Here is a 54,975-nt window from a genome sequence, read left to right as displayed (position 1 = left end):
AATGACGACGATGATGGCGGGGCGGGGATTGCGCCGCCGGAAGGGCCGACCGTGCTTGTCGAAGGCGGTACCCTCGGTGATGTGTGCAACCACACATGCACTCTAATCGCACCGTAATCGCACCGTTTAAGGCCAAGTACAAGGGCCATTCCATCGGTGTGACGCAAATCACATCCAATCCACCCGCATTACGGGCACGAATAGTTTGGTGCAAGCGTTCGACGCTGGTACAAAGCGTTCCTTGAGCTTATGAGGGCCCTGAGGGGATAAGGACGGGGAAGAAGATGCCTACCGACTACGACGCTCCGCGGCGTACCGAGACCGACGACGTCTCAGAAGATTCGCTGGAGGAGCTCAAAGCACGACGGAACGAGGCGGCGTCAGCCGTGGTCGACGTCGACGAGTCCGAGTCCGCCGAGAATTTCGAACTGCCTGGCGCCGACCTTTCGGGTGAAGAACTGTCGGTGCGCGTGGTTCCGAAGCAGGCCGACGAATTCACCTGCTCGAGTTGCTTTTTGGTGCAACACCGCAGCCGGCTGGCCAGCGAGAAGAACGGCGTGATGATCTGTACCGACTGCGCGGCCTGACCGCCGCGCACGCAGTCAGCTTCGAAGCGCCGACAGCACTCGCTCCGGGTGCCGGCAACTCACGAGCCAGTACGGCGTCGGGTCATCGGGATCATCGAGCACCAGCAACACCATCGGGCCGACCCAGGCACGATGCAGGACGTAGGCCGCCGGGTCGAGCTGGCGGCCTAACGCCGCCGACTTGGCCGCACGCCCTATCTCCGCGGACCGGGAGACCACTGTGACCGGCAGATGCGCGTCACCGGCCCACAGCTCGACACCGCCGTCATCGGCGGTGACGCGGATCTCGACGCGGCCCAGCCACAGCAACACGGCGGTCGCGACGGCGAACAGGACCGCGAAAGGAAGCCAGCCGGGCAGCGCGCGGATGCTCAGGTCGACCTCGTACGCGATGACTGCGGCAGGCACGAAACCCAGTGGCCACCACCACCAGGGCACCCACAGCCGTTCGCTATATCGCACGCTTTGCGGAGCGATGCGCGTATCGGACACGCGGTCAAGGGTAGTCTGTGCCCCCGTGTCGACCAGTCTGGCCATCGTTCGTCTCGACCCCGGCCTTCCGATGCCCAGCCGCGCTCACGACGGCGACGCGGGTGTCGACCTGTTCAGCGCCGAAGACGTCGAACTCGCGCCTGGCCACCGGGCTCTGGTGCCTACCGGCATCGCGATCGCCGTCCCGTTCGGCATGGTCGGGTTGATACACCCGCGTTCCGGACTGGCCTCGCGGGTAGGGCTGTCGATCGTGAACAGTCCCGGCACTATCGACGCAGGCTATCGTGGCGAAATCAAGGTCGCGCTGATCAACCTCGACCCCACCACCCCGATCGTGGTGCACCGCGGCGACCGCATCGCCCAACTGTTGGTGCAGCGGGTGGAACTGGTCGAATTGATGGAGGTTTCGTCGTTCGATGAGGCCGGGCTCGCCGAAACGTCCCGTGGCGAGGGTGGTCACGGTTCCTCCGGCGGGCACGCGAGTCTGTGAGCGCTGAGGACGAGGCGATGAGGGCGATGAGAAGGAGCGGCGCTGATGCCAGCATTCGGTAGACGCACACGCAAGGACGACAGCGCTTCGCAGCAGCGGCCGGCCGATTTACCCGTCGAAGAAGGCGTCGGGGACGGCCCTGCCGACGGCGACGAGTCGCTCGAGGGCCCGTTCGACATCGAGGACTTCGACGATCCGGCGGACGCCGAAGTGGCCCGGCTCGATCTGGGCTCGGTGCTGATTCCTATGCCGGCGGCGGGCCAGGTGCAGGTCGAGCTGACCGAGACCGGAGTGCCCAGCGCGGTGTGGGTCGTCACGCCCAACGGACGGTTCACCATCGCCGCCTACGCCGCCCCCAAGACCGCGGGACTGTGGCGTGAGGTGGCCGGCGAGCTCGCCGACTCGTTGCGGAAGGACTCGGCCACGGTCTCCATCAAGGACGGACCATGGGGCCGGGAAGTCGTGGGCAGCGCATCCGGTGTGGTGCGCTTCATCGGAGTCGACGGTTACCGCTGGATGATCCGCTGCGTGGTCAACGGACCGCACGAGACCGTCGAGGCCCTGACTGACGAGGCGCGCGAGGCCTTGGCGGACGCGGTGGTTCGGCGTGGCGACACTCCGCTGCCGGTACGCACTCCGCTGCCGGTGCAGCTGCCCGAGCCGATGCTGCAGCAGCTGCGTGAGGCCGCGGCTGCGCAACAGGGCGCTGAGCAGACCCCCGAACAGGCCCAGGCGCAGCCCCCGTCGGACGAGCCGGCCGCGCGCCGCAGCACCGAAGGCTCGGCGATGCAGCAGTTGCGCAGCACCTCAACCGGCGGTTAGCCGGCGGCGTTCAACGCTTCCAGGCAGGTTGCGCCCAATGCGTCCGGGCGCGCACCGATCTCGTCCAGCGTCACCGTGCGCAGGGCAGCTCTGGGCGCATCGGTCGCCCAGTCGACACCGACCTGCAAGGGGTGGATCGGGTCATCGACCGCGGCCGCCACGCCGAGCGGCGGGACCAGCCGCGTCAGCTCGGCACGGCTCGGTGCGACGTACGAGGCGGCCTGTTCCATGGCGTCCGGCAGCAGCGGCCACTGAGCCGCCCAGGACCGGGCCAGCTCGTCGGCGAGCCAGGGCGGGCTGGATGCCCGCATCTGCGCCGTCGTCACGTCCAGCCCGTCGCGGCGCAACTGCGAAGCCGTGTAGTGCGCGGCCAGTGCCGCAGGCGCCGAGGCGGGGTCTCCGCTCCAGGCCGGCAGGGCCGCCAGGACGGCCACGGTGTGCTGCGGGTGGGCCAGCGCCCACGTCGCGGCGACGGCCGCGCCGATCGACACCCCTCCGACTGCGATCGGGCCGGCACGTGCCGCCTCGTCGAGCGCGGTCACGTAACCGTCGACCAATCGGTGCGGTTGCGGCGCAGGTGTGACCAACACCGCACCGAGTTTGTGCAACGGGGCTGAAAAGGCCCGGTAGACGTAGTTTTCGTCGGATCCGGTGCCAGGCAGCAAGACGGTTGTGACACCACGCAGATCGACCACCACCTCCCCATACTGCCCGGTACCGTGAAACACCCGAAGATCAGTGGTTTCATCTGTGTGGCATCAGGGAACCAACAGGTCTACGGTGACCGTTGGCATGGTGGAATGCTGATTTGAGGCTATAGCTTTCTTAACGACGTCGAAGTGTCAGGAGTGGCCATGGGGGCCCAAGGGTATCTACGCCGGCTCACCCGTCGGTTGACGGAGGACCCGGAGCAACGCGACGTCGAAGAACTGTCCGACGAAGTCCTCAATACCGGCGCGCAGCGGGCAATCGACTGCCAGCGCGGCCAGGAGGTCACGATGGTGGGCACGCTGCGCAGTGTCGAGACGAACGGCAAGGGGTGTTCCGGCGGGGTTCGCGCGGAGTTGTTCGACGGCAGCGACACAGTCACGCTGGTGTGGTTGGGGCAGCGGCGCATCCCCGGCATCGAGTCGGGGCGCACCCTGCGGGTGCGGGGCCGCATGGGCAAGATGGAGAACGGCACCAAGGCCATTTACAACCCGCACTACGAAATCCAGCGGTGACGATTTTCGTCACCATCAACACCCCGAATTCCCGTGAGCGATAACCGTTTCAGTGCCGAGCGCCTGCTGGCGCAGTCCGGTGGCGTGAGCGGGCTGATCTACTCCTCGTTGCCCGTACTCGTATTCGTCATCGCATCCAGTGTCGCCGGCCTGCTGGCCGCGATCGGCAGCGCGATGGCCGCGGCGGCCCTGGTTCTGCTCTGGCGGCTCGTCCGTCGAGACTCCTTGCAGCCGGCGCTGTCCGGGTTCTTCGGTGTCGCGGTGTGCGCGCTGATCGCCTATCTGGTCGGCCAGTCCAAGGGCTATTTCCTGCTGGGAATTTGGATGTCCCTGTTCTGGGCCGTGGTGTTCGCCGCCTCGATCGTGATCCGTCGCCCGGTGGTCGGCTATCTGTGGAGCTGGGCCAGCGGCCGCGACAACGAGTGGCGCGCGGTGCCGCGGGCCGTCTACGCGTTCGACATCGCGACGACATGCTGGACCGTGGTGTTCGTGGCCCGTTTCGGCGTCCAGGGGCATCTCTACGAGCTCGGCAAGACCGGCTGGCTGGGAGTGACCCGGATCGCGATGGGATGGCCCCTGACCGCGCTGGCCGCCCTGGTGACCTATGGGGCCATCAAGGCCGTGCTGCGGGCCCTGCCCGCGGTGGAGCATCCCGTGGTGGTGTCTGAGATCGACGGCGAGCCAGTTCGCGATTAGCTGGTCGGCAGCAGCAGCCGGCGCAGTTCCTCTTCGGCCTCGGTGGCCGCGACGAACAGCAACTCGTCGCCCCCTTCGAGCGGTTCGTCGCCCTCTGGGACGATCACCCGCGGACCCCGCAGGATGGTCACCAGCGACACATCGCGCGGCAACTGCAGTTTGCGTACCGGCTTGCCTCCCCAGGGCGTGTCGTCGGGCAGGGTGATCTCGACCAGGTTGGCCTGACCTTTGCGGAACTCCATCAGCCGCACCAGGTCGCCCACGGCCACGGCTTCCTCGATCAGCGAGGCCAGCATGCGCGGTGTGGACACCGCCACGTCGACCCCCCATGCGTCGGTGAACAACCACTCGTTGCGGGGGTCGTTGACCCTGGCCACGACCCGCGGGACCGCGAACTCCGTCTTGGCCAGCAGGCTGAGCACCACGTTCACCTTGTCGTCGCCGGTCGCGGCGACCACGACGTCGAAATCCTCGAGGTGCATCTGTTCGAGCAGGCTCAACTCGCATGCGTCACCCAGCAGCCAGTGCGCTGCGGGGATGGCGTCGGTGTCGACATGGTCGGCGTTGCGCTCGATCAGGGTGACGTCGTGCTTGTTGGCGACGAGCTCCCGGGTGACCGAGCGCCCGACCGCGCCCGCGCCGGCAACGGCTACTTTCATTTGTCCAAGTCCTCGCTCGGCGGCAGCGCCGCGATGGCCACAGCTTCAGCGGCGCGGCCGGAGATGGCGGCGACATAGACCTGGTCGCCGGCCTGCAGCACGGTCTTGGGTTCGGGCAAAATGCCGGTGCCGAAGCGGATCAGAAACGCCACGCGCGCCCCGGTGGCCTGCTCCAGATCGGTGGCGCGGTGTCCCACCCAGTCTTCGTGCAGCACCACCTGCGCCACCGCGACGGTGCCCGTCGGATCTCGCCATTTAGCCGTCTCGGTCTCCTGCGTTAAGGCATTCAGCAGGCGATCGGTGGTCCAGGGAACGGTGGCGATCGTCGGGATGCCCAGGCGTTCGTAGACCTCGGCGCGCTTGGCGTCATAGATTCGCGCGACCACGCGCCGCACGCCGAAGGTCTCCCGGGCCAGCCGCGCCGAGATGATGTTGGAGTTGTCTCCGGAGGACACCGCGGCGAACGCGTCGGCGCCTTCGATGCCGGCCCGCAGCAGCACGTCGCGGTCGAATCCCTGACCGAGCACGCGGTCGCCGTCGAACTCGGGGCTGAGCCGGTTGAACGCCGCGCTGTCGCGGTCGATGACCGACACGTCATGGCCGATTCGGTACAGTCCGTCCGCCACCGAAGAACCGACCCGGCCGCACCCCATCACAACCACCTTCACTCGGAGGTCCTTTCGGTTGTGTCCTGCGCGTCATTGTGATCGGCAACCTACGCTGGCGGGCCGATTTCGGTCGTGAGAATTCTCGCGTACGGAACGCTACCGCCAAAGCCGAGTGGGCTTACTCTTGGCTCTCGTGTCCAAACTTTCAACCGCTGCGCGCCGGCTGCTGATCGGACGGCCTTTTCGCAGCGACCGGCTGGCCCACACGCTGCTGCCCAAGCGCATCGCCCTGCCGGTGTTCGCCTCCGACGCCCTGTCCTCGGTGGCCTACGCCCCCGAAGAGGTCTTCCTGATGCTCTCGATCGGCGGCCTGGCGGCCTACGCGCTGTCGCCGTGGATCGGGCTGGCGGTGGCCGCGGTGATGCTGGTGGTGGTGGCCAGCTACCGGCAGAACGTGCACGCCTACCCCTCCGGCGGCGGCGACTACGAGGTGGTGACGACCAATCTCGGCCCCAACGCCGGCCTGACGGTGGCCAGTGCGCTGATGGTGGATTACGTTCTCACCGTTGCCGTTTCGACCGCCTCGGCGATGTCGAACATCGGCTCGGCGGTGCCCATCGTGGCGCACCACAAGGTGTGGTTCTGTGTGGCCGCGATCCTGTTGGTGACCGCGATGAATCTGCGCGGCGTCCGGGAATCCGGGCTGGCGTTCGCGATCCCCACCTACGGCTTCATCATCGGGGTGACCGGCATGATCGGCTGGGGCCTCTTCCGCATCTTTGTGCTGGGAAACCCGCTGCGAGCGGAGTCAGCCGGCTTCCAGATGCATTCCGAGCACGGGAAGATCGTCGGTTTCGCGCTGGTGTTCCTGATGGCGCGGGCGTTCTCCTCGGGCTGCGCGGCGCTCACCGGTGTCGAGGCCATCAGCAACGGGGTGCCGGCGTTCGAGAAACCGAAGTCGAAGAACGCGGCCACCACCCTGCTGATGCTGGGTGCGATCGCCGTCACCCTGCTGATGGGGATCATCGTGCTGGCCAAGAAGATCGGGGTTCAGCTGGTCAGCGACCCCGCGACGCAACTGGCCGGAGCTCCGGCGGGCTACTACCAGAAGACGCTGGTCACTCAGCTGGCTGAGACCGTTTTCGGCAGCTTCCACATCGGGTTCGTGCTGATCACCGCGGTGACGGCGTTGATCCTGGTGCTGGCGGCCAACACCGCGTTCAACGGATTCCCGGTGCTCGGTTCGGTGCTGGCCCAGCACAGCTATCTGCCCCGCCAGTTCCACACGCGCGGCGACCGATTGGCGTTCTCCAACGGGATCGCGTTCCTGTCCCTGTCGGCACTGCTCGCGATCATCGCGTTCCGCGCTGAACTGAGCGCCCTGATCCAGCTCTACATCGTCGGTGTGTTCATTTCGTTCACGCTGAGTCAGATTGGCATGGTGCGGCACTGGACCCGGCTGCTGCGCACCGAAACCGATCCGGCGGCGCGGCGACGGATGCATCGTTCGCGGATCGTCAACACGGTCGGGTTGCTCGCGACCGGTGCGGTGTTGCTGGTCGTCATGGTCACCAAATTCCTGGCCGGTGCCTGGATCGCCCTGGTCGCCATGACACTGTTGTTCGCACTGATGAAGCTGATCCGCCGCCACTACGACGGCGTCACCCGCGAGTTGGCCGAGCAGGCTGCCGAGCACGGCGACGAAATCGTGCTGCCCAGCCGCAATCACGCCCTGGTGCTGGTGTCGAAGCTGCATCTGCCCACGCTGCGTGCCCTGGCCTATGCCCGTGCGACCCGGCCGGACGTACTGGAAGCCGTCACGGTGAGCGTCGATGACGCCGAAACCCGCGAGCTCAAGCATGAATGGGAAGAAAGCGACATCAGCGTCCCGTTGAAGGTGATCGCCTCCCCGTACCGCGAAATCACCCGGCCGGTACTTGATTACGTCAAGCGGGTCAGCAAGGAATCGCCGCGCACGGTGGTGACGGTGTTCATCCCGGAGTACGTGGTGGGTCGCTGGTGGGAACAGTTGCTGCACAACCAGAGTGCACTGCGACTCAAAGGGCGCCTGTTGTTCATGCCGGGTGTCATGGTCACATCGGTGCCCTGGCAGCTGACGTCCTCGGAACGGATCAAGACGCTGCAGCCGCGGGTCGCGCCCGGGGACGCCCGACGGGGCATATTCGATTGAACCTCGAATCCGCCGGCGGGGAACTGACTTTGGTCACCGGCGCCCCCGCCAATGGCGGCAGCTGCATCGCGCATCATGAGGGCCGGGTGGTCTTCGTCCGTTATGCGCTGCCCGGGGAGCGGGTACGGGTGCGAGTCACCGCCGACCACGGATCCTATTGGCACGCAGAGGTTGTCGAGGTGCTGGAGCCGTCGGGGGATCGTACGGATTCCCTGTGCCCGATCGCGGGCGCGGACGGTGCCGGGTGCTGCGACCTGGCCTTCGCCGCCCCCGCGGCGGCACGTGACGTCAAGGCGCAGGTGGTGGCCAACCAGCTGGACCGGCTGGGCGGACACAGCTGGTCGGGGATCGCTGAACCGCTCTCAGCCGACGGGCCGACCGGCTGGCGCACCCGGGTTCGCCTCGAGGTCGGATCCGACGGCCGCCCCGGGTTTCATCGCTACCACAGCGACGAGTTGGTCACCGATCTGCGCTGCGGACAGTTGCCGGAAGGGATGCTCGAAGGGCTGTCCGGCACCGACTGGCCGGCCGGTGCGCACCTGCACGTGGTCGTCGACGACGACGGTGAGCGGCACGTGCTGCGTACGGCCCGGCAGGGTAGGCGCACGGTGTCGAAGGTGATCGAAGGCGACTATCACGCCGTGCAGCGGGTGGGTACGCGCAGCTGGCGGGTACCGGTGACGGGGTTCTGGCAGTCGCATCGCGAAGGCGCGCGGGTGTACAGCGAGCTGGTCGCGGACTGGGCCCAACCCGCGTCCGGGGCGACGGCCTGGGACCTCTACGGCGGAGCCGGGGTCTTCGCCGCGGTGCTCGGCGCGGGGGTGGGGGAGTCGGGCCGGGTGCTGACCGTCGACACCGCGCGCGGCGCGTCGGGGGCGGCACGTGCCGCCCTGGCCGACCTGCCGCAGGTCGAGGTCGTCACGGATTCGGTCCGACGGACGCTGGCCGGGCAGGACAGGGGTGCCGACGTCGCGGTGCTGGACCCGCCGCGCACCGGCGCCGGGCGTGAAGTGATCGATTTGCTCGCCGCGGCGGACGTGCCGCGGGTGGTGCATATCGGTTGTGAGGCAGCATCTTTCGCACGCGATATCGGGTTGTACCGCGGGCACGGCTACGCCGTTGAGAACCTCAGGGTGTTCGACGCTTTCCCGCTGACCCATCACGTCGAGTGCGTCGCGTTGCTGACCCGATAGTCCGGACGTCGCGACAGGCTAGACTCCTTCGCGGTGTGCCGGGAAGTCTGGTCGGCGATGTCTTGTTTGTCGAACCGAAAGGCTTGAGCGGTTGCTGTCGTGAGCGAGACTGCCCGTTACGCACTGATCGTCTTGTTCACCAGCGCCGTCGGATTGATCGCGGTCCTTGCGAACCGGCTCACCGAGCGGGTGAAGATCCCGGTGCCGCTGCTGGTTTTGGTCGGAGCCGCCGTGGCGGTGCACGCGGTGCCGGTGGTGCAGCCGCCCTCCGAGCGGACGGTGGAGCGGGTGCTGACCATCGCGCTGGTGCTGGTGTTGTTCGACGGCGGGATGCACATCGGTCCCGCGCGGTTCCGCGCGGCCGCCGGTCCCATCCTGTCCGTCGGGGTGCTGGGCACCGCGCTCACCGCTGCCGGGGCGGCGCTGATGTTGCATTACGCGTGCGGAATCAATTGGTACGCCGCGGTTCTGGTGGCTACCGCAGTGGCTCCCACCGATCCGGCCGTGGTCTTCTCGGTGCTGGGCAAACGCGAGATCTCCGGTCGCAGCAGCACCATCCTGGAGGGTGAGTCCGGCGCCAACGACCCGGTCGGCATCTCGCTGATGGCCAGTCTGATCGCCGCGGGTGGTCTCAGCGCGGCCGGGTTCGCCGGTGTGGGAACGCAATTCGTGCTGCAGATGGCGATCGGTGGGGCCGTCGGAGTGCTCGGCGGCCGGGCCCTGCTCGTGTTCATGCGCCGCGTGGCGCTGCCCAGCGAGGGCCTCTACCCGCTGCGGACGCTGGCCTCGGCGCTGATGATGTACGGCATCGCCACGCTCGCGCACGGCTCGGGGTTTCTGGCGGTGTTCGTCGCGGGCATCGTGATCGGTGACGCGCGCGCCCCGTACAAGCCCGAGATCAAGCGGTTCCACGCCGCGCTGGCGGGGCTGGCCGAGATCATTGCCTTCACCGTGCTCGGGCTGACCGTCGACATCGGCGTGCTCGCTCACCCGGATGTCTGGATTCCCGGGCTGATCCTGGGCGTGGGCCTGACCGCTCTGATCCGGCCGTTGGCGGTGAGCGCGTGCCTGATCCCGGTGCGACTGGAGCGCAACGAGCGCAGCTTCATCCTGTTCGCCGGCCTCAAGGGGGCGGTGCCGATCCTGCTCGGTGAATTCCTGCGGGCCGCCCATATCGCCGAGGCCGAACGGCTGTACGGCATCGTGGTCGTCGTCGTGATCTTCTCTGTCCTGGTGCAGGGCAGCGCGGTGCCCGGCGTGGCGAGGTTGTTGCGGTTGCCGATGCGGACCGTCGAAACGCAGCCGTGGGAGATCGGGGTCCGGCTCGCCGACGAGCCGCACGGCGTCCACCGCTTCACCGTCGCTTCGGGGTCTGAGGTAGAGGGATGCACGGTCGAGGGGCTCGGCGATCAGGTCGGTGACATCTGGGTGAGCATCGTCGTGCGCACCACCGGTGTGGTGCCGGTGCGCGGCGACACCGAACTGCAGGCCGGCGACGAGGTCGTCGTTCTGGCGGATCCCGAACTGCATGACACGCTCGCCGAACTGTTCGGTGCCTCATAGGGCGGCTGCTCGCCCTGCTGCGGTTGCGCGCGCTGCGTAGACTGGCCAGATGCTGGAACAGATCCGCGGGCCCGCCGATCTGCAGCACCTTTCGCAACAGCAGCTCCGCGACTTGGCCCAAGAGATCCGCGAGTTCCTGATCCACAAGGTTGCTGCCACCGGAGGACACCTCGGCCCCAACCTCGGTGTCGTCGAACTGACCCTCGCCTTGCACCGGGTGTTCGACTCGCCACACGACCCGATCATCTTCGACACCGGTCACCAGGCCTACGTGCACAAGATGCTGACCGGTCGCGCCCACGAGTTCGAGACGCTGCGCAAGAAGGGCGGCCTGTCGGGATACCCGTCCCGCGCCGAGAGTGAGCACGACTGGGTCGAATCCAGCCATGCCAGCGCGGCGCTGTCGTATGCGGACGGCCTGGCCAAGGCGTTCGAGCTCACCGGACACCGCAACCGGCACGTGGTCGCGGTGGTCGGGGACGGCGCGCTCACCGGCGGCATGTGCTGGGAGGCGCTGAACAACATCGCCGGCTCACAACGTCCGGTGATCATCGTCGTCAACGACAACGGACGCAGCTACGCGCCGACGATCGGCGGGGTGGCCGACCACCTGGCCACCCTGCGGTTGCAGCCGGCCTACGAACGACTCCTGGAACGGGGCCGCAACGCAATGCAGGCGGTGCCGGTGGTCGGCGAGGTCGCCTACCACTTCATGCACAGCGTCAAGGCCGGCATCAAGGACTCCCTGTCGCCACAGCTGCTGTTCACCGACCTCGGCCTGAAATACGTCGGTCCGGTCGACGGCCACGACGAGCGGGCGGTGGAGGTCGCGCTGCGCAGCGCCCGGGGCTTCGGCGCCCCGGTGATCGTGCACGTCGTCACCCGCAAGGGGATGGGATACGGCCCGGCCGAGGCCGACGAGGCCGAGCAGATGCACTCCACGGTGCCGATCGACCCGATCACCGGCGTGGCCACGAAGGTGGCGGGCCCGGGCTGGACGTCGACATTCGCCGAGGCGCTGATCGACGTCGGTCGAAAGCGCCGCGACATCGTGGCCATCACCGCGGCGATGCCCGGACCCACCGGGCTCTCGGCGTTCGGCGAGGTGTTTCCCGACCGGTTGTTCGACGTCGGCATCGCCGAGCAGCATGCGATGACGTCGGCGGCCGGGCTGGCGATGGGCGGAATGCACCCGGTGGTCGCGATCTATTCGACGTTCCTGAACCGGGCCTTCGACCAGATCATGATGGATGTGGCGTTGCACAAGCTGCCCGTCACCATGGTGCTCGACCGCGCCGGGGTCACCGGCAACGACGGCGCCAGCCACAACGGCATGTGGGACCTGTCGATCCTGGGAGTGGTGCCCGGCATGCGCGTGGCGGCGCCCCGCGACGCCACCCGGCTGCGGGAGGAACTCGGCGAGGCGCTCGACGTCAATGACGGCCCCACGGCTCTGCGTTTCCCCAAAGGTGACGTAGGCGAAGACATTCCGGCGTTGGAGCGACGCGACGGGGTGGACGTGCTGGCGGTGCCGGCCGCGGGCTTGAACACCGACGTGTTACTGGTGGCGGTCGGCGCGTTCGCTTCGATGGCCCTGGCCGTCGCGAAGCGTCTGCTCGACCAGGGGATCGGCGTGACCGTGATCGACCCGCGCTGGGTGCTGCCGGTGCCCGGCGCGGTGCGCGAGCTGGCGGTGCAGCACAAGCTGCTGGTCACCTTGGAGGACAACGGGTTGGCCGGAGGTGTGGGCTCGGCGGTATCGGCCGCGCTGCGGGCAGCCGACATCGACATCCCCTGCCGCGACGTCGGGCTCCCGCAGCAGTTCTACGAGCACGCGTCGCGTGGTGAGGTGCTCGCCGAGTTGGGACTCACCGACCAGGATGTGGCCCGGCGGATCACGGGTTGGGTTGCGGCGCTGGGGACTTCACCGGTGGAGCAGTCCGCGATCAGCGAGCAGCTGGACTAGTCGGGGTCGGTGCCCGGCCGCGGGGCCTGGGTCACCGCGGCGGCCAGCGCCGGGACGACTAGTTCGCGCTGCCACGGCCGTGCGTGACCCGCGCGCAGGTATTCGTCGGTGATGGCGACCGGGTCGCGGCCGCCCGCGGCGAGCGCCTCCCAGTCCCAGCACAGCCGTCGCACCAGATCCGGCGCGATCAGGTTCTCCGTCGGGATTCTGACTTGCTCGGACAAGGCGCCCAGCGCCGCTCGGGCGACTTCCAGCCGGGCGGCGGCGTCGGGCTTGCGCCTGCTCCAGCGCGCGGGTGGAGGCGGTCCGGCGGATTGCTCCGCGACGTCCGGCAGGTCCGGATTCTGCCTAGCGGCCTCCAGCGCCGCCAACCACATCGGCGCGCTGCGCCGCTGATTGCGTCCTCCGAACACGGGCAGTGCCACGAGTTCGTCGATGGAAGTCGGGTTGGCCAGGGCGGCGTCGATGATGGCCGAATCCGGCAGGATGCGGCGCGGCGCGATGTCGCGGCGTTGCGCGATCCGGTCCCGGGTGGTCCACAGTTCGCGGACCGCGGCCAGTGCCCGGCGGTCGTGCACCTTGTGGATGCCCGACGTGCGACGCCACCGGTCGCGCCGGGTGGGTACCGCGGCCGAACGCTCCTCGGAGGTCCGCAGATGTTCGAATTCCTGTGCGGCCCAATCCGTTTTACCTTGCTCGGCCAACACCTGGGCGATCGCTTCACGCAGCTCGATGAGCAGTTCCACGTCCAGCGCGGCGTAGTTCAACCAGGCCGACGGTAACGGCCGCTTGGACCAGTCGGCGGCGCCGTGCCCCTTGGCCAGGCCCTGGCCCAGCAGCCGCTCGACCATGGTCGCCAGATTGACCCGGTCGAACCCGGCCAGCCGGCCGGCCAGTTCGGTGTCGTACAACGCCGGCGGCCGCATCCCGACCTCGGCCAGGCAGGGCAGGTCCTGGTCAGCGGAGTGCAGGATCCATTCGTCCTGGCCGAGTACTTCGGCCACCGGCCGCAACACGTCCAGTGGGTCCCCGCCGTGGCTGACCGGGTCAATCAGCACGGTACCCGCGCCGGACCGGCGAACCTGGATCAGATAGGCGCGGTTGGAGTAGCGGAAGCCCGAGGCCCGTTCGGCGTCCACGGCGAACGGGCCGCGGCCGCGGTCGAGTTGTTCGGCCGCCGCGGCGATGTCGCTGGCGTAGACGGACAGGTTCGGCATGCCGTCGGCCGGTTGCAGGAGCAGCGGAACTTCGGGCTCCGTGCTGCCCGGCGGATCGGTCTCCGCCGGAGACGGGTCGGGGCACATGTCAGGCGCGTGACCGTGAACTCAGGTCGGTGACACCCGCCGGCGGCAGACCCGCGGCGTGCTCGAGGACGTCGCAGAACGCCTCGACGTGGCTGCCCACATCGGGGGTGGTGGCGGTCCACGATGCACGCAGCTCCAGCTGGTGGGCGCGCGGCGGACCGGAGATGTCGCCGTAGCGCACCGACGTCGTGGCGGTGACCGTCCCGCCCAGGGCGGTCATGTGCTTGGTGTGCGAGTCCAGCGCCTCGGCCAGCCAACTCCACGCGACTTCCGGCAGCAGGGGATCGATGGCCTCGTGGGAGTCCAGGTCCGCCTGAATGTAGGCGACGAGACGGATCGTGCCGTCCCAGGCGTCGGAGCCCTCGGGGTCGTAGAGCAGGATGAGCCTGCCGAACGCGTCACCTTCGGACCGCTCGGGAATGATTTCCAGGTCCGGGTGCTTGACCTCGGCGCCCAGTGCGTAGCTGAACGGCGCCAGCCGCTGGGGCGGGCGGATGGGGCCGAGCTCGATCTCGGGCCGCACGGTGACACCGTTCATCGCCGCGACCGCTTCGCGGAATGGCTCGGGTTCGACGGCTGATGTCATGAATTTCGACGGTAGACCCATCGGCCGACACGCGCGCACAGGCGCGCCGAATCAGGCTCAGCTCTGCGGACGGCCGTCAAACCGGGCAGGGCGCTTCTCGCGATGTGCGGCCAGCCCTTCGCGCACGTCAGGGCCGCTGAAGCCGATGAATTCCAGGCCCAGCGAGGTCTCGAAGGCGGGGGCGAACATGCGATACCAGTGGTTGAGGCTGTGCTTGGTCCACCGAATCGCGTGCTGCGCTCCGGCGGCCAGATTCTCGGCCACGCGGGTCGCGGTGGCCAGCACGTCGTCGTCGTCGACGCAGGTCGAGACCAGGCCGATCCGCTCGGCTTCTTCGCCGGAGAGCGTCTCGCAGGTCAGCAGGTAGTACTTGGCCTTGGCCATCCCGACCAGCAGCGGCCAGCAGATCGCGGCGTGATCGCCGGCCGCGACGCCCAGCTTGGTGTGCCCGTCGATGATCTTCGCCGTCCGTCCCGCCACCGAGATGTCGGCCAGCAGCGCCACCACCAGCCCGGCACCCACGGCGGGCCCCCGGATCGCCGACACCACCGGCTTGTCGAAGTTGACCAGGTTGAGCACCAGGTCGCGGGCCTCGCGCATGATGCGGATGCGGCCCTCGTAGTCGCCGATCGTCTCGTCGATCAGGTCGAAGCTGCCGCCGGAGGAGAACGCCTTGCCTTCGCCTCGGACCAGGACGACGTTGACGTCGGGGTCGCGGTTGATCACCGGCCAGATGTCGGCCAGGTCGCGGTGCATCTGGGGGCCGACCGAGTTCAGTCCGGGGGCGTCGAGCACCAGGTTGAGGATTCCGTTGTCGCCGCGTTCGCAGCGCAGACTGGGAAAGTCGTCATAAGTTGCGGGCATCCCGGCTGATGTTACGCAGCGGTGGCGGCGGCTTTCGCTTCTGGCAGCATTGACCGCGATGAACACAACCCGTCGCGACCTCCCCTCGTCGCCCTATCTGGCCGCGGTAGCCGGCCGCAAACCCAGCCGGGTGCCGGTGTGGTTCATGCGGCAGGCCGGCCGTTCGCTGCCCGAGTACCGGGCGCTGCGCAAACAGCACAGCATGCTGGCCGCGTGCTTCGAGCCGGAGGTGGCCTGCGAGATCACCCTGCAGCCGGTGCGCCGTTACGGCGTGGACGCCGCGATTCTGTTCTCCGACATCGTGGTACCGCTGCGTGCCGCCGGGGTGGATCTGGACATCGTCCCCGACGTCGGCCCGGTGATCGCCGATCCGATCCGCACCGCGGCCGACGTCGACGCCATGAAACCCCTTGACATGCAAGCGGTTCAGCCGGTTCTGGACACCGTCGGGCTGTTGGTGGCCGCCCTCGGTGACGTGCCGTTGATCGGGTTCGCCGGTGCGCCGTTCACGCTGGCCTCATACCTGGTCGAGGGCGGGCCCAGCCGCAACCACGCCCGCACCAAGGCGATGATGCTGGCCGAGACGGACACGTGGCACGCGCTGCTGACGAAACTGACCGACCTCACCATCGCGTTCCTGCGCGGCCAGATCGAGGCCGGGGTGGACGCGATCCAGATGTTCGATTCGTGGGCCGGGACGCTGTCGCTGGCCGACTACCGGCAGTATGTGCTGCCGCACAGCTCCCGCGTTTTCGCCACGCTGGCCGAGCACGGCGTGCCGATGACGCATTTCGGTGTCGGCACCGCCGAGTTGTTGGGTGCCATGTCAGAGGCGGTGCAGCCCGGAGGCGCCCGCGTGGTCGGCGTCGACTGGCGGACCTCGCTGACCGACGCCGCGAGCCGGGTCGTTCCCGGCACGGCGCTGCAGGGAAACCTTGACCCGGTGGTGGTGCTGGCGGGCTGGGAGGTGGCCCAACGTGCCGCGCGCTCGGTCGTCGAAGACGGGCGTCGCGCCGTCGACGCCGGGGCGGCCGGGCACGTCTTCAATTTGGGACACGGAGTGCTGCCGGAAACCGACCCCGGTGTGCTGACCGAACTGGTGGCGCTGGTCCAGTCGCTATGACCCGCTCGTATTGTGTTGTGGGCGGGGGTATTTCGGGGTTGACTGCGGCATACCGGCTGCGGGTGGCGGTCGGCGACGAGGCTGATATCACGTTGTTCGACCCGGCCGATCGCCTCGGCGGCATCCTGCGCACCGAAGTCGTCGGTGGCCAGGACATGGACCTGGGTGCCGAGGCTTTCGTGGCCCGCCGGCCCGAGATGCCGGCACTGCTGGCCGAGTTGGGCCTGTCGCACCTGCAACGCGCCACCACCGGTGTGCGTCCCCTGATTTACAGCGGCCGGCAGCTGCACGCTCTGCCGTCGGACACCGTGGCCGGGATCCCGTCGTCGGCTGCCTCGGTGAGCGGGCTGGTCGACGAGGAGACGGTGGCGCGCATCGAGGCGGAACCGGAGCGGCCGCTGGCCTGGACCGCCGGCAGCGACCCCGCGGTGGGAGATCTGGTCGCCGACCGGTTCGGTGAGCAGGTGGTCACCCGCTCGGTGGAGCCGCTGCTGGCCGGGGTCTATGCGGGCTCGGCGGCGACGATCGGTCTGCGGGCGGCGGTGCCCGGCGTGGCGGCGGCCCTGGACCGTGGCGCCACCAGCCTCACCGACGCGGTCTTGCACTGCCTGCCGCCGGCCGGCGGGGGAGCGGTGTTCGGGGCGTTGCAGGGTGGCTATCAGGTGCTGCTCGACGAACTCGTGGCGCGCAGCCGAATTCGCTGGGTGCGGGCCGGGATTCGGACCCTGGAGCCGGGCTGGACCTTGCACGACGAGGCCGGCGCCAGCTGGTCCGCGGACGCGGTGGTCCTCGCGGTTCCGGCGGCACAGCTGGCGCGCCTGGTCGCGACGATCGCGCCCCGCACGTCGGCGGCCGCCGGACGGATCGTGACCGCGTCGGCGGCGGTGGTGGCACTCGCGGTGCCGGTGGACACCGCCTTTCCGCAGTCCTCCGGTGTGCTGGTGGCCAGCGGAGAACCCCTGCACGCCAAGGCGATAACGTTGTCGTCGCGAAAATGGGGCGGCGGTGGCGACGTGCAGTTGCTGCGGCTGTCGTACGGGCGGTTCGGCGACGACATCGCGGCGACGACCCCCGACGATGAACTGCTGGCCTGGGCCCGCCAAGACATCGCCGACGTGTTCGGGCTGACCATCGACCCGGTCGACGCCCGCGTGCAGCGCTGGATCGAAGCCATGCCGCAGTACGGCCCCGGGCATGCGGAGCTGATCGCCGAGCTGCGCGCCGGCCTGCCCCCGGCGCTCGCCGTCGCGGGCAGTTACCTGGACGGGATCGGTGTGCCGGCCTGTGTCGGGGCGGCCGGGCGGGCGGTCACCAGCCTGGTGGCACCATAGGAGTCATGGCACGCCTGGACTTCGACGCTCTCAACGCAACCATTCGCTACCTGATGTTCTCGGTTTTCTCGGTGCGGCCCGGCGAGCTGGGCGACCAGCGAGACACCATCATCGACGAGACCGCCACCTTCCTGAAGCAGCAGGAAGAGGCCGGCGTGGTCGTTCGCGGCCTCTACGACGTGGCCGGCCTGCGTGCGGACGCCGACTTCATGATCTGGACGCACGCCGAACGGATCGAGGCGCTGCAGGCGACGTATGCCGACTTCCGGCGCACCACCACGCTGGGCCGGGCGTGCACCCCGGTGTGGAGCAGCGTGGCGCTGCACCGTCCCGCGGAGTTCAACAAGAGCCACATCCCGGCGTTCCTGGCCGGCGAGGAGCCCGGCAACTACATCTGCGTCTATCCCTTTGTGCGGTCCTATGAGTGGTATCTGCTGCCCGATGATGAACGTCGGCGAATGCTCGCCGAGCACGGGATGGCGGCGCGCGAGTACAAGGACGTTCGCGCCAACACGGTGCCCGCCTTCGCGCTGGGCGACTACGAGTGGCTGCTGGCGTTCGAGGCGCCCGAGCTGTATCGCATCGTTGACCTGATGCGAGAACTGCGTGCCACCGACGCACGCCGGCACACCCGCGAGGAGACGCCCTTCTACACCGGGCCACGGGTGGGCGTCGAGCAGTTGGTGAACGCGCTGCCGTGACCGCCCCTTTCGATCCCACCGACGCGGCCCGTTTCGAGGAGAGTTACCGCGACGAGCGGGTGGTGCGTGGCCTGCCCGCCGCGACACCGTGGGACATCGGCGGTCCGCAGCCCGTCGTGCGGCAACTCGTCGCTCTGGGGGCGGTGCGGGGTGAGGTGCTCGATCCCGGAACGGGTCCCGGTCACCACGCCATTCACTATGCTTCGCAAGGTCTTTCGGCGACGGGCATCGACGGGTCGGCCACCGCGATCGAACGCGCCCGGGACAACGCCGCGAAGGCCGGCGTATCGGTCGATTTCCGGGTCGCCGACGCCACCAAGCTCGAGGGCCTCGACGGCCGGTTCGACACCGTCGTGGACTGCGCGTTCTATCACACCTTCATCACCGCGCCGGAGTTGCAGAAGTCCTATGTGCAGGCACTGCACCGGGCGACTCGTCCGGGTGCGCGGTTGTTCATGTTCGAGTTCGGCGTGGGTGAGGTCAACGGCTTCAAGATGTTGCGGTCGGTGTCCGCCGACAACATACGGGAGGTTCTTCCGCTGGGCGGCTGGGAGATCACCTACCTGGGCCCGACCACCTACCAGATCAACGTCAGCCCGGAATCGATCGAGCTGACCGCAGCGCGTAACCCGGACATGGCCGCTGAGGCGGAAACCATGCTGGCGCAGTACCGGGCGATGGAGCCGTGGCTGGCCAGTGGGCGCGTGCACGCGCCGTTCTGGGAAGTGCACGCGACACGCGTGGGCTGATCAGCCGTCGAGTGTGACTTCTGCGACGCGACACGCCGGCGGAGCGTCGTCGCATTCACAGTCGGCGGGGTGAAGCGTCAGCCCTCGTCTGGGACCAGCGTCAGCGAGATGGAGTTGATGCAGTAGCGCAGATCGGTGGGCGTCGGGTAGCCCTCGCCGGCGAACACGTGACCCAGATGGCTGTGGCAGTTCGCGCACAGCACCTCGGTGCGGGTGGTGCCCATCGAATGGTCGGGACGCAGCACCACAGCGTCCGAACTCGACGGGTCGAAGAACGACGGCCATCCGCAGTGCGAGTCGAATTTCTCTGTGCTGCGGAACAATTCGGCGCCGCACGCGCGACAGTTGTAGACGCCCTTGGTCTTGGTGTCGGTGTACCTGCCGACGAACGGCCGCTCGGTTCCGGCGCGCCGCAGCACGTCGAACTCCTGCGGGTTGAGTTTCTTGCGCCACTCGTCGTCGGAAAGTTGCAGTTTCGGGCGCGCGAGTTCAGTCATCGCTTCTCCTCATCGCTGGCTTCTGCCCCCACGCTAGCGCGCTCAGCCGGCAGCCACGTCGGGTCGATCCCGTCGTCCAATCGGTTCTCTGCCTTCGCGTCCAGATAACGGAAGTAGAGCACCGTGAACGTCACGATCAGTACCAGAGACCAACCGTAGGTGATCTTGAGGTATTCCAGGGCCCGTCCCCACCGCATCCAGTTGAAGAGCAGCCAGCGGTCCAGCGTCATGAAACCGTAGATTCCCAGCCACGCCGGCCAGTTGCGGATCACCGAGTTGGGCAGCACGACCGTCATCAGGAACGGGAACAACATCATCGAGTAGTAGCCCTGTGCCAGCGACATCACCAGCCACGACCACAGCAACAGCACCCCGGACGATGTGGTGAACCAGAACAGCGGGTCTCGGGTGCGGTAGTAGCGGTACAGCAGCCACAGCGCGCCGATGGCGATCGCGGTGAACAGCAGCCGCAGCGCGATGATCAGCCAGAAGGGCAGGCCGAAGTAGACGCCGTTGCCCTCGATCGAGCTGTTGAAGTAGTCGCGGGTGCCCAGGATGTAGGGCACCGTCCGGGTGAAGAAGTCCATCGGGTGGGGCACCAGGGGGATCGCGGCGAGGTTGGCGACCAGGGGGACCAGGAACGCCATCGCCAGCGCCCGCCACTGGCGGTTGAGCAACGGCAGCAACAACAGCGGACCCAGCAGCGGTTTGAGCACCAGCGTCAGTCCGATCGCCAGGCCGGCCCACCACTGGCGGCTGGCCCGCCCGTCGAGCAGCCACTTTAGGAACAGCACCTCCAGCAGCAGGATGCAGCCGTTGATGTTGGTGAACACCAAAGTGTTGGTGACGGTCTCGGTGCAGAACATCGCCAGGATGAGGGCGGGGGCGGCCACCGAGGACAAGGTGAAGTTGAACATCCGCAGCAGCAGGTAGGCGGCGACCAGGATGGCGACGGTGTTGATCGAGATGAACAGGTAGCGCGACGGCGCGAACGGCAGGTAGCCGAAGGGCGCCATCAGCAGCGTGCCGCCCGGCGGATACAGGTAGTGCGGGTCGACGTAGTCGAAATGCTCGTTGTAGATGTCCCAGCCGTGCCGGAAGTTCAGCACCGCCCGGTAGACCGGCTTGAAGTCGTCGGTGATGTTGCCGTTGGTGGTGAGCACGATGCTGCGGTGCAGTACCGACAGGATGGCTGCAGGCCACAACACCGCCCGCAGCACGGATGCGGTGGTCGATGGGCCGGGACGAAATGCGGCCTGCACCGATGCGCGTAAGCCGGTTCTGGTCGAGTCAGCTGCCGTCACCAGCGCACCGTACACCGGCGCGCGAGATGTCGAGTCGTCAGGCAGGGCAGTACGTGTCGGTTCCCGGAAGCTTGCCGGAGTCCAGGTAGCCGACCAGCGGGGGAACCGCGCACGACGAATAAATGCTGGCCCCGTGGCCGATGCCCTGCCACATCACCCGCTTGCTGGCGGCGTTGGCGTTGATGACGGTGGCCGCGGTCGCGGCGACGCCCTCGTTGCCCGCGATCGGGTCGTTCTGCACACCCAGCAGCAGCACGTCGATCTTGAGTTCTTTCGGCGCCTGCGGGGTCGAACCGGAGGGCCAGTGCACGCATTTGACCAGGTTCAGCGCTGCGACCGCACCGAACTGGGGGTAGAGCTTGCCCCAGGCGACCACCAATTCGCGCACCCGGTCCGGGGTGGGCCGGTTCACCGCGTCGCTGCAGCCGTTGACGAATTGGCCGTCGCTGTCGCGAATGCTCTCGGCGCGGTTGATCAGATTGTTCAGCTGGTTCTCGTCACCGGATCGGGCGGCCGCGAGGGCGTTCGCCAGACTGACGGTGGTGTTGACCCGGTCGCCGGTCGGAAAGCCCAGGGCGGTGCTGATCGCGTTGGCGATCGATGCCACCGACGCGCGTACGCCCTTGCTGGTCTTGGCGTCGGACAGCAACGCGCTGACCGCACCCTTGGGATCGGGACCCAGCGCGCAGTTCACCGCCACACACTGTGCCGCGAACGCGTCGAGCGCGGCCTGCTCGCCTTTGACCTGTTGTTCGGCCGCGGCTTCGGCGCTGGCGCCGATGGCGACGGGCGAATCGACGATCAGCCTGGCGACCTTGTCGGGACGGGAGCCGGCATAGGTAAGCGCGAGCTGGGCGCCGTTACCGATCCCGACCAGCGCTACCGCAGGCACATCCCAGAGGTTGCGCAAGCGCTCGATGTCCGAGGCCGCGTGCGTGTTGTCGTACGCGGAATCACCCGGCGCAATGGCATCGGTGCAATTGGTGGTCGCGGTGTTGGAGATCTCGGAGAGGTTGGCCACCGGGTCGTCTCCGGTCTGGAACTGAGCCTGATCGCGCATGTTGTCGCGGTCGAGGCGGTCGCGGCAGTCGATCGGGCTCGACATCCCGAGACCGCGGCGGTCGATGGCCACGATCGGGTGGCTGTCCAGCACATCCGCGCCGGCACGGGACAACCACACCGGTAGCTGGGTGGACGACGCGATGTCAGAACCGGTGGTGAAGACCAGCGGGCCGGCGTCCTTCGGCGTTTTCGCTGACTTGGCGCGCACCACACCGATGCTCACCGACCCTGACCCACCGTTGACCGGATCCAGGTCGGCGTCGAAGGTGGCGCAGTCCAGCTTGACGCCCGGGGCGCCCGGGACGCCCGCGTCGGCATTGACCTTGGATGTGCAGTCACGCCAGGACAGGTCGTTCTTCGGCGCGGCGATCGGCGGGGGACCGCTGGGCGGCGGTTTGGTGGTGGCCGCGCCCTGCGGCCGGGCACCGGAGTCGGTGGCGAAGCGCGGATCGGCGCCGAACACCGGTATGCAGCCGGCCAGAACTGTCGTCGCAGCCAGCAGGATCGTGGCGGACGTGAGGTGCCGACGCATGCCGACCACAGTAGCGGGAAGCCGCCGGCTAGTTCTTGACGTAGCGCGTGTAGAGATAGCCGGCGTCGTCGGTCAGGACGTGGGCGCACCGCATCCGCGTCGCCACCTGCCCGGGTCCCGCGGCGATCCGGTGTGCCTGCCCGCCGACCACCAGCGGCGCGATCGTCAGGCACAACTCGTCGAGCAGGCCGGCCTCGATGAACGCGCCGAGCAGCGTCGGTCCGCCTTCGGTCAGCACACAGCGCAGGCCACGGTCGGCCAGCGCCGCAACCAGCACGGACACGTCGACCTCGGCGGGGTCGTCACCCGAGCAGTCGACCACCTCAGCGCCGAGCCCCACCAGGTGGCGGCGGGTGTCGCCGGCGGCCGCAGTGCAGGTCAGGATCAGCGGCGGCACCTCGGTACGGGTGAACACCCCCAGGTCGCGGTCCAGGTGACCGGACTTCGTCACGATCGCCAGCGGCGGGATTTCGCTCTGGCCCCGGGCCTGCCGTTGTTGACGCTGCCCGACGCTCAGCTGCGCACCCGAGTAGCCCTCCGACCGCACCGTGCCGGCGCCGACGACGATGACGTCGGCGAGTTCGCGCAGCACGACGAAGACGGCCCGGTCACCGGGCCCAGCCAGCGCGCCGGACAGACCCTCCACGGTGGCGCCGCCGTCGAGGCTGGTGATGAAGTTCGCCCGCACGCAGGGGCCCGCTGCGGGGTAGCCGTACAGCTGGGGCAACTCGTCGTGGACGAGTTCGCGCTGTGACCCGAGAAGTTTCAGAGACGTCTCGGCGGCCAGGCCGGATGCGATACCGGCCTCGAAGTCGGGCATGTGGTCGATTGCAGCACGTCGCTACAGTGCCACCATGCACGGGTCCACTCCTTCGGCCGCGGTGGGTCATCTGGTGGACCGGCAGCCGGCGGTGTCACCGGAGCGGTTGATCGCGCAGCTGCGGCCGCCGCCGACGTTCGCGCAGGTGAGCTTCGCGAGCTACCGGCCCGACCCGGCAGAGCCGACTCAGGCCGCGGCGGTGGTGTCGTGTCAGGAGTTCTGCCGGCAGGCGCAGGAGCGCCGGGCCGGGCGTAAGAAGCTGTTCGGCCGACGGGAGGTGCTGCCCGGGGTCGGTCTCTACCTGGACGGCGGGTTCGGCGTGGGAAAGACGCACCTGCTGGCGTCGGCCTACTACGAGTTGCCCGGTAGCGGACCGGGCGTTCTCGACAGTCCCAAGGCGTTCGCGACCTTCGGCGAGTTGACCCAGCTTGCCGGGGTGTTCGGGTTCGTCGAGTGCATCGATTTGTTAGCCGGCTACACCGCGGTGTGCATCGATGAGTTCGAGTTGGACGATCCGGGCAACACCACGCTGATTTCGCGGATGCTGTCCTCGTTGGTCGAGCGGGGCGTCTCGGTGGCGGCAACGTCTAACACCCTGCCCGAGCAACTCGGCGAGGGCCGGTTCGCGGCCCAGGATTTTCTGCGCGAAATCAACACGCTGGCAAGCATTTTCACCACGGTGCGAATCGAAGGTCCGGACTACCGGCACCGCGACCTGCCGCCGGCGCCGCCGCCACTGACCGATGACGAGGTCGCCGCACGTGCCGCGGAGGTCGCCGGTGCGACGCTCGATGACTTCGACGCGCTGTGTGCGCACCTGGCCACCATGCACCCGTCGCGTTACCTGACGCTGATCGAGGGTGTGACCGCGGTGTTCGTGACCGGCGTGCACGCCCTGGATGACCAGAATGTGGCGCTACGACTGGTGGCGCTGACCGATCGGCTCTATGACGCCGGCATCCCGGTGGTGGCCTCGGGGGCCAAGCTGGACACCATCTTCAGCGAGGAGATGCTGGCCGGCGGTTACCGGAAGAAGTACCTGCGGGCGACCTCACGGCTGCTTGCCCTGACTACCCGACCGCCCGGGTCATGACGTAATCGTTCTCCAGATGGGGACCGAGGCGAAAAGTTCGGGTGCCACTGACCTCGAACCCGGACTTGGCGTAAAAGCGTTGCGCCCGTTGGTTCTGCTGGTTGACGCCCAACCAGACCTGGTGGGCGCCCCACGCGGCCGCGCGCACTAGTGCGGTGTGCATCAGTGCCGCGGACACCCCGGTGCCGTGAAAGTCGGGATGCGTGTACAGCTTTGACAGTTCCACCGGCCCGTCTGGTGCGCCGCGAATCAGCATGGCGTAGCCGATGATTCGGCCGTCGAGCCGGGCCGCCAGGATTTCGCGCTGCGGGTCGGCCAGGTATTCGGCGAACCGGGCGGGGGACAGGTGGGAGTCGACGAACGCGGCGACGTGTTCGGGTGCCACCGCGGGTGGGCATGCCAACGGAAACGTCTGGGCCGCAAGGGTGGCGAGCTCGCCGGCGTCCGCCGCAGCGGCGCTGTCTACCTGGTGCAGGTCACAGGTTCCACTGCGCGAGGTGCTCACCGGTCTTGCGGTCCAGCAGGACCACCACCGACACCGGGTCGCGGTAGGCGTCCCAGTACACCCCGCCCCGGACTACCGCACCCTGGGGTGCGTTGCCCAGGGCGGCGTCCAGCCAGTCGGGTGCGTCGCACGGCCGCGGCTTGTAGGCGTCGGCGAACGGCGTGACGCCATCGAAGCTGAAGTTGGTCGCCATGATGTAGGAGTTGGGCACCCGGACCGCGCGCACCACCACGTCGGCGCGGTTCACCGCGCTGTCCGGGAAGCTTTTCACCGGAACGCCGCTGCGGGTGTAGCCGAATCCCGGTGGCGGGTCGACCGGTACGACGCTGGTCACGGTGACGTCGGCGACGTAAGTCCCGGTGTCCACCCGCAACGTGTCGCCGATGTGCCCGATCGGTGCGTCACCGGCTCGTGCGCGGGGGAGGGCGGCGTCTACCGACAGCACACCCGCCGCCGTGACGAGGAAGGCGGAAAGGACGATCAGCCAGCGGTGCATCTTCGCCTCCTGGGCTGCCTGTTCTCCGGACCTTCGCATGATTACACACGGGGCTTCACCGCGGGCAGGGTTGGCCCCTTCAGGTCTGGTCGGCCGGGGGAGCGGTGAAGGCTTCGAGGGCGGCGGCCAGATCGGCTTCGACCCGCTCCTTGTCCACGCCCGCGCGGTGCAGCGGGCCGGCGCCGTCCTCGGCTTCGAGCAGTGCCAGTAGCAGGTGCTCGGTGCCGATGTAGTTGTGGCCCAACCGAAGTGCTTCGCGGAAGGTCAGTTCGAGAGCCTTGCGGGCGGGGCCGCTGAAGGGAATCAGCGCCGGCGTTTCGTCGGCGGAGGCGGGAAGTTGTACGGACTTTTGCAGGGCCTCGGTGTCGATCTTCTGTTGACGGATCAAGACGGTGGCCAGCGCCGAGGGGTCGCTGAGCGTACCGAGCAGCAGGTGGTCGGGGGTGATCAGGTCGTTGCCGGCCTTGTGTGCGGCATTCTGCGCTGCCACGACGGCGTTCCGGGCCCGTGGGGTGAATCGGGAGAAGCCCTGCTCCGGGTCGAGCGGGGTGGCGTCGGCCTTGGGGACGAACCGCTTCTGGGCGGCCTGTTTGGTGACTCCCATCGCCTTTCCGATGTCCGTCCAGGAGGCACCCGAGCGGCGGGCCTGATCGACGAAGTGCCCGATGAGGTGGTCGGCGACTTCGCCGAGACTCTCCGCGGCGAGGACGGCGTCGGTGAGCTGGTCCAAAGCGTCGCTGTGGACTTTCTTGATGATGTCGATCAGCTCGTCGAGGCGGACGGGGTGTGCGATCTTGGTGGGCTCGACCATGTCGTCAACGTTAGGTTGACGCTGTGCTGGTGTCAACCTCGGGTTGACGCCAGGTCGTGAAAGTTCACCTGGCGTTCGTCGCCGCTCGAGATGCGGGCTGACCACCGCTTTGGGAGAATCGCTGGGCTATGAGAATCCTTCTGTTCGGGGCCGTCGCGGCGGCGGCCGTTGTCGGCCTGGCGCCTGCGGTGCATGCCGATGCCAACCAGGACCAGGCTTTCCTGGTTTCGCTGGGGGCGGCCGGTCTTACCTACCGGGACCCCGAGAGTGCCATCGCGGCCGGCAAGAAGGTGTGCGAGATGGCCAACGAGGGCAAGACCGGGGTTGAGGTCGTCAAGGTCCTCCAGGACGGCAACCCCGGTCTGACGCAGGTGAATGCGGCCCGGTTCACCGCGATCTCGGCCGGCGTGTACTGCCCGGCGCAGCTGCCTCCCGCGCAGCCGGCCGGCAACGGCGGCTGATTCTCAGTCATCAGACGCGCGATGTTTCGGCACCGCGCAGCACTTGCGCGTGCGCACCCGGTATACCGATGAGGAGGGGGATTGCCCGGCGGCGTGAGGAAGTGTGCGATGCGAGACACGACAGTGCAGGACTGCCGATGAGGACAGGGCTCGCCGCGGGCGCGGCAGTGGGCAGCGGTGGCTTGCTCGGCTGGGCGGGACTGCGGGCCCTGGTCGGGTGGATCGAGCGCAACCCGGATCCGCTGACGCGCGAGCAACTCCTTGCTGAACCGCAGGGCGAGGAGGTCACGATCACCCGCCCGGACGGGACCGTGCTGCGCGCATTAGCGGCGGGTGAGGGGCCGCCGGTCGTGCTCGTCCACGGCTACAGCGTCACCCTCGCCGAATGGAACGTCGTGTGGGATGCGCTGTTAGGCAGGGGGTATCGCGTCATCGCCTTCGACCAGCGCGGGCACGGCCGGTCGACGCTGGGTGCGGAGGGGATCGGCTCACAGCCCATGGCAGCCGATATCGCCGCGGTGCTGGAACATTTCGACGTCGCCGACGCGGTGATCGTCGGCCATTCGATGGGCGGATTCGTCACCATTCGCGCCCTGCTGGATCATGCCGCCGTCTCGCAGCGGTTGCGCGGACTGGTGCTGTTCGCCACCTGGGCCGGCCGTGTCCTGGATGGAGCGCCCCAGAACAAGGTGCAGATCCCCTTGCTGGAACGCGGCATCATGCAGCATTTGATCCGCTACCGGACGTTCGCGATGCTGTTCGGCGCGGCCCAATGCGGTGCGCGCCCCTCCCCGGCGATGGCCTCGGTGTTCACCGAGGGCTTCCGCCAGCACGTCGACGAACACGGGCCGCTGCTGCCGATCGTGCGGGCCTTCTCGCGCGAAGACCGCTACCCGCGGCTGGGCGAAATCACGGTGCCGACCGTGGTCATGGTCGGAGCCTCCGACCGCACCACCCCGCCCATTCACTCGCGCCGGATGGCCGACGGCATTCCCGGGGCCCGTCTTGTCACCGTGCCGATTGCGGGGCACGCGCTGAACTGGGAAGCTCCCGATGAGTTGGTCAAGTTCATCGAATCGCTGACGGCGTAGGGTTGACTGCCACTGGGCTGCAACAGATTTGGGATCGGACAGTACTCAGCCACCCGGCTTGGTGGCCTGCGTCCAGGTCTGACCGTCGAAGTAGCGCAGCGCGTACGGAATCGACGGGTCGGGGTACCAGCCCGCGGTCGATTGCCAGGCGTGTGGGACGTAGGGCTGGGATTTGGGCGACCTGGTCAGGCGCACCACCAGCGCGACGAGTCCGCCGACGAGGGCGAGGCCGACCAGCCCGACGACGATCAGGATCACCAGCAGTGACATGGGTGATCATTTTTCCAGTTTCTGGGCCAGTCGGGTTGCGCCGGTGTCGCGTTGCGGCGAATCATCAACGGCATGGGCGGGGGAGGTCGCAGTTTCCTTGGCGCTGACGGGCGAGTGTGACCCTCAAGCGCATTGACGAACTGAAACCCGGGGACAGGATCCGCATGACGATCGGGCATGCCACCGTCGTCGAAGTCGAACCTCTTGACCGGAACCGCACGATGCTCACCTTTCGCTACGGGACGCGACGGCCCGCCGACAACGACGTCACCGTCGATGTTCTCGAGGATGAGGAGTGGGGCTGGTAGTTACGGACGTGTGGTCGGTGCGGCAGAGATCGCACTTTCGTCCGGTCTTCTGTCGCCTTGCAAGCGCACGAAAAGACTCGCCGAGATTCCGCGCAGGCTGATTTTAATGGTTAACGTGCGGTAAACTACGTGCTAACTCCCGGTGTACCAGGGAGGCCGAACCACTTCGCCTCGAGCAAGTCGGAGCCCTACCATGTTGCCTCGCATCACTGTCGCTGCCAGGTCCTTTATCGCCGCGGTCTCGCTCCTGAACGGCGCCGCCATCGTGTGCGCCGGCACAGCGTCGGCCGACCCGACCCAGGACGAACAGTTCCTGGCCCTCCTCGACCAGAAGGGCGTCTCGGCGCTCTCGGGCGTGCCCGCCCTCATCGCCACGGCGCATCAGATATGCGGCGGTCTGTCGTCCGGCGTGTCGGCGGACGCCTTGGTGCAGGCGCTGGTGGACACCGCGAACGACGTCACTCCGGGTGCTGACCCGGCCCGCCTGTTGCGTACCGAATCGCGGTTCCTCGACGCGGCAGTGGAGGCCGACTGCCCGGCCAACCGAGGACGGGTGGTGTTCACCCATCCCGCAGCATGGAATCAGCCGAAACATGTTGTGGTGCTGGCCTCTTCGTTGATCAAACAGACCAATCCGGAGATCCCGACTCCGCCGGGACCGGGAGTTGACGCGCAGAACCTCACGCCGCCGGCGGCGGTGGCCCCTACGCCGAGGAAGGCGGCACCCCCCGTGCTCGGTCCTCCGCCCGGGGGTGGCGGTGGCGGAGGAGGCACCGGGGGTGGCACCGCCGGGGGCTCCCCGCTGCCGCCTATGGAACCGGGGATCATCGCGCTGGCGCCGTAACGCCCGGCCAACTTAAGGTGCGTTGATGTCGCATGGGCCGCCGATGCCGCACGCCGCGCTGCACCGCTTGATCAGCGACACCGTTGCCCTCACGCCCGGCGTCAAGTGGTCGATCTGTATCCGCGATGCTGCCGGCGCCCAACTGGCACACCACAATCCCGACGCGTCCATGGAGACTGCCAGTGTGGGAAAGCTGTCGCTACTGGCCGAAGTTGCGCGGCAGTGCGACGAGGGCTCGGTGGACTGTAACGAATTGCTGGACCGCAATCACGTTGCCCCCGTGGCTGATTCGGGTATCTGGCAGCATCTGCAAGCTCAGCAGTTGTGCATCCACGATCTGTGTGTGTTGGTGGCCTCGGTCAGCGACAACCTCGCCACCAATGTGTTGCTGGATCATGTTGGTTTGGATAGTGTCGGACAACTCTGTGCGGCAATGGGTTTCGTCAACACCGCGCTGCTTGATGGTGTTCGGGACCATCGTGGGCCCGACGACGCGTGGACGTTGTCGGTGGGTTCGGCTGCTGAGTTGTCCGATTTTATGTGTCGCCTGGCTGCCGGGCGGTTGATATCGCGGTCGGTGTCGGACCAGTTGGACGCGTGGCTGGCCACAGGTGTGGATCTGTCGATGGTGGCGTCAGCGTTCGGCCTCGATCCACTGGCGCATACCGAATCGGATCGCGGATTCTCCATCCGCAACAAGACCGGAACCGACGCGGCTGTCCGAGCCGACGTGGGCACCGTTGAACGAAATGGCGACTCGTTCTCGTATGCCGTCCTTGCCAACTGGGATGCCGCCGGGCCGGATCTGCGTGACACCGTGCTCGCGGGAATGCGCTCGATCGGTGGTGTGCTCAGGGATCTTCTTTTAGAGGAATCCTGAATCCGGCGGGTTGGTGGTCGTTGTCATCAGGCCCGGCGGGACGGCAGCCGCCGGCGGCCTCAGTCAAAGCGGTCTGCTTCGTGGAAGGCGGACTGCGTTCCGGAAAGGTGCGTCCACGCCAACCCGAAAAGTGGTGTGAGGACTGCGATTAACAGCGCCGTTGAAGCCACCCCGAGGTGCCCGGTTGCGAGCGCCGCGATCCCTACCAAGAGACCAATCACCCAAATGGCGGCGACGGCCACACCGACCGCGTTGAAGTCGGAGCCGTTCGAATTCTCAGCGGGACGCTCGGATCTCAGCGGCTGGGTCAGCATTGTGGCCATGACTACTCCCAATTGGGGCCGAATAGCATGAGTCGCTTGACCCGAAACACGCGACGAAGTATCGGTTTCCCGATGTCATGTTCGCCTAAACACCACGGGCTTGGTCGAACACCACGGGTAGAACCCTCGATCGGCGCACAAGATTCATCGCGCGGCCATCGCCGCGGCCCGAATCTCGTCATTGTCGACCGCGGTATACCGCTCCGTCGTGGCAACGCTTTACGATGCGGTCCTGGGCTCACGACGCTGAAGGAGGACTGGCGATGGGGTTGCCCGCATTGGTTCTCGTGCACGGAGGCGGGTTCGCCGCCGATTGTTGGGAGCCCACCATCGACGTGATCCGCATCCTGGAGCCGCGACTAAAGGTGCTCACCGTTGATTTGCCGGGTCGGGGAAATAGAGGCGGTGACCTGATCACGGCTTGTGTCGAAGGGTGGGTCGATTCGGTGGTGTCGGACATCGAGAATGCTGCGCTCGACGACTTCGTGATCGTCGGCCATTCGCTGGCGGGGGTGATCGTCCCCGGTGTTGTCACCAAGCTCGGCTCGGCGCGGGTGCGGGAGATGATCTTGGCCACCGCGCAAGTACCAGCCAACGGCGGCGCCCTGGTGGACACGCTTCCCGGGGCGCAGAGCTGGTACGCACGTCGCGCCGCGAAACGTTATGTGCAGAAACGCCGTTCGGTTCGGCCGGGAGGTTTGCCTACTGCGTTGGCGGGGTTTGTATTTTGCAACGGAATGACTCCCGCACAGCGCAAGTTCACGCTGGCTCGGTCCTGTCAGGAATCACCCTCCATCATGATAGAAAAAGTTGACCGCAGTGGTATGCCCGACGAGGTGCCACGCACGTGGATACTCACTCGGCGTGATCGCGCCGTCTCGATGAAGATTCAACGCGAGTGCATCGCCGCGCTTGGCGGAGTGCAGACCCTCATTGAGATCGACTCCTGCCACATGCTGATGGTGAGCGAACCTGAACGGCTGGCAGAGATCCTCATCGGGCGTTGCCGTTTGTACGAACAGCCCAGGCCCTGAGGATGGCGCCGACCAGGCCGGCCCGCGCCGGCGGGAACGATCGCGGCGCGGGCCCGCTCACATCATGTTCAGCACGGTTACGGCGCCGTCGAGCGCCTGGGCGAGCCCGGCGGGATTGGCGCAGTCCCAGCACCCGGCACGGATCGCGGCGGCGCGGATCCTGAGCGCGGCGACGGGATCGTCGGCCGTGCAAGCCGCCTCGGCGATAGTCGCGGCGGCGAGCCGTGCATCGGCGGCGGCGGCGAGGCCGGCAAGTGCGCCCTCGACGTGCAGGGCGCCGGCGAAGTCGCGCAGCGCACCGGCGTCGCTTTGGGAACGGCTTCGCCGATGCGAACGAGGTAGTCCAGCGCTGCGGTTTCGGGATCGGTCGGTGGGGTGCTGGTGGGAGTTGTCATGCCGCCAAGCTAACCCACTAAAATTGCGTATTGCCATGTGCTGCAACGAAACTCAGACATATGGGGCTAGCAGAGCAAATCCCGGTTGCGGGCATATGTCAGGAACGGCGAGAATGCCGCGCAGTCACGTCGCCAACACTCGGTCAACGTCGTTGATGAGGGCGCCGACAACATCGCGACGGTGGGACTCATCGACGGCGACATAGGCGTGCAGAAGATGCTTACGGGCGTCGCGCAGGTGGTCGCTCAGCGCCGTTTCGGCGGCGGTAGTGGACATGGCGAAACCTTTCGGGTTTGCGCCGAGCAGTTCACATTGAGTTGACGTGGGCCATTTTTGCGGATGAAACCGCAGGTAGAACTTGGTGCGCGATACTGGGATTGAACTAGCTCAGAGCGTTTGCTGATGAATATCTTCTGACCTCGCGTTACTTGCATCTAGCTCGGATTTCACGACACGTGTACCCTGAGCCAGGCGGAACCATGCGGAAATAAAAGTTGCTAGATGAGTTCACGGCCAGTTCACGTGAACTCGCACAGTGAACAACGATCTATCGCGCTGGGAGGCCCTCGGGTGGCACGCAAGAACGCCAGATCGGGCACGTTCGGATCCGTCGATCAACTGCCCAGCGGCCGTTATCGCGCGCAGTATTACGGGCCCGACGGTCGCCGTCACAAGGCGCCAACGACGTTCGTCGCGAAGAGGGATGCGCGCGCCTGGCTGTCCCTGCGGCAGTCCGAAATTATCTCGAAGGCGTGGCAGCCACCCGATGCTGTCCAGGCCCCCAAGATCAGCTTCGGTGAGTACGTAGAGACGTGGTTGGCCAGCCGGCAGGTCGGCGGTCGACCGCTCAAGGACCGGACCCGCGAGCACTACCGGAAACTGCTCGATGAGTACATCTTGCCTACGTTCGGATCGCTGCCCGTCGCGTCCATGACGGCCGACGACGTTCGCGACTGGTACGCCTCCACCTTGGCCGACAAGCCGACCATGCGTGCCCACGCCTACGGGTTGCTGCGCACCGTCATGGTGACGGCTGCTAGCGACGGCAAGATCAGTCAGAACCCGTGTGTGATCCGCGGCGCCGGGACCGCAAAGCGGGTGCACAAGGTGCGGCCGGCGACGGTCGCCGAGATCGGCGTGATCGCCGACGAGATGCCGATGCAGTGGTCGCTGATGGTGCTGTTCGCCGCGTGGCTGGCGATGCGGTTCGGTGAGCTAACCGAGTTGCGGCGTAAGGATATTGACCTACGTGACGAAGTGGTGAGGGTGCGGCGCGCGGTGGTGCGCACTGAGGACGGGTTCAAGGTCACCACCCCGAAGTCCGACGCAGGGATCCGTGACGTTGCGATTCCGCCGCACCTGATCCCGGCCATCGAACACCATCTTGCTAAGCATGTCGGCGGCAAGGCCGATGCGCTCCTGTTCCCGGCGGTCGGTGGGGGGCACCTGGCGCCGGCCACGCTGTACCGGCGGTTCTACGCCGCGCGGGCTCGCGCGGGACGGGATGACTTGCGCTGGCACGATTTACGTCACTCGGGCGCCGTCCTTGCCGCTGCGACCGGCGCCAGTCTGGCGGAACTAATGGCGCGCCTTGGACATTCGACGCCGGCAGCTGCGATGCGCTACCAGCACGCCGCCCAGGGCCGCGACCGTGAGATCGCCGCGCTGCTGAGCAAGTTGGCGGCGAACGGATAAAGCGGCACCGGCCGCATGGCTTTCGGCGGCTTGTCGCGGAAATCTGCTACCTTCGGAACCACAACCGAACACCGACGCTAATCGCGACTTACAGGCGACACGCTGCTACACGGGCAGATTTGACCGGCGCACCACCCCCCGGAAACTCCGGACCGGCGAGATCGTAGGAGTCGAGATGAACGGCGCACACCCCGCACCGGGGTTCACCCGCTGAGTCCCGCACTGGGGCTTGCTGAACCGGCAGCCGAGCACAGAGAAGGTCCAAATGGCCTATCTGTTGCTCGGCGTTCTCATGTCGGACGGAATCCCTGTGCAGAATAATCCCAGGCGCCGGTACGTCTCCGTTGCTGACGCGGCTGAGTATCTCGACGTCACCGCCCGCACCATTCGGCAGATGATCGCCGACGGCAGGCTCACTGGATACCGCAACGGTGGTCGTCTTGTGCGCCTTGACCTCAACGAAATCGACGCGGCGATGAAGCCGTTCGGTGGTGCCGCGTGAACCGGCCACCCGACCAGCCGGCCCTTCATATTGCGGCGAACGCGTCGCGGCCGGGGCTGGTCCTCGTCGCGGTCGGCTCCGGTACGGATCCGTTCTCGGTGACGTCCGAGTTCGCGATCGGCTTGGCCGGCCAGCTGCTCGACGCAGCCGCCGAAGCCCACGACGCGCGGACCACCGACTCGTGACCGGCGATGTTGACGTGTTGGTGCGTGCCGAGGCCCGCGTGCTCACCGATCAGATCAAGACCGGCGTCGTGGCAGTCTGGGAACTCATCACCCGCGCGTACACGGAACGTGCCGACGCCGCCCTCGGCTACACGTCTTGGGACGACTACTGCACCCGCGAGTTCGGGACCTTGCAGCTGCGACTGCCCCGCGAGGAACGGCAAAAATCGTCACGTCGATGCGCGAAGCCGGAATGAGTATTAGGGCTATCGCGTCTGCCACCGGGGACAGCTACGGCACCACCCGCAACACGCTTGCAGGTGAGCAAAATTGCCCACCTAACGAGCCGATGGATGGCGAGCCGGTCGACGCGCCGAATCCTGAGCGTAGGCCGGCGCCCATCATCGGGCTTGACGGCAAGCGATACCCGAAGCCGGTCGCAAAACCGCGCCGTAGGCCGCCCACCGAAACCGCTGCCGACATCGCCCGCGATATGCGCAGGCTGCACGACCGGATCAACAAGCTGATCGACGACGACCGCTTCGCTGCCAACAGAGACACCATCGCCTGCCGGATACATCCCTACGACGCCTGGCTGCTGGAAACTGTTGCGCGTCTGCATGAGTCGCTGAGCGGTGAGACGTGACAGAGCAGTTGGCGTTCTGGGGTGAGTCGCAGCGGCGCCGCCGACCGGGCCGGCCATCGCGGCGTGCCCGATTCGATCGGGCGCTCGACACGATGCTCTTTTACGCGGATGTGGCCGCGCTAGCCGGTCCGACCAACGTACGTGCCGAACCGTCGATGTTGTGGATCCAGATGAGCGATGACGACTGGAAGGATCCCTGGCTCGCTAACGTCGGAATGGCCGCGTTCGGCCTGTACTGGAAAGCACTTTCGTGGGCCAACGACCAGACCCGCGGTCGCGACTTTCTGTCCGCGGAATCCGTGGTCGGAGACTTGGGGTCTTGGTTCATCCCGGACCGGGAAATCCGCGGATGGAAAGCCATTCGCGAAGCCAAGCAACTGGTTGAAGCGGGGATCTGGGTGGCGATGCAGGGCGGTTACCGATACCTCTACCTGCGCGACGAGAACAAGCCAAAGACGGTGTACGAGAAGCGTTCGAGGGAGACGAGCCGCAAGCGCAAGCAGCGCGCACCCAAGCCCCCTGAATCCGCCGCTGGGAGGTGGTGAATGTGTTTGCTGGAAAGTGCTTGTCCCAGTGGGACTCCGGGTGGGACAGACCGGGGGCTGTGTTCAACCTTGCGACAAGTGCGCCACCTGTGACTTGCGCAGATGGACCGCTGTCCCAGTGGGACATATGGGTACGTCTCGAACCTACGCGAGCTTGTGTCGGCGATGAGTTTGCAGACGTAACCGCTGCCGCCTTCACGGCGCGACCGTTCAGCCCCAAGAGCAGGCTGCCGCGGGAGCTTCGCTCCCTTGCCTCGTATCTGCTTTCTGGTCGCTTACCGCTGTCTGCTTGCCGCGATTGCGCGCCCAACCACTCGGCGGCCGCACCCTTTCCGTCGACAACAGCGCGGCAGCGTCAAGCAACGGCGAGCGACCAGCAACATTTACGTGGCAACCGAGCGAAGCGAGGGCGGCAGCCTGTCGTTGCGTTCATCGGGTACGGCACCGACGCGCGTGATCATGCGGCCGGGGGTGGCCCGTGACCCGGCGTAGTGCCATCGAGCAGGCCGCGCGCGAAGGAAGGCTGTCTGCGATTCGCCGGTGTTGCCGCTGCGACCCGTCCGGCTGGCAGCTTGGGCCGGACCACACCCCGATCGACCCGGCTGTCCGCTGCACCCACAGCACACCGACGCCGCCGGCGGTGCGGGACATCAGCGAACCAGTCCACGAACCCCATCTGTTTCCCAATTACCAACCCACCAATGAGAGGAACACCCAATGAACGACGACAACCGTCCGGCATTGCACCCGGTCCGCGCCAACCGCATACCTCGGGGATCCTGGCGGCCGGCCGGTGTCGAAACTCTGCCGCCTGGCTGGGTGAACGTGCGACTGTGGGCCTGCGATGAGTTGGGTCGCGAGCTTTACATCACGGAGCCGTGTCCCGGCATCGTGCACAGCGAGTCGCGCGTGACCGAAATCGTGCTCACCGAAGCCGACATCGACGAAAACCTCTGGGACGAGGACGGCGAACTGTACGACTCGTGGCCGGTTGTCATCGACACGGTGGCTGCTGATCCGCCGCATGGTCGTCGTCACTACGTCGACCCCGATTGGCTCCCCGCCTACATCGGTGGCGGATATATCGGCACGGTCCCCGCCGACCAGGTACCGCAGCTGCTAGTCAGACAGGGTTTCGCCGATGCCATCCCACGCCCGAGCGCGCGATGACGAACTGGACCCACATGAGTGCGCTGCTCGCTGGCATTCCAGACTTTCCGGCGCGCTGCAAGGGCAGCGCGGCCGAACTGTTCGAAGTGACCATCGACGAACGACGGACGACGGCGTCAGGCAGACCTGGACGAGCTCGAAGTCCTTGACGCCCCGGTCACGACCGCTTCCCCCGACAAGTTCAACGGCGGTTCTCGCCGCCACCGGCAACTTGCCGACTTCAACATTGCTGCCGGAGTTGCCCTTTGACGTGCACCTGAACATCAATCAGTCTCCATCCCAATTGAAAGGAACCACCCATGACCTCAACCAACCCCTTCGCCTCCGTCGAACCGCCCTCGGACCCTTGGTTTTCGGAGCCGGAGGAGGCCGCCGAAGCCCCCGATGACGTCGAACGCCGCCGAAGTCGTGTGCAGTCGCAACTGTTGTTCAAAGCGCAGTTGGACCCCCGCCTTGAAGCTTTGGCCACGCATCAATTGACAGAGCCGGTTGCCCTCGCTTGGCTGAGGGAATGTTTGGTCCTCGGCTCTGAGCCCGACTCGGCGACACATAGGCGCAGCGCCTCTGACCTCGCCTCTGACGATTGGCAGGACCTCGATTGGCTGCGAGAAGAATTCGCCTTCGAAGCCCAGGACGGCATCGGCGTCGCACCGTCAGCGGTGGGCATCGTGTTCGCCCTCGCTGTGCGGCGCCGCGGCGTCCTGGAGCAACTCGAATACCAGCGTTACTTACAAGAACAGGAGGACGACTACGCCTGGCAGAGGCGACGGGACGCGTGGCTACGTGACCATGACGACTGGCTGAGGGAACACGGCTGTCCGAGCTTGGTTGCGGGAACGTGGAGCGTCGTCGCTGCAGCGGGGCCGACGGAGGCTCCCCCCACGGCGCTTGATGACGACACCTTCCCGCCGACCAACGTTGAGACCCCGCGATGAGCGGGGTATTCCTCGCCGATGACGCCGACCCTGGTGGGCCTGCGGCCGCGTCCGGACCGGCAGCCTGCAACCCACACCGCCCGATTGCGAGGCCGAGGTACCCCAGGGCGAGGTCCCCCCGGGGTAGGGCGACGCCGCACCCCAAGGCAGAGGCGACGCCCTCCCTCGTGATTTTTTCTGCAAGCAGAAGGGACGCTGAGAATGGTTGAGCGGACGGGTCGGCCGCCGCTGCGCGCTATGAAGGCCGGCGAGCCGGCGAAGAAAGCGCCGGCGAAGCGGGCTCCGCGGAAGGCGGCTCCAACATCGGTTGCCGCGGCTGCGGCGAGTGGTGATCGCCGGTTGCTGTTTGTGGCGTTGGGGAATCGAATTGCGAACGCGATCGACGACCCGAGGACGACTGGGCCGGCGCTGGCGGCGTTGATTCGGCGGCAGATGGATATTGCGGCCGAGATTCAGGCGATCGACGACGCCGCTGAGGCCGCCTCAAATTTAGGCCCGAAGTCGGTGATCGCGACGACGCCTGACGAGGTATGGGACGAGTCGATGATCTGAGCGCGGACGGGCCGGGGTCTAGCTCAGCGACCGCGTAAGTGGTGAAGCGCCCGTCTCCGGTGTGGTCGGCGCCGGCGCGCCGTTTGGCGAGGCTCCCGCGGGCTGCACCAACGCATTGGTGTCACGTCTGGTGTCGCCGCTGCCGATTCCCCGTGGCCGGGGAACCGGCGCCGAGTCGATGCCGTTTCCGAGATAGCGCCTGAGGATGTACGGCTCGACTTAGCGGGTCTCGTATCGCCGCCGTCCGTTGTCGTCACTCACGCAAAAGTGGGCAAGCGTGTGCTGGGTCGGCCGCCATCGTGACTCCCTGCAGCGATTCCTCAAACAGTTGCACCACCAGAGGCGAGTGCAGATCCTCAGGAATATCGGTCAGTCCCATGTCACACAAGTAGGCATCGGCTTTGACCAGTGGCGGTATGCCATAGCGAACCATCACGCCAAGCCTCGGGTCGGGATACTGCTCGACGCCCTCGATCAGAAGGCCGGCGATAGGGGAAGGCAGTCGGTCCTCGGTGCCGAATACCGGTATGGCGCTTGTCATGTTTTCTCCCCGGGCCCGTTGCGGGCGTTGTCTTGGATAGGTAAGCACACTCGCACGACAAGAATTTGACCTCTGTCACTTCCCCGCGCGCTGGCAACACGTCGTATAGGAGCGACCGTCGGCACCTCAGCTTTACCCGCATGGATCTGGATGGCTGCTACGAGGACGCGGCGGCGAAGTCTGCGTTCCACCGGTTCGGCTTCTGGACAGCGGCGCGTCCGCTTGACGACGAACCGCACATTCATTCTGCCACGCCAACATTCGGCGTTCTGGGACCGGACCCCATCACGGCTCGCACCTTGTTCGTCGCTACGCCGCCTAGGGTTGTCCGTGTGTGGGTATATCTTGCGGACGGGAGGCCACCGAAGGGGAGGAGCAGCAATGTGCACAGACGTCGATCCAGAGCGGGTATCGCCCTTCTAGATCGCGCGGATCTTGCCAGAGGACGAGTTCGACGACACAGCTCGCATCATGGTTTTCGACCCGCTGGAATTCCGCATCGTCATCTTCGAGGCGGACACCGAGCTGACGATGAGCGCAGGCGCGGACGCCGTCGCCGAGCGAGCCAGGGAATTGCTGGAAACAGAGGGAGGGTTTATCGTCCACGCGATCGAGCCCGATGGCGATGGTCTAGCCGCCGTTATCGAGATTCCGCGGGAAAGTGCTCGAGCCGCTGAGGCTTCACCCTCGGAGGTCGAGCCGGGGCGGTTCAGCTTGGTCTTCGAAGACACTATCGAGGAGGAAGACGAGCGGGTTTCCTATCAGATCACATTCACATGGGAAGGCGAGCGAGCCGCATCGTTCGTCTACGACGTTGCGCCCACGCCGGGCGACCCGACGTTCGTCGCCGAGATCAACAGCGACCCGATACGGGGCTGGTTGTCATGGGTCAATGAGAAGGATGTGTTGATCGCCTTCCTTCACCCGATGGCTGAGGAGGAAGGTTGGGCGCGCATCAGTTCCGTCGCTCCCGGCGCCGGCAGCGACGAGCCTGAAGCGGCACTGTCTGACCCCGAGACATGGATCAAGCTTGGTCGGCTGATTCACGCGGTCACTGCTGATGCTTTCGTCCCAGATATGAGCCGGCATACCTACTGCTGAATCGGGGGCCGTCGCTACTACGGCACCACAACGCCCCGTCGAAAGCCCCGGAACCTCGCCGATCGGGCGCAGGTTCGGCGCCACCGGGTCGCCGGATGTTGCAGGATCACCCAGCGCAGCTGCCCGGTGGCCTTATCCGCGACGGGTACATCCGCGGGGCGGTCCTCCACGGGTCCCAGCCGGGCGGTATGAGCTTGACCTGCTCACGCATTGCTTGGATATCCTCGGGCGCGCCCCACGTGTCCAGCTCGGGGTCGTCCACCACTACGCCGTCGTCGTCCTCGGAGTCGTCGGCGCGGAGATCGAAGGCCAGCACGAACACCTCATCGTTCTCCCAGCCCCACGCCGCGACCCGGCGGCCGTCCCCCTCCACGTCGAGGTCGTCGGCCAGGATCGCCCTCGCCTGCTCGAACATCACACCCATCGCTGTCCTCCCCGTCGTTTTCGGGGGGCTACTGGATGAGCGCGTCGCAGAATCCGGCGATCTCCTCGGCGAGATTGACTCATGTCCGCGACTTTTCCAGTGCTGCGTTGTTTGGGGCCGCAGTTCCCGAGTGTCTCCTCGCCCTCCTCTCCGAAATCCGAAGCGGAGTATGTGATTTCGACATCGCGCGACCCCTCAGTCCACGTCGCGGTTCCGTAGAATGGAGCACTGGACATCACTGACATACCTGGGTTGGAGGTGCTGATGTCCCAGGATCATTCCGCCTCTTGTCCACCGTCCCAAGTGAAGGTGAACTCGTAGACCACGTGCTCGCCCTCGAACCCGGTCTTCCAGAACTCGGTGGTGTTCGGCAGCGCGCCACGCAGCCCTGCCTCTTCGCATTGTCAAGTCAGAATTTCTGTCGGAGGCCCGCGATACCCTCTATCACCACGATAGTCAGCTAGTTGGGGGCAACGCGATGGCAGAAGTCGACGAACTCCGTCAAGAGGCGCGCCGCAACACGCGCAGTCGCTTCGAACAGTGGGCAAAGAATCCGACCTGTGACGCCAATACGTTGTCGGCAGTTCACAACATCAGATTGGATGCTGCAGCCCGCGCGGCCGGGCTTGCTCCAAGCTTCGGTCAGTCGCCTTTCGCGATAGCCCGAGGCAACCGCTTCGAGGCCGGACTTTTTCGCGATGGTGCTGCGAGGCTGCGAGAGGCGCTGGAGCGAAAGAGCTGCCTACCTCAGGATTCGGCTGGGTTTCTCGACCTTCGACTGCGCATGAACGGTGGAGCGCACCTCATCACGGTAGATCAGGCGCTGGAACATACGGAGCAGTGGCTGCAGCGCATTGCGGCGGGCGATGCGGCGGAGAGCGTCGTCGCTGGGCCGATGGTCAGGATTCCGCGGGGCGTCATCTTGCCGGAGGCGCTTCTGATCATTGATGGTGTAATCGTGACCGCCAGCGCATCGGGTCGGCCCTGTCTGACCGTGGTGGAAGTCAAGGTTTTTGCTGACCGCGGCGGTCACACTGATCGAAAGCAACTAGCCACCGCACGTGCTCAAGCCGGCTTATATCGGCACGCGCTTGAGTTGGCGCTAGGCGCGCTCGGGCTGTCCGAACTTATAGAGGTCACACCGAAGGGAATCCTCGTATTCACCTGGCCGGGATCCAATTCGCCGTCGATTAGGGCAGGGGAGGATCTCACATACCAGGTCATACGAGCGCAGCGAGGATTCCAGCGGCTCGAGGAGATCGCCGGCTCGGTAGTCCGCGGCGACGACTTCGCCTCCGACGACCCCACTCTCATCGGTCGTGTGCTCGATGCTGGCACGCACTACACCGAGGCGTGCCTCTCGTTCTGTGACCTGGCGCCACGCTGTCACCAACGGGCGCTTGAAGCCGACGACAGCGTCGTGCTGGGTGACGACGTTAGACGGCTCCTAGGTGAAACAACGATCAGCCGGGCCATCGAACTCATCAACGGCGACGTCCCGGGCGACGACCGCGAACGTGACCTGCAACGGCAGCTGGGTTTGATATGACCGTCCGCGAGATCACGCGGAAGTTGCGAGCGTGGGAGGCGGGGCGCCCGATCCCGCGCTACGAAACCATTCACCACGCCGTAGTACCGGCTGATCAGGCTTTCATCGTCGCGCTTGTACGAATGGCGGGAGAGTCGCGGCCATGGGGAATCGCTTGGGGAACAGTCGGAACCGAGCCGACGATCCAGTCTGTACCCGACGGGCGCGTCCGAGACGACGTGTCCGCGCTGTGCGCAGAGTTTGCCGAGACGTTGCTCAACCACATGCGTGTCCATAACTGGACCTACGACCCTGTCGATCAGAACGCAGCCCCGGGCGCATTGCGCCAGGTGTGGTTGCCCAACGGTCAGCACTTGGCGATGTTGCACCAACTCAACTACACCTATTCGCAAACCAGATTCGGCGGGATGAATCAGGATATCCTGCGGGCTCTGGGGCGGCTTCTCGGCTGGATGTTCAGGGATAGCTGCCGAACCGGGGCGCAGCACGTAGTGAACGCCAGCTCTGCTTTGGGCGAAGCGTATGTCTTTCCTGCGCAAGGGGTTCGGACTGCTCACCTCGGCTACCAGCTTGCTTGGTTAGACACACCGGGCGGGCGTGCGGAGAGGATGGTGGCCGCCACTGCCGCCGAACTGCTCCCCGTATCGCCCACACTAGATCCTGAAGTCGATCGCGACCAGCTAAGTGCCCTCGTCGAGCGGTGGCAGGAGCAGCGCCGCGAGGGCGGGGCTACGGCAGAGTCGGAGGCTCAAATCGCGGAAATCCTCGGTAGCGAACTGCGTCGTCGATGGCAGCTCACGGAGCGGGCCTACCAGATCCTTGCCAACAACGACCGGCCGGTAAATGCCGGGGTGCCGGCGCTGGTGGCTGAGGCGCACAACGAGTTCTGGTTCCAACATCAGCGCATTGAGTTGCGCTACAACGATCCCACCCAGGGCCCTGCGTTTGTTGCGCATCCCGAAACTGACTTCCATGGATCGTCGGCAGCATCGCGTTACTTGATCCACGCTGCCGCCGATGAAGCCCACGCGGGGCACCTCATCCACGATGACACGGAGATGTTCAACGAAGCAGTTGACGAAGGAAAGGCGTTGCGCGCCAACGTTGCCAACGTGCGTGACGTGGGATCCGGTCGTAGCACGACGCCACAGTGGGAGTTACACCTTGATCCTTCAACGCCACATAGGTTGCGCGAGAGCGGACGGTTAGTGCCTCATGGTTCGCGCGGACATGAGGCCACTGTGGTGTCGGTTGACGCTACCGAGAATGCGTTAGTCGTTCTTATCGAGTGGACGGGTCGAAAGACCATGCCGCTGGCGTGTGGGATCGCGGCAAAGCCCGTCGACACCGCTTGGGTGGGCCGGGATGTGGCGTTCGTGGTGAGCGACGCCGCCGACCTCACTAAACGGCGTTCCAGTCGGGTGTGGAAGGCCAAGGACGGTCCGGGTGCGTGGCTCACACACGGACGGCCGCCCGTCCAGGTGGAGATCAGTGAAGACGACGGAGACGTCGATCTACTGGTAGACGACGTGCGGCAGCTTGAGCAAGGCACATCGGTGTGACCGCCGGTGACATCGACGCTCAATACGACGAGCTGCAGCAGACGCTCACCGACTACCTATCGGCCGGCGGCCGGTTAGCCGTCATCAAAGCACCACCCGGCTCCGGCAAGACACACACGCTGATCGCTGTTCTCGCCGAACTCGTCGCTCGTGGCACGTGTATCGCCATTGCGGCGCAGACGAACAGCCAGTGCGATGACATATGTCAACGCATGGCGGCGGACCATCCGGGTCTTCCCGTCTACCGGTTCGCCAGTCGAGCGAACCGGCCCCCGGACGACTTTCCAACGACGGTGCCATGGGTTGTGGACAAGGCCCTCCTGCCGGCCGGTGCCAGCATCACCGTGTCAACAACGGCCAAATGGGCGCTGACCGACCTCGCTGCACCCTTCGAACTACTCGCCATAGACGAGGCTTGGCAAATGGGGTGGGCTGACCTCATGCAGTGCGCCACATTGAGTGATCGTTTTTTAATGATCGGCGACCCTGGTCAGATCCCGCCAGTCGTAACTATCGACGTGCGTCGCTGGGAAACGTCGCCGCGCGCGCCGCACAAGGCCGCCCCCGAGATTGTGCTCACAGAACCGGGCCTCGCCGACATCCGGTTCGAAGGATCGCTGCCCGCGTGCCGGCGCCTTCCTCATGAAGCGGTTGATTTCGTTAAACCGTTCTACGACTTTGACTTTGCCGCCTATCAGCCCCCAGGCACGCGCGGAATCGACCTGGATGCGACGCATCCGTGGCATTGTCTCGCCGATGGTCGGCCGCTGGCACTAACCATTGCCACACCGCCACAAGGCCCACCAGTGGAAGTTGACCATGAACTGGCCGACGCAATCGCTGTCGTAGTACGTGAACTCTTCAAATCAAGCGCGCAGGTCCGTGACGGACCTGGCCCGGCGCGCAGACTCGCCGCCTCTGACATCGGAGTCAGTAGTACTCATCGCGTCATGAACGCAGCACTCACGTCGACTCTGTTGCCTTGGATTCCAGGGGTACGCGTGGATACACCCGAACGGTGGCAGGGTTTGCAACGACCCGTGATGATCGCCGTGCACCCCTTGTCCGGGGTATCGGATCCGTCGGCTTTCGACCTGGAGACCGGCAGGCTCTGCGTCATGGCATCGCGGCAACAGGCTGCGCTCATCATCCTGACCCGAGACCACATCGGCGACACGCTCGCCAACTACATTCCTAGCGCCGAGCAGGCTCCAGGGCGCCCCGATGTCGTCGGCCGCGGACATGACGCACACATCCGATTCTGGTGGGCTTTGGTGGAACAGGGTCGCGTTCTCCGTTTAGCGGAGCATGGCGGAGCCGCAAACGGCGCGGACGTCGCAGCTGCGGCACTTGGCGACGGTGGGTAGTGGGGTGAAATCGCGTTGCTTGAGTGCTTCCACGCTTATCAGAACGCTTTGCTCCGCAGCTGCCACGTTGCTGGCGTCTATCGGTACTGCGTGCCGATCTGTGGTGCTCATATCGTGGATGAAAGCGGCTGCGACACTGAGTCCTTCGCGGCGGCCAGCATCAGCGTAAATCTGTAGTTGTAGCGGCTCAATGTCGTTGCCAGTGGAAGTCTTGTAGTCGACGATCGCCAGGTTCGCCGGGACGCCCTCGTGATTGTCATAGATGACGTCGGCCCGCCCCGAGATCACGACCCCTGGTAGGTACAGCTCGAAAGGTCGTTCGGTTGCCCAGGTGCGGAGCAGGTCGGATTGGTGGTCTGCCACGTACCGAAACACGAGTCTGCGGGCCTTCTCCCGCATCTCTTGGTGCGCAGCCTTATTCGCAAACGGGAGAAAGAAATCCGTTGTCAGCAAGTCATTAATCTGCCGAGGCGTCGGCAACTTGCCAGTTGACTGGGTGTGTTCCGCGATCACGCGCATGAGGTGGTGCACCGCGTTGCCGTAGCCGAGCTCCGTTTGTAGAGGTGGCATGAAGCCGAGTTCGTTGCGGAGGAGGAAACTGCGCGGGCACGCAGCGTATGCCGCCAGTTCGCTGTAGGTGACGGCTAGATCAGGCACCTCAAGGCCGGTTGTGACGACGGATGTCGGCAGCCCGCCGCTTTCGACGAACCTGACACACTCGGTTATGTACGGGGACGGAGGAACAGACTGCGCCGTCACGCGCTCGTGAGACGACAGCGACGCCCAGTCTCTGGCCCGGGTCAGAGCTACGTAGAATAGTCGGCGTTCGTCGGCATCAGAACCCTCGTATCGATCCGCATCGAAGAGTTCCCGGGGGACCAGCCAATCTTGCACTGTTCCGGTCTTACTTGAAGGAAAGCGTCTTGCGGTGAGGGACGGCAAGAACACGATCGGCCATTCGAGGCCTTTCGCAGCGTGCACGGTGCCGAGCGCGACCGCGTCTGCGAAGACGTCTTCATCGCCATCGAAGTCGTTGTAGCTGCCGTTGGCATAGTTGACCAGGAGAAGCGCCAAGTTGCGGTAAAACCAGGTATCTCCGATTGCACCCCCGACCTGTTCGCCGGGGTTGTCTTTGTCCCGCCGAGCGCGCCGGGTAACCGTTTCGTAGTCGGCCAGCACATGTGAAAATCGTGCGATGGTGCCAAGTCGATTGCGCTGGCCCTCATTGGTGAGATCCCATTCTGCGATTCCCAAAAGAGTTGTCAGTGTGTAGAAGTCGCCGACCAGGCTGACGTTGAAGTCCTTTACTCCCGTTCGGGAATGCCAGCCGATGAGATGGGTGCGCAGCGTACCTACCGCGGGCTTGTCCAACGCAAACACGGTGGCGTAATCCGCTAGTAGTGCTTCGAGTTCGATCTTCTCACGGCGTATGAATCGCCCTGCTGCCCAGTCAATCTCGGCAAGCCACGCATAAGTGGCGCCGAACACCGCCGCTTCGCGCTGCTCAAACAGTCCCGTCCGTCCACCCGGTTGCACAGGTATACCCGACATCTCGAGCGCGTCGAGGATCCTGGGGTATGCCGCGCGTCCGCGCACCAGGATTGAGATGTCTCGGTAGGCTATGTCTCTCGCGTGTAGGGCATCGATGGCCATCGCGAGCTCATCGGCTTCTGTTTCCTCGTCGTCGAAGCCGATGGCAATGGATACCGCCGGTCCTTCGGCCGCGCGATGGTTCCCCATCTGCTTGCTTAATCGATTGGGGATGGTCTGTGCGAAGGCGTTCGCTAGAGCCACGATATCGGGCCGGGAACGTCGGTTCACGAGCAGGTGAAACTGTGTCACGCCTTCAAACCGGTTGGCGAACGTGACGATGTTATTCACGTCCGATCCGCGCCACTGGTAGATAGCTTGGTCGTCATCACCGACCACGACGAGATCGGCGTAGCCCTGGGGTTTCGCGAGCAGTTCAACGAGCTTTTCCTGCGCGGGATTGACGTCCTGGTACTCGTCCACAATGAGGTGGTGCAGGCCAGCCGTCGCACGCTCATGTATCTCCGAGTCCTGCAAAGCCTCGACGGCTCTGACGATCTGCATGCCAAAGGACATGAATCGGTAGCTGTCGAGCATGCCGTAATAAGCAGCCAGGGTGTCGCGAAAAGGGCCCATGGGCAGTTGGTCAATGTTCAGCAATTCATTTTCAACGACATCGACACTTTTCTGGAACTTAGCGACACCCCGGAACAGCCCGCTGCCGGCGTCGAACTTTCGCAGACCCAAACGGTTCGCCTCACGGTAGAGCACATTCACGAGCTGGTTCTCGTCGAGCGGCGTGTATGTCTCGTAAGTCGGTACGTAGGTCTGTAGCAGTCGGAAGCAGTAAGCGTGGATGGTTCCGACGAACAGGCGGCCCAATTGATCCGTGGCCGATTCGCCGATCTTGGCGGTGACGCGCAGGCGGATACGTTCCTTGAGCTCCGCCGCTGCCTTCTCCGTGAACGTGAAAGCGACAATGGACGAGGGATCTTCCCCATCGGCAAGCAACGAGGCGACTCGCTGGGAGACCACTTCCGTCTTTCCCGAGCCGGCCGATGCAATGATCTGAATGTGGCCACCGCGATGCGCCACGGCGTCTGCCGCTTCCCCCTCCAGATGGGGAATCTTCGGAGCAAAGCGGGCGTCAGGCATGCGGATCAATCTAACGCCGAGGTGTGACGTGCGTCTTCAGGACACTCGTCTGTGCCGCCTACTAGCATGCGTGGCCGGAGCATTCGAGATGAGGGGGCATAGCACGATGACTGGAGAGCCAGGCAAAGTTGAGTTGGAGACAGCAGACTTAGCGAGGGCAAACCGAGCAGCTTTCGAACTTCTGTTCCCCGGCGTACTCGTTGACGGCGTCATTGACGCGGGACGTCTAGGTGAGCTTCTGGATAGCGACGTCGCTCCGGTGGCGGATGGCCGAGAGCGGTTTGGCTTGATGTGGGCCGGCAAGCATGATGCTGTCCGATCGCTGCTCGCGCGGAGCGCGGGGACGTTGATACCCGACGTTGACGAGTCGGTCGATTTCGACTCGGCGGAGAATGTGTTTATAGAGGGCGATAACCTCGAAGTTCTTAAGCTGCTGCAAAAAGCGTACAACGATCGTGTAAAGCTGATCTACATCGACCCGCCTTACAACACGGGAAATGACTTTGTCTACAACGACGATTTCTCTGACGGCTTGGCGGCCTACCTCAGGTACACCGGCCAACTGGACGCAGATGGCAATATGCGATCGGGAACTGTAGATCTCGCCGGACGACGCCACAGTCGGTGGCTTTCAATGATGTACGTACGGCTGGTGCTTGCCCGCAACCTTCTCACGCAGGACGGCGTCATCTATGTGTCCATCGATGACAACGAACAAGCTAACCTGCGGTTACTAATGGACGAGGTCTTTGGGCCAGAAAACTTCTTGGGCTGCGTTACGGTCGTTAGCAATCTCAAGGGCCGTAGCGATGATAAGTACTTCGCGACTGCGCACAACTACTTGCTTGTTTATCAACGGAGCAACTTCGTTCCGTTGGGTGTGCCTCTACCGGACGATTATAAGAGTGAGTATCCAGGACGGGATAAGGATGGGAATCCGTACCGCCTACAGGGGCTGAGGAAGCGGGGAAACAGCGCACGCCGCGAAGACCGGCCTTCTATGCATTACCCGATTTTTGTCGATCCCAAATCGGGCAGCGTCTCTCTGGCCCAAGACGATGAACATACACAATGCGTGCTCCCGGTCCTATCTGACGGCACTGACGGCAGGTGGCGGTGGGGTAAAGACACGGCGCAATCGCGGCTCAGCGAACTGGTCGGACGTCCGGTCGGTCCTCAAAGGCGGTGGGATGTTTTCGAGATAGACCTGCTGAGCCGTGATGGAATCGAACGACGGGCGGTGCCAAAGACGGTCTGGGAGGGGCCGGAATTCGCGAACGAGGCTGGCACGCTGGAGGTGAAGAAGCTTATCGGTGGGCGCATCTTCGAGACTCCGAAGCCAACTGGGTTGATCAAGCAAATCTTGGAGCATTCCGTAGGCTCTGATGATTTGATCATGGATTTTTTCGCGGGGTCAGGCAGCACAGCTCATGCAGTGGCCCTGCTAAATTCGCAGGATGGCGGGCGGAGGCGCTGCGTTTCAGTCAATCTTCCCGAGCCAGTGGCTGAGGATTCGGCAGCAGCCGAGGCCGGTTACGGGACCATCTCTGAAATCTCGCTGGCGCGCCTACGCGCAGTCCTTGACTCGGTCGAGGGCGCCCGTGCCCAAGGATTAAAGGTGTTTCGTTTGGGTGCGAGCAACTTTCATCGTCGCGGTGCTTCGGGAGACGGAGATCAGCTTGACTTAGGCGAAACGACGCTTAACAACCACGAGCCTGATTTCGATGCTGTGGCCTCGGAAGTACTGCTTAGCGAGGGTGTGTCGCTCGACGTAGCCTGGGAACGCCACGTTGTCGGTGAAGCGGCGCTCGTCGTCGCTGACAACGTGGCTGTAGTGCAGTCACTTGACGTCGACAGCGAAACGGTGAATCAAATTATCGCTCTAAAGCCTCGGGTTGTTGTCTTCCTAGAGGATGGGTTCGCAGGTGCCGACGCCGTGAAGGCAAATGCGTTCACAAACGCGAAGAACTCGGGCGTCACGATGAAGACCGTATGATGACGATCGATATCAAGTTCGACGCAAACCAAGCCTACCAACGTGACGCGATCGATAGTGCGGTCGAACTATTCGCCGGTCAAGAAGTGCTGACCCAGGGGTTCGCCCTGCCGGCCTTGGACGAAGAGCTGGTGCTGGAAGGCTTCGAACACCTCGTCTTCGGTAACTCGCTGTCGCTAACAGCCGAAACCTTGCAGGCCAACCTGCGGCGGGTGCAGGACCGCCAGGTCCTGACTCAATCGGGCGAATCGATGCCCGCGATCCCGGAGAGCATGCGCAAAGAACTTGACGGCGGCGATCCTCCACTGGACTTCAGCATCGAGATGGAGACTGGTACGGGCAAGACCTATGTCTATCTCCGGACGATCGCGGAGCTCAATCAAAAATATGGCTTCAGCAAGTTTATTATCGTCGTACCCAGCGTTGCGATTCGAGAAGGCGTCCTGGCGAGCCTGCGACTGCTACGCGCCCACATACGCGATCTCTACGACGGACTGCAGTATGACTCATACGTATACGACAGCAACGCCCTAACTCGGGTACGCCAGTTCGCGACCGCTCCGCATTTGCAAATTATGGTGATCAACATTGACTCCTTCACCAAGGAGTCAAATGTAATCAACCGACCTACCGAGGCTATGAACGGCTACGCCCCAATAGAATTCGTGCGCGCCTGCCGACCCGTGATCATCATGGACGAACCGCAGAATATGGAAACACCGGTCCGACGCCAGGCGATCGAGTCCCTGATGCCGCTATTTCGATTGCGCTACTCGGCCACACACCGATCACTCCAACATCTCATCTACCGGTTGACACCGGTCGATGCCTACGACCTGCGCCTTGTCAAGCGGATTGGCGTGTTGTCGATCACCGAGGACGACGACCTCAACGATGCATTCGTCGAGATCGAAAAGATTAACGCAACACCGGGTGGTGTAACAGCCACCGCTTACATCCACAAAGCGACCGCGCAAGGCACCAAACGCACTCGCGTGACCCTCCGTAAGGACGACGACCTATTCGCGTTGAGCGGCTCACGGGGTATCTACCAGGGTTGGAATGTCGAAGACATCCACAGTGATCGCGAGCTTGTAGAGTTCGGCAACGGACGCCGTGTGCGGGCCGGGTCAACAACCGGCGAGGGACAGGACCAGCTCCTCCGCCTCCAGGTGCGGGAAGCGATCAAGAGTCACTTCGAAAAAGAGCTGCAACTTGCTCGGCAGGTTCGACGCGGAGTAATCCCTGCGTCCATCAAGCCGCTGACATTGTTCTTCATCGACAGAGTCGCAAACTACCATCCCGCTGACGGCAAACTCAGAGTGTGGTTCGAGGACGAGTACGATTCCGTCCGAAACGACGCCAAGTACCGCTCTTTAGAGATGCCGCCTGTCGACGAGGTCCACGATGGTTACTTCGCAACCTCTACAAAGGGCGTTCCGAAAGATACTCGGCCGGGCCAAGATACAAAGGATGCGTCCGATGCGTTTGAGCGCATCATGAAGAACAAGGAAAAGCTGCTTAGCACCGACGAGCCCCTGCGGTTTATCTTCAGCCATTCCGCGCTCGCAGAGGGCTGGGACAACCCCAACGTATTCACGATCTGCAATTTGCAGGACGGCCGTTCCGAGATGCGGAAACGTCAGCAAGTCGGCCGCGGCCTGCGACTGCCCGTCATGAGCAACGGTGAGCGCTGCCGAGTCGATGAAGTGAACTTACTAACGGTTATCGCCAATGAAGCCTTCTCGACATTCGCGGCCGCCCTTCAGAAAGAGATCGAAGAAGAGACAGACGTCAAGTTCGACAAGCGAATCGTTGACCTCAAGAAGGACAGGGTCAAGCTCGGCATCAAGCGCGAAGTCTTGGATGATCCTCTGTTCCAGGCGCTTTGGGCACGGATATCGCGACACACAACCTATAGTCTCGACTTCAACACCAATGATCTCGTATCAGATGCCCTCGCGCGTATCAACGCGATGGAGGACCTCGAGCCCATCCGCTTCCGGATCGAGCAGTCCGAGATACAGATGAGCGCAAAAGGACTGTCTGCCAAAGACACCCGTGACCGCGGGGTAGTAGATGCAGTGGGTCCGCGCAAACTGCCGGATATCGTCGGCGAGCTCTGTCGGCGAGTATTACTCTCTCGCGCGACCATCGTGCGCATCTTGAAGGAGTGCGACAAACTCGACCAGGTTAAGGTCAACCCCTCGGTATTCATCGACCGCGTGGCGGAAGCGATGAACCGGGCCGTGTACAACCAAGTCGTGGACGGAATCGTTTACCATCCGGTCGACGGTCAGCGCTGGGAAGCTAAGCGGTTCATCGAGGCTCACCAAGAGGAAACAGTCGCCCCGATCGTTGTCGAGGTTTCTAAGAGCATCACCGACAAGGTTGTGTGCGATTCGAAGGTCGAGGAAACATTCGCCAAATTCCTCGATCAACACACAGAGGTTCGACTTTTCTTGAAACTGCCGGGATGGTTCGTCGTTCCTACTCCGCTTGGCAACTACAACCCAGACTGGGCGTTAGTCCGCGAAGAGCCGCAGGGCCACTACGTCTACCTCGTCCGCGAGACCAAAGGCGGCGAAGATATCGAAAAGCTGCGTTTCGAATCTGAGGGTTGGAAAATTAAGTGCGGCAATGCACATTTCCGGGCGCTGAAGGTCGACTACGCGTTCGGTCATGACCCGAAGATTCTGATCGACCCGGTGACATACACAGCGGCGAGCCACCGGCTTTCCTGACCGCCGGCGAGATTCCAAGCGATTCCGGAGCAGCCTCGTGTGTCTATCCGCGAAAGCCGCGCCGATGAGATGTGCGCGATTCGCGCCTGCATCTCGACGACGGTTTGCACGAGCACGCATTGAATCTCAGTTGAGCCAATCTAGTGCGCTGAAACGCCCTGGTTCTGCCGGAGGCCTCCGGGATTTCCAGCGCGTTTCAGACGCACCAGACGATCATGGCGGCATTGTCACGCGGACGATGCCGATGGCCTGATGCGAGTTGCCGTCCTGCACCAACCCCCGGCGTGTCCGTGGCCATGAAAAAGTACCCACTGGTGGCCAAGTAGAGGTATCCAGTTTTGGCCAGATAAAAGTATCCACCCCGTGTTCGTCGTGTCGATCAGGAACTGCGGGCCCCGATGGTGACGGTGAAGGCGCCAACCAATCGCCGCCACCACCGGGGAGTTCCATTGAAGTCTGCGAGGGACCGCATGGACATCATTTCTGCTTATCAACAGCTCGGGTCTTACCGGGCGGCCGCCGACGCGTGCGGCACCACGCATCGGACCGTGAAGAAGGTCGTGGATAAGTTCGAGGCCGACCAGAGCGGCGTTCCGCCGCAGCCGCGGGCCGAACGGCCGCATAACTACGACGTGGTGGCCGAACTGGTCGCCGAACGTGTGGAGAAGTCGCACGCTCGTATCTCGGCCAAACGCCTGCTGCCGATCGCCCGTGCCGCAGGATACGGAGGCTCGGGACGTAACTTCCGGCGTCTGGTCGCCGATGCGAAAGCATTGTGGCGCAGCGGGAATCATTGCGGCCGGCGACCGGCGGTGTGGTCACCGGGTGAGTATTTGGTCATCGATTGGGCCCAAGCCGCACCCGGGTTGTTTGTGTTCTCCGCGGTGCTGGCGTTTTCGCGGTGGCGGTTCGTGCGGTTCGCCACCGACCAGCGGGCGTCGACCACGCTGGCGTTGATCGCCGAAACTCTGGCTGGGGTGGGTGGAGTCCCAGCCCGAGTGCTGGCTGATCGGATGGCGTGTCTCAAGGGCGGGGTGGTCGCCGACGTGGTCGTTCCCACCCCGGATTATGTGCGGCTGGCCAGCCACTACGGGTTCGCGCCGGATTTTTGCCACGCCAATGATCCGCAGTCCAAGGGCATCGTGGAACACCTGTGCGGCTATGCCCAGCGCGACCTTGCGGTGTCGTTGCTGACCGAGGCCGCCATCGCCGGCACGGTGGTCAACGTGGCCGCTGCCAACATCGCTGCGGCGGCCTGGTGCGCTGAGGTCAATGCTGCGGTGCATTCGGAGATCTGCGCTATTCCCGACGAGCGGCTGCCTGCCGAACGTGAAGTGCTGCAACCGCTGCCGTCGCTGCGGCTGCAGATCGGGGCGCCCTCGGTGCTGCGCAAGGTCGACCGGCTGTCCTGTGTGCGTTACGGCTCGGCCCGCTACTCAGTGCCGACCCGGCTGATCGGGGCCACCGTGGCCGTGGTGGTCGATCACGGCGCGATCTGCCTCGTCGAGCCCACCACGGGGATGATGGTGGCCGAACACGAACTCATCGCTCCCGGCGCTGCGTCGATCCTCGACGCCCACTACGACGGACCCCGGCCGGCAACAGACCGCGGACCGCGCCCCAAGACCAGCATCGAGAAACAATTCTGCAACCTCGGTGAGGACGCGCAGGCATTCCTGGTCGGGGCCGCCGCGATCGGCAACACCCGGCTGGCATCGGAGTTGGAGATCCTGCTGGCCTTGGGTAGCGCCCACGGCACTGAGGCGTTGGTCGCCGCGTTGCACCGCGCCGTCGCGTTCCGGCGGTTCCGCGCTGCTGATGTGCGTTCGATCCTGGCCGCCGGCATCGGAACACCGCAACCCCGCACCGCCGGGGATGCCTTGATCCTGGACCTGCCGATCGCACCGACCCGCTCGCTGGACGCCTACAAGATCACCCCCGGCGCCGACGGTGAAGCCACGTCATGACGACAACGGCCAAAGAGATCAAACCCGTTGCACCACCGTCGGTCCCACAGTTGGCTGCTGACCTGGATGCGGGATTGCGCCGTCTCAAGCTCGCCGCGATCCGGCGCACCGCACCCGTGGTCCTGCTGACCGCCAAGACCCAACGCTGGACCCCCGAGGAAGTGCTGCGCACCCTCGTCGAGACCGAACTGGCCGCCCGGGACGCCTCCAACATCGTCAACCGACTCAAGGCCGCAGCGTTCCCCGTTCCCAAAATGCTAGAGTCCGTCGACGTCGCCGCCTCGTCAATCCAGCCCAAGGTGTTCGACTACCTCTCGAGCCTGGAATGGATTCGTACACAACAGAACCTGGCGATCATCGGCCCAGCGGGCACCGGCAAGTCGCACACCCTGATAGGACTGGGCGTTGCCGCGATCCACGCCGGACATAAGTCCGCTACTTCACCGCCGCCGATCTCGTCGAAACCCTCTACCGCGGCCTGGCCGACAACACCGTCGGCAAGATCATCGAATGGGTCTGCTGCACGATCAGGTGACAGTTTCGGTCACGCGGCCTGACTGGCCGGTGTGGTCATGATGGCTTCGAATTCGACGGGGGTCAACCGGCCGAGGCCGGCTTGGCGACGCCGGCGGTGGTAGGTCCGTTCGATCCAGGTGACGATCGCGATGCGCAGTTGCTCGCGGGTGTCCCAGCGGCGGCGGTTCAAGACGTTCTTCTGCAGCAAGGAAAAGAAGCTCTCCATGGCGGCGTTGTCACCGGCCGCCCCGACGCGGCCCATGGATCCGACCATCTCGTAGCGACCCAGCATATGCACGAATTTGCTTGACCTGAACTGAGATCCGCGGTCGCTGTGCAATATGCAGCCGGCGACCTCACCACGACGGGCCACCGCACTGCTGAGAGCCTGGACGGCCAGACGGGATTTCATCCGGGAGTCGATGCTGTAGCCGACGAT

At 65.2% G+C, this 54,975-nt stretch carries 59 protein-coding genes and 1 pseudogene (2 of these 60 cut by a window edge); 37 read left to right on the top strand and 23 right to left on the bottom strand.

The annotated features are described in order from the left end of the window. Positions 1-93, bottom strand: partial view of an envelope integrity protein Cei gene (gene cei, locus ACNQS7_RS07640; RefSeq protein ID WP_055578425.1) — the 5' portion only. It extends 561 nt beyond the left edge of the window; the window shows 93 of its 654 coding nt (coding positions 1-93); it begins with the start codon at positions 91-93; the stop codon falls past the left edge of the window. A gap of 191 nt (positions 94-284) precedes the next feature. Here cei and ACNQS7_RS07635 point away from each other — a divergent pair, with 191 nt between their 5' ends. Then, positions 285-587 carry a DUF4193 domain-containing protein gene (locus ACNQS7_RS07635; RefSeq protein WP_008258544.1) on the top strand — a complete coding sequence of 101 codons (303 nt, stop codon included), beginning with the start codon at positions 285-287 and terminating at the stop codon, positions 585-587. Positions 588-602: 15 nt separating this feature from the next. On the opposite strand, the gene ACNQS7_RS07630 is transcribed toward ACNQS7_RS07635, so the two are convergent. Then, a complete protein-coding gene (locus ACNQS7_RS07630; protein WP_418012089.1) occupies positions 603-1,079 on the bottom strand; it encodes a DUF3093 domain-containing protein in 477 nt (158 codons plus the stop codon). A 25-nt stretch (positions 1,080-1,104) separates the two neighbouring features. On the opposite strand from ACNQS7_RS07630, the gene dut reads away from it, so the two are divergent. Both dut and ACNQS7_RS07620 read left to right on the top strand, forming a co-directional pair. Beyond that, complete coding sequence (dut, locus tag ACNQS7_RS07625) at positions 1,105-1,569, top strand: dUTP diphosphatase (RefSeq protein ID WP_310785766.1); 465 nt, start codon at positions 1,105-1,107, stop codon at positions 1,567-1,569. Positions 1,570-1,614: 45 nt separating this feature from the next. After that, a complete protein-coding gene (locus ACNQS7_RS07620) occupies positions 1,615-2,391 on the top strand; it encodes a DUF3710 domain-containing protein (RefSeq protein ID WP_418012088.1) in 777 nt (258 codons plus the stop codon). On the opposite strand, the gene ACNQS7_RS07615 is transcribed toward ACNQS7_RS07620, so the two are convergent. Then, a complete protein-coding gene (locus ACNQS7_RS07615; RefSeq protein WP_418012087.1) occupies positions 2,388-3,089 on the bottom strand; it encodes an alpha/beta hydrolase in 702 nt (233 codons plus the stop codon). The genes ACNQS7_RS07620 and ACNQS7_RS07615 overlap by 4 nt on opposite strands. Before the next feature lie 156 nt (positions 3,090-3,245). On the opposite strand from ACNQS7_RS07615, the gene ACNQS7_RS07610 reads away from it, so the two are divergent. Continuing rightward, positions 3,246-3,614: an OB-fold nucleic acid binding domain-containing protein gene (locus ACNQS7_RS07610; RefSeq protein WP_055578430.1), complete on the top strand. Its 369-nt coding sequence runs from the start codon at positions 3,246-3,248 to the stop codon at positions 3,612-3,614. Positions 3,615-3,647: 33 nt separating this feature from the next. Further along, complete coding sequence (locus tag ACNQS7_RS07605) at positions 3,648-4,310, top strand: DUF3159 domain-containing protein (protein WP_418012086.1); 663 nt, start codon at positions 3,648-3,650, stop codon at positions 4,308-4,310. Here the strand turns inward: ACNQS7_RS07605 and ACNQS7_RS07600 are convergent. Further along, complete coding sequence (locus tag ACNQS7_RS07600; protein WP_418012085.1) at positions 4,307-4,969, bottom strand: potassium channel family protein; 663 nt, start codon at positions 4,967-4,969, stop codon at positions 4,307-4,309. The genes ACNQS7_RS07605 and ACNQS7_RS07600 overlap by 4 nt on opposite strands. After that, positions 4,966-5,637, bottom strand: a complete 672-nt coding sequence (locus ACNQS7_RS07595; protein WP_133435350.1) for a potassium channel family protein — start codon at positions 5,635-5,637, stop codon at positions 4,966-4,968. The genes ACNQS7_RS07600 and ACNQS7_RS07595 overlap by 4 nt, the downstream gene beginning before the upstream one ends. A 133-nt stretch (positions 5,638-5,770) precedes the next feature. Here ACNQS7_RS07595 and ACNQS7_RS07590 point away from each other — a divergent pair, with 133 nt between their 5' ends. From ACNQS7_RS07590 to dxs, 4 genes are all read left to right on the top strand, one after another. Then, complete coding sequence (locus tag ACNQS7_RS07590; RefSeq protein WP_055578433.1) at positions 5,771-7,768, top strand: APC family permease; 1,998 nt, start codon at positions 5,771-5,773, stop codon at positions 7,766-7,768. Then, a complete protein-coding gene (locus ACNQS7_RS07585) occupies positions 7,765-8,961 on the top strand; it encodes a class I SAM-dependent RNA methyltransferase (protein ID WP_418012084.1) in 1,197 nt (398 codons plus the stop codon). The genes ACNQS7_RS07590 and ACNQS7_RS07585 overlap by 4 nt, the downstream gene beginning before the upstream one ends. Positions 8,962-9,060: 99 nt before the next feature. Then, positions 9,061-10,524 carry a cation:proton antiporter gene (locus ACNQS7_RS07580; protein ID WP_418012083.1) on the top strand — a complete coding sequence of 488 codons (1,464 nt, stop codon included), beginning with the start codon at positions 9,061-9,063 and terminating at the stop codon, positions 10,522-10,524. Between the two features lie 49 nt (positions 10,525-10,573). Next, positions 10,574-12,490, top strand: coding sequence for a 1-deoxy-D-xylulose-5-phosphate synthase (gene dxs, locus ACNQS7_RS07575; protein ID WP_418012082.1), 1,917 nt, complete (start codon positions 10,574-10,576; stop codon positions 12,488-12,490). Here dxs and ACNQS7_RS07570 read toward each other — a convergent pair. From ACNQS7_RS07570 to ACNQS7_RS07560, 3 genes are read right to left on the bottom strand one after another with little or no spacing between them, the layout of a single operon-like run. After that, positions 12,487-13,794 carry an HRDC domain-containing protein gene (locus ACNQS7_RS07570; protein ID WP_418012081.1) on the bottom strand — a complete coding sequence of 436 codons (1,308 nt, stop codon included), beginning with the start codon at positions 13,792-13,794 and terminating at the stop codon, positions 12,487-12,489. The genes dxs and ACNQS7_RS07570 overlap by 4 nt on opposite strands. Position 13,795: 1 nt before the next feature. Beyond that, the gene (locus ACNQS7_RS07565) at positions 13,796-14,380 is read right to left on the bottom strand and encodes a DUF3000 domain-containing protein (RefSeq protein ID WP_055578463.1); all 585 of its coding nucleotides are present in this window, start codon (positions 14,378-14,380) and stop codon (positions 13,796-13,798) included. A gap of 57 nt (positions 14,381-14,437) precedes the next feature. Next, the gene (locus tag ACNQS7_RS07560) at positions 14,438-15,244 is read right to left on the bottom strand and encodes an enoyl-CoA hydratase/isomerase family protein (RefSeq protein ID WP_310785774.1); all 807 of its coding nucleotides are present in this window, start codon (positions 15,242-15,244) and stop codon (positions 14,438-14,440) included. Between the two features lie 58 nt (positions 15,245-15,302). Here ACNQS7_RS07560 and hemE point away from each other — a divergent pair, with 58 nt between their 5' ends. From hemE to ACNQS7_RS07540, 4 genes are read left to right on the top strand one after another with little or no spacing between them, the layout of a single operon-like run. Further along, a complete protein-coding gene (gene hemE / locus ACNQS7_RS07555) occupies positions 15,303-16,367 on the top strand; it encodes a uroporphyrinogen decarboxylase (protein WP_055578439.1) in 1,065 nt (354 codons plus the stop codon). Beyond that, complete coding sequence (locus tag ACNQS7_RS07550) at positions 16,364-17,698, top strand: protoporphyrinogen oxidase (protein ID WP_418012080.1); 1,335 nt, start codon at positions 16,364-16,366, stop codon at positions 17,696-17,698. The genes hemE and ACNQS7_RS07550 overlap by 4 nt, the downstream gene beginning before the upstream one ends. A 5-nt stretch (positions 17,699-17,703) precedes the next feature. Continuing rightward, complete coding sequence (gene hemQ, locus ACNQS7_RS07545) at positions 17,704-18,399, top strand: hydrogen peroxide-dependent heme synthase (protein WP_418012079.1); 696 nt, start codon at positions 17,704-17,706, stop codon at positions 18,397-18,399. After that, positions 18,396-19,148, top strand: a complete 753-nt coding sequence (locus ACNQS7_RS07540) for a class I SAM-dependent methyltransferase (protein WP_418012078.1) — start codon at positions 18,396-18,398, stop codon at positions 19,146-19,148. Before hemQ ends, ACNQS7_RS07540 begins: the two co-directional genes overlap by 4 nt. A 77-nt stretch (positions 19,149-19,225) precedes the next feature. On the opposite strand, the gene msrB is transcribed toward ACNQS7_RS07540, so the two are convergent. Genes msrB through ACNQS7_RS07520 form a run of 4 tightly spaced genes read right to left on the bottom strand, consistent with a single transcriptional unit; the run spans position 19,226 to position 23,363 of the window. Beyond that, positions 19,226-19,645, bottom strand: a complete 420-nt coding sequence (msrB, locus tag ACNQS7_RS07535; protein ID WP_310785779.1) for a peptide-methionine (R)-S-oxide reductase MsrB — start codon at positions 19,643-19,645, stop codon at positions 19,226-19,228. Continuing rightward, positions 19,642-20,964, bottom strand: a complete 1,323-nt coding sequence (gene aftC / locus ACNQS7_RS07530) for an arabinofuranan 3-O-arabinosyltransferase (RefSeq protein WP_055578444.1) — start codon at positions 20,962-20,964, stop codon at positions 19,642-19,644. The genes msrB and aftC overlap by 4 nt, the downstream gene beginning before the upstream one ends. Before the next feature lie 22 nt (positions 20,965-20,986). Then, positions 20,987-22,543, bottom strand: a complete 1,557-nt coding sequence (locus ACNQS7_RS07525; protein ID WP_418012077.1) for an alpha/beta fold hydrolase — start codon at positions 22,541-22,543, stop codon at positions 20,987-20,989. 28 nt (positions 22,544-22,571) lie between these two features. Next, positions 22,572-23,363, bottom strand: a complete 792-nt coding sequence (locus ACNQS7_RS07520) for a pyrimidine reductase family protein (protein WP_418012076.1) — start codon at positions 23,361-23,363, stop codon at positions 22,572-22,574. Here ACNQS7_RS07520 and zapE point away from each other — a divergent pair. After that, complete coding sequence (zapE, locus tag ACNQS7_RS07515; RefSeq protein ID WP_418012075.1) at positions 23,362-24,456, top strand: cell division protein ZapE; 1,095 nt, start codon at positions 23,362-23,364, stop codon at positions 24,454-24,456. The two genes, ACNQS7_RS07520 and zapE, sit on opposite strands and share 2 nt — an antisense overlap. On the opposite strand, the gene ACNQS7_RS07510 is transcribed toward zapE, so the two are convergent. The 3 genes from ACNQS7_RS07510 to ACNQS7_RS07500 form a co-directional block, all read right to left on the bottom strand. Beyond that, positions 24,434-24,961: a GNAT family N-acetyltransferase gene (locus ACNQS7_RS07510; protein ID WP_418012074.1), complete on the bottom strand. Its 528-nt coding sequence runs from the start codon at positions 24,959-24,961 to the stop codon at positions 24,434-24,436. The genes zapE and ACNQS7_RS07510 overlap by 23 nt on opposite strands. Further along, positions 24,933-25,457: a hypothetical protein gene (locus tag ACNQS7_RS07505; RefSeq protein WP_055578446.1), complete on the bottom strand. Its 525-nt coding sequence runs from the start codon at positions 25,455-25,457 to the stop codon at positions 24,933-24,935. Before ACNQS7_RS07505 ends, ACNQS7_RS07510 begins: the two co-directional genes overlap by 29 nt. A 79-nt stretch (positions 25,458-25,536) precedes the next feature. After that, positions 25,537-26,268, bottom strand: a complete 732-nt coding sequence (locus ACNQS7_RS07500; protein WP_418012073.1) for a Clp protease N-terminal domain-containing protein — start codon at positions 26,266-26,268, stop codon at positions 25,537-25,539. A 128-nt stretch (positions 26,269-26,396) separates the two neighbouring features. Between ACNQS7_RS07500 and ACNQS7_RS07495 the strand changes: the two genes are divergently transcribed. Next, positions 26,397-26,729 (top strand): DUF732 domain-containing protein, encoded by a 333-nt coding sequence (locus ACNQS7_RS07495; RefSeq protein ID WP_310785784.1) that lies wholly within the window; start codon positions 26,397-26,399, stop codon positions 26,727-26,729. 167 nt (positions 26,730-26,896) lie between these two features. After that, complete coding sequence (locus tag ACNQS7_RS07490) at positions 26,897-27,820, top strand: alpha/beta fold hydrolase (RefSeq protein WP_418012072.1); 924 nt, start codon at positions 26,897-26,899, stop codon at positions 27,818-27,820. A 45-nt stretch (positions 27,821-27,865) separates the two neighbouring features. Here ACNQS7_RS07490 and ACNQS7_RS07485 read toward each other — a convergent pair whose 3' ends face one another. Then, on the bottom strand, positions 27,866-28,090 hold the full coding sequence (locus ACNQS7_RS07485; protein ID WP_418012071.1) for a DUF2510 domain-containing protein: 225 nt from the start codon (positions 28,088-28,090) through the stop codon (positions 27,866-27,868). 164 nt (positions 28,091-28,254) lie between these two features. On the opposite strand from ACNQS7_RS07485, the gene ACNQS7_RS07480 reads away from it, so the two are divergent. From ACNQS7_RS07480 to ACNQS7_RS07470, 3 genes are all read left to right on the top strand, one after another. Continuing rightward, a complete protein-coding gene (locus ACNQS7_RS07480; protein ID WP_418012070.1) occupies positions 28,255-28,398 on the top strand; it encodes a hypothetical protein in 144 nt (47 codons plus the stop codon). Positions 28,399-28,591: 193 nt separating this feature from the next. Next, positions 28,592-29,242 carry a DUF732 domain-containing protein gene (locus ACNQS7_RS07475; RefSeq protein ID WP_418012069.1) on the top strand — a complete coding sequence of 217 codons (651 nt, stop codon included), beginning with the start codon at positions 28,592-28,594 and terminating at the stop codon, positions 29,240-29,242. Positions 29,243-29,267: 25 nt separating this feature from the next. After that, complete coding sequence (locus tag ACNQS7_RS07470; RefSeq protein WP_418012068.1) at positions 29,268-30,122, top strand: serine hydrolase; 855 nt, start codon at positions 29,268-29,270, stop codon at positions 30,120-30,122. 59 nt (positions 30,123-30,181) lie between these two features. On the opposite strand, the gene ACNQS7_RS07465 is transcribed toward ACNQS7_RS07470, so the two are convergent. Further along, positions 30,182-30,445 carry a hypothetical protein gene (locus tag ACNQS7_RS07465; RefSeq protein ID WP_418012067.1) on the bottom strand — a complete coding sequence of 88 codons (264 nt, stop codon included), beginning with the start codon at positions 30,443-30,445 and terminating at the stop codon, positions 30,182-30,184. 263 nt (positions 30,446-30,708) lie between these two features. Here ACNQS7_RS07465 and ACNQS7_RS07460 point away from each other — a divergent pair, with 263 nt between their 5' ends. After that, positions 30,709-31,479 carry an alpha/beta fold hydrolase gene (locus ACNQS7_RS07460; protein WP_418012066.1) on the top strand — a complete coding sequence of 257 codons (771 nt, stop codon included), beginning with the start codon at positions 30,709-30,711 and terminating at the stop codon, positions 31,477-31,479. A 57-nt stretch (positions 31,480-31,536) separates the two neighbouring features. Here ACNQS7_RS07460 and ACNQS7_RS07455 read toward each other — a convergent pair whose 3' ends face one another. Together ACNQS7_RS07455 and ACNQS7_RS07450 are read right to left on the bottom strand one after the other, a co-directional pair. After that, entirely contained in the window at positions 31,537-31,911 is a 375-nt protein-coding gene (locus ACNQS7_RS07455) for a hypothetical protein (RefSeq protein WP_418012065.1), read from the bottom strand. A gap of 87 nt (positions 31,912-31,998) precedes the next feature. Further along, positions 31,999-32,151, bottom strand: coding sequence for a hypothetical protein (locus ACNQS7_RS07450; protein ID WP_418012064.1), 153 nt, complete (start codon positions 32,149-32,151; stop codon positions 31,999-32,001). Between the two features lie 294 nt (positions 32,152-32,445). On the opposite strand from ACNQS7_RS07450, the gene ACNQS7_RS07445 reads away from it, so the two are divergent. The 9 genes from ACNQS7_RS07445 (at position 32,446) to ACNQS7_RS07405 (ending at position 38,084) form a co-directional block, all read left to right on the top strand. After that, on the top strand, positions 32,446-33,570 hold the full coding sequence (locus ACNQS7_RS07445) for a tyrosine-type recombinase/integrase (RefSeq protein ID WP_418012063.1): 1,125 nt from the start codon (positions 32,446-32,448) through the stop codon (positions 33,568-33,570). Positions 33,571-33,862: 292 nt separating this feature from the next. Beyond that, complete coding sequence (locus tag ACNQS7_RS07440) at positions 33,863-34,072, top strand: excisionase family DNA-binding protein (protein ID WP_418015924.1); 210 nt, start codon at positions 33,863-33,865, stop codon at positions 34,070-34,072. Beyond that, positions 34,069-34,257, top strand: coding sequence for a hypothetical protein (locus tag ACNQS7_RS07435; RefSeq protein WP_418012062.1), 189 nt, complete (start codon positions 34,069-34,071; stop codon positions 34,255-34,257). The genes ACNQS7_RS07440 and ACNQS7_RS07435 overlap by 4 nt, the downstream gene beginning before the upstream one ends. Further along, a complete protein-coding gene (locus ACNQS7_RS07430) occupies positions 34,254-34,493 on the top strand; it encodes a hypothetical protein (protein ID WP_418012061.1) in 240 nt (79 codons plus the stop codon). The genes ACNQS7_RS07435 and ACNQS7_RS07430 overlap by 4 nt, the downstream gene beginning before the upstream one ends. After that, entirely contained in the window at positions 34,475-34,882 is a 408-nt protein-coding gene (locus ACNQS7_RS07425) for a hypothetical protein (RefSeq protein ID WP_418012060.1), read from the top strand. The genes ACNQS7_RS07430 and ACNQS7_RS07425 overlap by 19 nt, the downstream gene beginning before the upstream one ends. Further along, positions 34,879-35,427 carry a hypothetical protein gene (locus tag ACNQS7_RS07420; RefSeq protein ID WP_418012059.1) on the top strand — a complete coding sequence of 183 codons (549 nt, stop codon included), beginning with the start codon at positions 34,879-34,881 and terminating at the stop codon, positions 35,425-35,427. The genes ACNQS7_RS07425 and ACNQS7_RS07420 overlap by 4 nt, the downstream gene beginning before the upstream one ends. Before the next feature lie 717 nt (positions 35,428-36,144). Beyond that, positions 36,145-36,597, top strand: coding sequence for a hypothetical protein (locus ACNQS7_RS07415; protein ID WP_418012058.1), 453 nt, complete (start codon positions 36,145-36,147; stop codon positions 36,595-36,597). Positions 36,598-36,896: 299 nt separating this feature from the next. Then, complete coding sequence (locus ACNQS7_RS07410; RefSeq protein ID WP_418012057.1) at positions 36,897-37,532, top strand: hypothetical protein; 636 nt, start codon at positions 36,897-36,899, stop codon at positions 37,530-37,532. Positions 37,533-37,769: 237 nt separating this feature from the next. After that, a complete protein-coding gene (locus ACNQS7_RS07405; protein WP_418012056.1) occupies positions 37,770-38,084 on the top strand; it encodes a hypothetical protein in 315 nt (104 codons plus the stop codon). A 253-nt stretch (positions 38,085-38,337) separates the two neighbouring features. Here ACNQS7_RS07405 and ACNQS7_RS07400 read toward each other — a convergent pair whose 3' ends face one another. Beyond that, a complete protein-coding gene (locus ACNQS7_RS07400) occupies positions 38,338-38,625 on the bottom strand; it encodes a hypothetical protein (RefSeq protein ID WP_418012055.1) in 288 nt (95 codons plus the stop codon). 435 nt (positions 38,626-39,060) lie between these two features. Between ACNQS7_RS07400 and ACNQS7_RS07395 the strand changes: the two genes are divergently transcribed. Continuing rightward, the gene (locus ACNQS7_RS07395; protein ID WP_418012054.1) at positions 39,061-39,726 is read left to right on the top strand and encodes a hypothetical protein; all 666 of its coding nucleotides are present in this window, start codon (positions 39,061-39,063) and stop codon (positions 39,724-39,726) included. A gap of 106 nt (positions 39,727-39,832) precedes the next feature. On the opposite strand, the gene ACNQS7_RS07390 is transcribed toward ACNQS7_RS07395, so the two are convergent. Next, positions 39,833-40,150 carry a hypothetical protein gene (locus ACNQS7_RS07390; protein ID WP_418012053.1) on the bottom strand — a complete coding sequence of 106 codons (318 nt, stop codon included), beginning with the start codon at positions 40,148-40,150 and terminating at the stop codon, positions 39,833-39,835. A gap of 478 nt (positions 40,151-40,628) precedes the next feature. Between ACNQS7_RS07390 and ACNQS7_RS07385 the strand changes: the two genes are divergently transcribed. The 3 genes from ACNQS7_RS07385 to ACNQS7_RS07375 are packed head-to-tail and all read left to right on the top strand — an operon-like array spanning position 40,629 to position 44,628. After that, complete coding sequence (locus ACNQS7_RS07385; protein ID WP_418012052.1) at positions 40,629-41,699, top strand: hypothetical protein; 1,071 nt, start codon at positions 40,629-40,631, stop codon at positions 41,697-41,699. Next, a complete protein-coding gene (locus tag ACNQS7_RS07380; protein WP_418012051.1) occupies positions 41,696-43,261 on the top strand; it encodes a hypothetical protein in 1,566 nt (521 codons plus the stop codon). Before ACNQS7_RS07385 ends, ACNQS7_RS07380 begins: the two co-directional genes overlap by 4 nt. After that, a complete protein-coding gene (locus ACNQS7_RS07375) occupies positions 43,258-44,628 on the top strand; it encodes an AAA domain-containing protein (protein ID WP_418012050.1) in 1,371 nt (456 codons plus the stop codon). The genes ACNQS7_RS07380 and ACNQS7_RS07375 overlap by 4 nt, the downstream gene beginning before the upstream one ends. Here ACNQS7_RS07375 and ACNQS7_RS07370 read toward each other — a convergent pair. Next, entirely contained in the window at positions 44,560-47,313 is a 2,754-nt protein-coding gene (locus tag ACNQS7_RS07370; RefSeq protein ID WP_418012049.1) for an ATP-dependent helicase, read from the bottom strand. The two genes, ACNQS7_RS07375 and ACNQS7_RS07370, sit on opposite strands and share 69 nt — an antisense overlap. A gap of 106 nt (positions 47,314-47,419) precedes the next feature. On the opposite strand from ACNQS7_RS07370, the gene ACNQS7_RS07365 reads away from it, so the two are divergent. The 4 genes and pseudogenes from ACNQS7_RS07365 to ACNQS7_RS07350 all read left to right on the top strand — a co-directional run. After that, positions 47,420-49,309: a site-specific DNA-methyltransferase gene (locus ACNQS7_RS07365; protein WP_418012048.1), complete on the top strand. Its 1,890-nt coding sequence runs from the start codon at positions 47,420-47,422 to the stop codon at positions 49,307-49,309. Next, entirely contained in the window at positions 49,309-52,053 is a 2,745-nt protein-coding gene (locus tag ACNQS7_RS07360; protein ID WP_418012047.1) for a DEAD/DEAH box helicase family protein, read from the top strand. Before ACNQS7_RS07365 ends, ACNQS7_RS07360 begins: the two co-directional genes overlap by 1 nt. 449 nt (positions 52,054-52,502) lie before the next feature. Then, on the top strand, positions 52,503-54,020 hold the full coding sequence (gene istA, locus ACNQS7_RS07355) for an IS21 family transposase (protein ID WP_418012046.1): 1,518 nt from the start codon (positions 52,503-52,505) through the stop codon (positions 54,018-54,020). Next, positions 54,017-54,531: pseudogene (locus ACNQS7_RS07350) on the top strand (ATP-binding protein); the annotation flags it as partial. The gene istA and the pseudogene ACNQS7_RS07350, both read left to right, overlap by 4 nt. A gap of 33 nt (positions 54,532-54,564) precedes the next feature. Here the strand turns inward: ACNQS7_RS07350 and ACNQS7_RS07345 are convergent. Then, positions 54,565-54,975, bottom strand: a protein-coding gene (locus ACNQS7_RS07345; protein WP_095764036.1) for an IS3 family transposase; it runs 755 nt beyond the window's last position. Within the gene, positions 54,565-54,975 belong to an annotated coding region that runs on past the window's edge; the region does not span the whole gene.

The sequence above is a fragment of the Mycobacterium sp. 23 genome (genome assembly GCF_048287075.1).
Lineage (GTDB): Bacteria > Actinomycetota > Actinomycetes > Mycobacteriales > Mycobacteriaceae > Mycobacterium > Mycobacterium gordonae_B.
This window is presented reverse-complemented; position numbering and strand designations above follow the sequence as displayed.

Excerpts from the sequence above, each read along its gene's own strand:
- ACNQS7_RS07635 (WP_008258544.1), top strand. The coding sequence starts at position 285 with ATGCCTACCGACTACGACGCTCCGCGGCGTACCGAGACCGACGACGTC.
- ACNQS7_RS07620 (WP_418012088.1), top strand. The coding sequence starts at position 1,615 with ATGCCAGCATTCGGTAGACGCACACGCAAGGACGACAGCGCTTCGCAG.
- ACNQS7_RS07610 (WP_055578430.1), top strand. The coding sequence starts at position 3,246 with ATGGGGGCCCAAGGGTATCTACGCCGGCTCACCCGTCGGTTGACGGAG.
- ACNQS7_RS07600 (WP_418012085.1), bottom strand. The coding sequence starts at position 4,969 with ATGAAAGTAGCCGTTGCCGGCGCGGGCGCGGTCGGGCGCTCGGTCACC.
- dxs (WP_418012082.1), top strand. The coding sequence starts at position 10,574 with ATGCTGGAACAGATCCGCGGGCCCGCCGATCTGCAGCACCTTTCGCAA.
- ACNQS7_RS07570 (WP_418012081.1), bottom strand. The coding sequence starts at position 13,794 with ATGTGCCCCGACCCGTCTCCGGCGGAGACCGATCCGCCGGGCAGCACG.
- ACNQS7_RS07565 (WP_055578463.1), bottom strand. The coding sequence starts at position 14,380 with ATGACATCAGCCGTCGAACCCGAGCCATTCCGCGAAGCGGTCGCGGCG.
- ACNQS7_RS07560 (WP_310785774.1), bottom strand. The coding sequence starts at position 15,244 with ATGCCCGCAACTTATGACGACTTTCCCAGTCTGCGCTGCGAACGCGGC.
- hemE (WP_055578439.1), top strand. The coding sequence starts at position 15,303 with ATGAACACAACCCGTCGCGACCTCCCCTCGTCGCCCTATCTGGCCGCG.
- ACNQS7_RS07550 (WP_418012080.1), top strand. The coding sequence starts at position 16,364 with ATGACCCGCTCGTATTGTGTTGTGGGCGGGGGTATTTCGGGGTTGACT.
- hemQ (WP_418012079.1), top strand. The coding sequence starts at position 17,704 with ATGGCACGCCTGGACTTCGACGCTCTCAACGCAACCATTCGCTACCTG.
- msrB (WP_310785779.1), bottom strand. The coding sequence starts at position 19,645 with ATGACTGAACTCGCGCGCCCGAAACTGCAACTTTCCGACGACGAGTGG.
- ACNQS7_RS07525 (WP_418012077.1), bottom strand. The coding sequence starts at position 22,543 with ATGCGTCGGCACCTCACGTCCGCCACGATCCTGCTGGCTGCGACGACA.
- zapE (WP_418012075.1), top strand. The coding sequence starts at position 23,362 with ATGTGGTCGATTGCAGCACGTCGCTACAGTGCCACCATGCACGGGTCC.
- ACNQS7_RS07520 (WP_418012076.1), bottom strand. The coding sequence starts at position 23,363 with ATGCCCGACTTCGAGGCCGGTATCGCATCCGGCCTGGCCGCCGAGACG.
- ACNQS7_RS07505 (WP_055578446.1), bottom strand. The coding sequence starts at position 25,457 with ATGCACCGCTGGCTGATCGTCCTTTCCGCCTTCCTCGTCACGGCGGCG.
- ACNQS7_RS07500 (WP_418012073.1), bottom strand. The coding sequence starts at position 26,268 with ATGGTCGAGCCCACCAAGATCGCACACCCCGTCCGCCTCGACGAGCTG.
- ACNQS7_RS07495 (WP_310785784.1), top strand. The coding sequence starts at position 26,397 with ATGAGAATCCTTCTGTTCGGGGCCGTCGCGGCGGCGGCCGTTGTCGGC.
- ACNQS7_RS07485 (WP_418012071.1), bottom strand. The coding sequence starts at position 28,090 with ATGTCACTGCTGGTGATCCTGATCGTCGTCGGGCTGGTCGGCCTCGCC.
- ACNQS7_RS07480 (WP_418012070.1), top strand. The coding sequence starts at position 28,255 with ATGACGATCGGGCATGCCACCGTCGTCGAAGTCGAACCTCTTGACCGG.
- ACNQS7_RS07475 (WP_418012069.1), top strand. The coding sequence starts at position 28,592 with ATGTTGCCTCGCATCACTGTCGCTGCCAGGTCCTTTATCGCCGCGGTC.
- ACNQS7_RS07470 (WP_418012068.1), top strand. The coding sequence starts at position 29,268 with ATGTCGCATGGGCCGCCGATGCCGCACGCCGCGCTGCACCGCTTGATC.
- ACNQS7_RS07465 (WP_418012067.1), bottom strand. The coding sequence starts at position 30,445 with ATGGCCACAATGCTGACCCAGCCGCTGAGATCCGAGCGTCCCGCTGAG.
- ACNQS7_RS07460 (WP_418012066.1), top strand. The coding sequence starts at position 30,709 with ATGGGGTTGCCCGCATTGGTTCTCGTGCACGGAGGCGGGTTCGCCGCC.
- ACNQS7_RS07455 (WP_418012065.1), bottom strand. The coding sequence starts at position 31,911 with ATGGCAATACGCAATTTTAGTGGGTTAGCTTGGCGGCATGACAACTCC.
- ACNQS7_RS07450 (WP_418012064.1), bottom strand. The coding sequence starts at position 32,151 with ATGTCCACTACCGCCGCCGAAACGGCGCTGAGCGACCACCTGCGCGAC.
- ACNQS7_RS07440 (WP_418015924.1), top strand. The coding sequence starts at position 33,863 with ATGTCGGACGGAATCCCTGTGCAGAATAATCCCAGGCGCCGGTACGTC.
- ACNQS7_RS07425 (WP_418012060.1), top strand. The coding sequence starts at position 34,475 with ATGCGCGAAGCCGGAATGAGTATTAGGGCTATCGCGTCTGCCACCGGG.
- ACNQS7_RS07415 (WP_418012058.1), top strand. The coding sequence starts at position 36,145 with ATGAACGACGACAACCGTCCGGCATTGCACCCGGTCCGCGCCAACCGC.
- ACNQS7_RS07410 (WP_418012057.1), top strand. The coding sequence starts at position 36,897 with ATGACCTCAACCAACCCCTTCGCCTCCGTCGAACCGCCCTCGGACCCT.
- ACNQS7_RS07405 (WP_418012056.1), top strand. The coding sequence starts at position 37,770 with ATGAAGGCCGGCGAGCCGGCGAAGAAAGCGCCGGCGAAGCGGGCTCCG.
- ACNQS7_RS07400 (WP_418012055.1), bottom strand. The coding sequence starts at position 38,625 with ATGACAAGCGCCATACCGGTATTCGGCACCGAGGACCGACTGCCTTCC.
- ACNQS7_RS07390 (WP_418012053.1), bottom strand. The coding sequence starts at position 40,150 with ATGGGTGTGATGTTCGAGCAGGCGAGGGCGATCCTGGCCGACGACCTC.
- ACNQS7_RS07385 (WP_418012052.1), top strand. The coding sequence starts at position 40,629 with ATGGCAGAAGTCGACGAACTCCGTCAAGAGGCGCGCCGCAACACGCGC.
- ACNQS7_RS07380 (WP_418012051.1), top strand. The coding sequence starts at position 41,696 with ATGACCGTCCGCGAGATCACGCGGAAGTTGCGAGCGTGGGAGGCGGGG.
- ACNQS7_RS07370 (WP_418012049.1), bottom strand. The coding sequence starts at position 47,313 with ATGCCTGACGCCCGCTTTGCTCCGAAGATTCCCCATCTGGAGGGGGAA.
- ACNQS7_RS07365 (WP_418012048.1), top strand. The coding sequence starts at position 47,420 with ATGACTGGAGAGCCAGGCAAAGTTGAGTTGGAGACAGCAGACTTAGCG.
- ACNQS7_RS07360 (WP_418012047.1), top strand. The coding sequence starts at position 49,309 with ATGACGATCGATATCAAGTTCGACGCAAACCAAGCCTACCAACGTGAC.